The sequence below is a fragment of the Pseudomonas costantinii genome, from assembly GCF_001870435.1.
Classification (GTDB): Bacteria; Pseudomonadota; Gammaproteobacteria; order Pseudomonadales; family Pseudomonadaceae; genus Aquipseudomonas; species Aquipseudomonas costantinii.
Window position 1 is genome coordinate 1 of record NZ_MDDR01000066.1, and the last position, 57376, is coordinate 57376.

Annotated in this window: 48 protein-coding genes, 8 tRNA genes and 2 pseudogenes (1 of these 58 cut by a window edge); 27 read left to right on the forward strand and 31 right to left on the reverse strand. The window is 58.7% G+C overall.

The features are described 5' to 3' along the window. Positions 1-364: 364 nt before the first annotated feature. The 3 genes from BFL40_RS31470 to BFL40_RS31480 all read right to left on the reverse strand — a co-directional run bounded on the left by BFL40_RS31470 (position 365) and on the right by BFL40_RS31480 (position 4177). On the reverse strand, positions 365-1765 hold the full coding sequence (locus tag BFL40_RS31470; protein ID WP_139213534.1) for an LLM class flavin-dependent oxidoreductase: 1401 nt from the start codon (positions 1763-1765) through the stop codon (positions 365-367). A gap of 73 nt (positions 1766-1838) precedes the next feature. Further along, a complete protein-coding gene (locus BFL40_RS31475; protein ID WP_071487609.1) occupies positions 1839-2891 on the reverse strand; it encodes an NADP(H)-dependent aldo-keto reductase in 1053 nt (350 codons plus the stop codon). Between the two features lie 32 nt (positions 2892-2923). Next, positions 2924-4177, reverse strand: a complete 1254-nt coding sequence (locus BFL40_RS31480; RefSeq protein ID WP_071487610.1) for an acyl-CoA dehydrogenase family protein — start codon at positions 4175-4177, stop codon at positions 2924-2926. A gap of 480 nt (positions 4178-4657) precedes the next feature. Between BFL40_RS31480 and BFL40_RS31485 the strand changes: the two genes are divergently transcribed. Beyond that, a complete protein-coding gene (locus BFL40_RS31485) occupies positions 4658-6808 on the forward strand; it encodes a TonB-dependent receptor family protein (protein WP_071487611.1) in 2151 nt (716 codons plus the stop codon). Positions 6809-6928: 120 nt separating this feature from the next. Here BFL40_RS31485 and BFL40_RS31490 read toward each other — a convergent pair. The 4 genes from BFL40_RS31490 to BFL40_RS31505 all read right to left on the reverse strand — a co-directional run bounded on the left by BFL40_RS31490 (position 6929) and on the right by BFL40_RS31505 (position 7448). Then, positions 6929-7005: transfer RNA gene (locus tag BFL40_RS31490), tRNA-Asp, on the reverse strand. Positions 7006-7024: 19 nt separating this feature from the next. Then, positions 7025-7100, reverse strand: a tRNA-Val gene (locus BFL40_RS31495). Positions 7101-7276: 176 nt separating this feature from the next. Continuing rightward, positions 7277-7353: transfer RNA gene (locus BFL40_RS31500), tRNA-Asp, on the reverse strand. 19 nt (positions 7354-7372) lie between these two features. Continuing rightward, positions 7373-7448, reverse strand: a tRNA-Val gene (locus BFL40_RS31505). Positions 7449-7607: 159 nt separating this feature from the next. On the opposite strand from BFL40_RS31505, the gene rdgC reads away from it, so the two are divergent. The 3 genes from rdgC (at position 7608) to sugE (ending at position 10080) form a co-directional block, all read left to right on the forward strand. Beyond that, positions 7608-8528 (forward strand): recombination-associated protein RdgC, encoded by a 921-nt coding sequence (gene rdgC / locus BFL40_RS31510; RefSeq protein WP_071487612.1) that lies wholly within the window; start codon positions 7608-7610, stop codon positions 8526-8528. Between the two features lie 165 nt (positions 8529-8693). Beyond that, on the forward strand, positions 8694-9659 hold the full coding sequence (locus BFL40_RS31515; protein ID WP_071487613.1) for a bile acid:sodium symporter family protein: 966 nt from the start codon (positions 8694-8696) through the stop codon (positions 9657-9659). A gap of 106 nt (positions 9660-9765) precedes the next feature. Beyond that, the gene (gene sugE, locus BFL40_RS31520) at positions 9766-10080 is read left to right on the forward strand and encodes a quaternary ammonium compound efflux SMR transporter SugE (RefSeq protein ID WP_071487614.1); all 315 of its coding nucleotides are present in this window, start codon (positions 9766-9768) and stop codon (positions 10078-10080) included. A gap of 103 nt (positions 10081-10183) precedes the next feature. Here the strand turns inward: sugE and BFL40_RS31525 are convergent, their stop codons facing one another. The 4 genes from BFL40_RS31525 to BFL40_RS31540 all read right to left on the reverse strand — a co-directional run bounded on the left by BFL40_RS31525 (position 10184) and on the right by BFL40_RS31540 (position 14930). Further along, positions 10184-12058 (reverse strand): MFS transporter, encoded by a 1875-nt coding sequence (locus tag BFL40_RS31525; protein WP_071487615.1) that lies wholly within the window; start codon positions 12056-12058, stop codon positions 10184-10186. Between the two features lie 65 nt (positions 12059-12123). Next, the gene (locus BFL40_RS31530; protein ID WP_071487616.1) at positions 12124-13272 is read right to left on the reverse strand and encodes a TDT family transporter; all 1149 of its coding nucleotides are present in this window, start codon (positions 13270-13272) and stop codon (positions 12124-12126) included. Between the two features lie 107 nt (positions 13273-13379). Continuing rightward, positions 13380-13691 (reverse strand): cupin domain-containing protein, encoded by a 312-nt coding sequence (locus BFL40_RS31535; RefSeq protein ID WP_071487617.1) that lies wholly within the window; start codon positions 13689-13691, stop codon positions 13380-13382. A gap of 45 nt (positions 13692-13736) precedes the next feature. Further along, positions 13737-14930, reverse strand: coding sequence for an MFS transporter (locus tag BFL40_RS31540; protein WP_071487618.1), 1194 nt, complete (start codon positions 14928-14930; stop codon positions 13737-13739). 91 nt (positions 14931-15021) lie between these two features. Here BFL40_RS31540 and BFL40_RS31545 point away from each other — a divergent pair, with 91 nt between their 5' ends. Continuing rightward, a complete protein-coding gene (locus tag BFL40_RS31545) occupies positions 15022-15567 on the forward strand; it encodes a TetR/AcrR family transcriptional regulator (protein ID WP_071487619.1) in 546 nt (181 codons plus the stop codon). Positions 15568-15724: 157 nt separating this feature from the next. Here BFL40_RS31545 and BFL40_RS31550 read toward each other — a convergent pair whose 3' ends face one another. The 4 genes from BFL40_RS31550 to BFL40_RS31565 all read right to left on the reverse strand — a co-directional run bounded on the left by BFL40_RS31550 (position 15725) and on the right by BFL40_RS31565 (position 18901). Next, a complete protein-coding gene (locus tag BFL40_RS31550) occupies positions 15725-16504 on the reverse strand; it encodes an ABC transporter permease (protein ID WP_071487620.1) in 780 nt (259 codons plus the stop codon). Further along, positions 16501-17433, reverse strand: a complete 933-nt coding sequence (locus tag BFL40_RS31555; protein ID WP_071487621.1) for an ABC transporter ATP-binding protein — start codon at positions 17431-17433, stop codon at positions 16501-16503. The genes BFL40_RS31550 and BFL40_RS31555 overlap by 4 nt, the downstream gene beginning before the upstream one ends. A gap of 134 nt (positions 17434-17567) precedes the next feature. Beyond that, positions 17568-18185: a glutathione S-transferase family protein gene (locus BFL40_RS31560; RefSeq protein WP_071487622.1), complete on the reverse strand. Its 618-nt coding sequence runs from the start codon at positions 18183-18185 to the stop codon at positions 17568-17570. Between the two features lie 56 nt (positions 18186-18241). Then, positions 18242-18901, reverse strand: coding sequence for a transglutaminase-like domain-containing protein (locus tag BFL40_RS31565; protein WP_071487623.1), 660 nt, complete (start codon positions 18899-18901; stop codon positions 18242-18244). A gap of 191 nt (positions 18902-19092) precedes the next feature. Here BFL40_RS31565 and BFL40_RS31570 point away from each other — a divergent pair, with 191 nt between their 5' ends. Next, on the forward strand, positions 19093-21540 hold the full coding sequence (locus BFL40_RS31570) for an acyl-CoA dehydrogenase (RefSeq protein ID WP_071487624.1): 2448 nt from the start codon (positions 19093-19095) through the stop codon (positions 21538-21540). Positions 21541-21615: 75 nt separating this feature from the next. Further along, positions 21616-22023 carry a PA2817 family protein gene (locus tag BFL40_RS31575; protein ID WP_071487625.1) on the forward strand — a complete coding sequence of 136 codons (408 nt, stop codon included), beginning with the start codon at positions 21616-21618 and terminating at the stop codon, positions 22021-22023. A 127-nt stretch (positions 22024-22150) separates the two neighbouring features. On the opposite strand, the gene BFL40_RS31580 is transcribed toward BFL40_RS31575, so the two are convergent. Beyond that, the gene (locus tag BFL40_RS31580) at positions 22151-23083 is read right to left on the reverse strand and encodes a LysR family transcriptional regulator (protein WP_071487626.1); all 933 of its coding nucleotides are present in this window, start codon (positions 23081-23083) and stop codon (positions 22151-22153) included. A gap of 89 nt (positions 23084-23172) precedes the next feature. Here BFL40_RS31580 and BFL40_RS31585 point away from each other — a divergent pair, with 89 nt between their 5' ends. Next, entirely contained in the window at positions 23173-23799 is a 627-nt protein-coding gene (locus BFL40_RS31585) for an alanyl-tRNA editing protein (protein ID WP_071487627.1), read from the forward strand. Here the strand turns inward: BFL40_RS31585 and BFL40_RS31590 are convergent. Both BFL40_RS31590 and BFL40_RS31595 read right to left on the reverse strand, forming a co-directional pair. Further along, the gene (locus BFL40_RS31590) at positions 23796-25370 is read right to left on the reverse strand and encodes an alkaline phosphatase D family protein (RefSeq protein WP_071487628.1); all 1575 of its coding nucleotides are present in this window, start codon (positions 25368-25370) and stop codon (positions 23796-23798) included. The genes BFL40_RS31585 and BFL40_RS31590 overlap by 4 nt on opposite strands. Next, positions 25367-25921, reverse strand: coding sequence for a GNAT family N-acetyltransferase (locus BFL40_RS31595; protein ID WP_071487629.1), 555 nt, complete (start codon positions 25919-25921; stop codon positions 25367-25369). Before BFL40_RS31595 ends, BFL40_RS31590 begins: the two co-directional genes overlap by 4 nt. A gap of 190 nt (positions 25922-26111) precedes the next feature. Here BFL40_RS31595 and BFL40_RS31600 point away from each other — a divergent pair, with 190 nt between their 5' ends. The 6 genes from BFL40_RS31600 (at position 26112) to BFL40_RS31625 (ending at position 33416) form a co-directional block, all read left to right on the forward strand. Further along, positions 26112-26519 carry an ExbD/TolR family protein gene (locus tag BFL40_RS31600; RefSeq protein WP_005786670.1) on the forward strand — a complete coding sequence of 136 codons (408 nt, stop codon included), beginning with the start codon at positions 26112-26114 and terminating at the stop codon, positions 26517-26519. A 2-nt stretch (positions 26520-26521) separates the two neighbouring features. Further along, positions 26522-27250, forward strand: a complete 729-nt coding sequence (locus BFL40_RS31605) for an energy transducer TonB family protein (protein ID WP_071487630.1) — start codon at positions 26522-26524, stop codon at positions 27248-27250. A gap of 24 nt (positions 27251-27274) precedes the next feature. Then, positions 27275-29557, forward strand: a complete 2283-nt coding sequence (locus BFL40_RS31610; RefSeq protein WP_071487631.1) for a TonB-dependent receptor — start codon at positions 27275-27277, stop codon at positions 29555-29557. Between the two features lie 17 nt (positions 29558-29574). Next, a complete protein-coding gene (locus BFL40_RS31615; protein ID WP_071487632.1) occupies positions 29575-30222 on the forward strand; it encodes a MotA/TolQ/ExbB proton channel family protein in 648 nt (215 codons plus the stop codon). A 55-nt stretch (positions 30223-30277) separates the two neighbouring features. Then, positions 30278-31495, forward strand: coding sequence for a phospholipase D-like domain-containing protein (locus tag BFL40_RS31620; RefSeq protein ID WP_071487806.1), 1218 nt, complete (start codon positions 30278-30280; stop codon positions 31493-31495). A 181-nt stretch (positions 31496-31676) separates the two neighbouring features. Then, entirely contained in the window at positions 31677-33416 is a 1740-nt protein-coding gene (locus BFL40_RS31625) for a dipeptidase (RefSeq protein WP_071487633.1), read from the forward strand. A 29-nt stretch (positions 33417-33445) separates the two neighbouring features. Here BFL40_RS31625 and BFL40_RS31630 read toward each other — a convergent pair whose 3' ends face one another. Next, entirely contained in the window at positions 33446-35101 is a 1656-nt protein-coding gene (locus tag BFL40_RS31630; protein WP_071487634.1) for a M24 family metallopeptidase, read from the reverse strand. 77 nt (positions 35102-35178) lie between these two features. Between BFL40_RS31630 and pdxR the strand changes: the two genes are divergently transcribed. The 4 genes and pseudogenes from pdxR to BFL40_RS33495 all read left to right on the forward strand — a co-directional run bounded on the left by pdxR (position 35179) and on the right by BFL40_RS33495 (position 40262). Beyond that, positions 35179-36660, forward strand: a complete 1482-nt coding sequence (gene pdxR / locus BFL40_RS31635) for a MocR-like pyridoxine biosynthesis transcription factor PdxR (protein WP_071487635.1) — start codon at positions 35179-35181, stop codon at positions 36658-36660. Positions 36661-36777: 117 nt separating this feature from the next. After that, positions 36778-36970: pseudogene (locus tag BFL40_RS33490) on the forward strand (response regulator transcription factor); the annotation flags it as partial. Positions 36971-37090: 120 nt separating this feature from the next. After that, positions 37091-39271, forward strand: coding sequence for a hypothetical protein (locus BFL40_RS31640; RefSeq protein WP_071487636.1), 2181 nt, complete (start codon positions 37091-37093; stop codon positions 39269-39271). Then, positions 39258-40262 (forward strand): NAD(P)/FAD-dependent oxidoreductase, encoded by a 1005-nt coding sequence (locus BFL40_RS33495; RefSeq protein ID WP_074851714.1) that lies wholly within the window; start codon positions 39258-39260, stop codon positions 40260-40262. Before BFL40_RS31640 ends, BFL40_RS33495 begins: the two co-directional genes overlap by 14 nt. Before the next feature lie 5 nt (positions 40263-40267). Here BFL40_RS33495 and gltS read toward each other — a convergent pair whose 3' ends face one another. The 5 genes from gltS to BFL40_RS31670 form a co-directional block, all read right to left on the reverse strand. Then, positions 40268-41479 carry a sodium/glutamate symporter gene (gene gltS, locus BFL40_RS31650; protein WP_071487638.1) on the reverse strand — a complete coding sequence of 404 codons (1212 nt, stop codon included), beginning with the start codon at positions 41477-41479 and terminating at the stop codon, positions 40268-40270. Between the two features lie 200 nt (positions 41480-41679). Next, positions 41680-41755: transfer RNA gene (locus BFL40_RS31655), tRNA-Gly, on the reverse strand. 3 nt (positions 41756-41758) lie between these two features. Beyond that, positions 41759-41834, reverse strand: a tRNA-Glu gene (locus BFL40_RS31660). 104 nt (positions 41835-41938) lie between these two features. Next, positions 41939-42014: transfer RNA gene (locus BFL40_RS31665), tRNA-Gly, on the reverse strand. A gap of 3 nt (positions 42015-42017) precedes the next feature. Further along, a tRNA-Glu gene (locus tag BFL40_RS31670) sits at positions 42018-42093 on the reverse strand. Between the two features lie 370 nt (positions 42094-42463). Between BFL40_RS31670 and BFL40_RS31675 the strand changes: the two genes are divergently transcribed. Together BFL40_RS31675 and BFL40_RS31680 are read left to right on the forward strand one after the other, a co-directional pair. Continuing rightward, complete coding sequence (locus tag BFL40_RS31675) at positions 42464-43222, forward strand: hypothetical protein (RefSeq protein WP_083374597.1); 759 nt, start codon at positions 42464-42466, stop codon at positions 43220-43222. Between the two features lie 118 nt (positions 43223-43340). Next, complete coding sequence (locus BFL40_RS31680) at positions 43341-44153, forward strand: alpha/beta fold hydrolase (protein WP_071487640.1); 813 nt, start codon at positions 43341-43343, stop codon at positions 44151-44153. Between the two features lie 39 nt (positions 44154-44192). Here BFL40_RS31680 and BFL40_RS34690 read toward each other — a convergent pair whose 3' ends face one another. The 4 genes and pseudogenes from BFL40_RS34690 to BFL40_RS31695 form a co-directional block, all read right to left on the reverse strand. After that, the gene (locus BFL40_RS34690) at positions 44193-45074 is read right to left on the reverse strand and encodes a methyl-accepting chemotaxis protein (RefSeq protein ID WP_439896730.1); all 882 of its coding nucleotides are present in this window, start codon (positions 45072-45074) and stop codon (positions 44193-44195) included. Next, a pseudogene (locus BFL40_RS34695) lies at positions 45051-46160 on the reverse strand (HAMP domain-containing protein); the annotation flags it as partial. The gene BFL40_RS34690 and the pseudogene BFL40_RS34695, both read right to left, overlap by 24 nt. A 114-nt stretch (positions 46161-46274) precedes the next feature. Next, on the reverse strand, positions 46275-47687 hold the full coding sequence (locus BFL40_RS31690) for an aminotransferase-like domain-containing protein (RefSeq protein ID WP_071487642.1): 1413 nt from the start codon (positions 47685-47687) through the stop codon (positions 46275-46277). Positions 47688-47890: 203 nt separating this feature from the next. After that, on the reverse strand, positions 47891-48652 hold the full coding sequence (locus tag BFL40_RS31695; protein ID WP_071487643.1) for an SDR family oxidoreductase: 762 nt from the start codon (positions 48650-48652) through the stop codon (positions 47891-47893). 228 nt (positions 48653-48880) lie between these two features. Here BFL40_RS31695 and BFL40_RS31700 point away from each other — a divergent pair, with 228 nt between their 5' ends. Then, positions 48881-49888 (forward strand): NADP-dependent oxidoreductase, encoded by a 1008-nt coding sequence (locus tag BFL40_RS31700; RefSeq protein ID WP_071487644.1) that lies wholly within the window; start codon positions 48881-48883, stop codon positions 49886-49888. 311 nt (positions 49889-50199) lie between these two features. Here the strand turns inward: BFL40_RS31700 and BFL40_RS31705 are convergent, their stop codons facing one another. Continuing rightward, positions 50200-51015 (reverse strand): SDR family oxidoreductase, encoded by an 816-nt coding sequence (locus tag BFL40_RS31705; protein WP_071487645.1) that lies wholly within the window; start codon positions 51013-51015, stop codon positions 50200-50202. 329 nt (positions 51016-51344) lie between these two features. Here BFL40_RS31705 and BFL40_RS31710 point away from each other — a divergent pair, with 329 nt between their 5' ends. After that, on the forward strand, positions 51345-51497 hold the full coding sequence (locus BFL40_RS31710) for a DUF3309 family protein (protein WP_010567450.1): 153 nt from the start codon (positions 51345-51347) through the stop codon (positions 51495-51497). Between the two features lie 53 nt (positions 51498-51550). On the opposite strand, the gene BFL40_RS31715 is transcribed toward BFL40_RS31710, so the two are convergent. Further along, positions 51551-53641 carry an LTA synthase family protein gene (locus tag BFL40_RS31715; protein WP_071487646.1) on the reverse strand — a complete coding sequence of 697 codons (2091 nt, stop codon included), beginning with the start codon at positions 53639-53641 and terminating at the stop codon, positions 51551-51553. Positions 53642-53803: 162 nt separating this feature from the next. Continuing rightward, positions 53804-53995 carry a hypothetical protein gene (locus BFL40_RS31720; RefSeq protein ID WP_071487647.1) on the reverse strand — a complete coding sequence of 64 codons (192 nt, stop codon included), beginning with the start codon at positions 53993-53995 and terminating at the stop codon, positions 53804-53806. 366 nt (positions 53996-54361) lie between these two features. Here BFL40_RS31720 and BFL40_RS34180 point away from each other — a divergent pair, with 366 nt between their 5' ends. From BFL40_RS34180 to BFL40_RS31740, 5 genes are all read left to right on the forward strand, one after another. Continuing rightward, positions 54362-54538 carry a hypothetical protein gene (locus tag BFL40_RS34180; RefSeq protein ID WP_156382953.1) on the forward strand — a complete coding sequence of 59 codons (177 nt, stop codon included), beginning with the start codon at positions 54362-54364 and terminating at the stop codon, positions 54536-54538. 78 nt (positions 54539-54616) lie between these two features. Next, complete coding sequence (locus tag BFL40_RS31725; protein ID WP_071487648.1) at positions 54617-55834, forward strand: YcaO-like family protein; 1218 nt, start codon at positions 54617-54619, stop codon at positions 55832-55834. After that, positions 55815-56516, forward strand: a complete 702-nt coding sequence (locus BFL40_RS31730) for a TfuA-like protein (protein WP_083374596.1) — start codon at positions 55815-55817, stop codon at positions 56514-56516. Before BFL40_RS31725 ends, BFL40_RS31730 begins: the two co-directional genes overlap by 20 nt. 112 nt (positions 56517-56628) lie before the next feature. Next, complete coding sequence (locus BFL40_RS31735) at positions 56629-57261, forward strand: hypothetical protein (protein WP_139213533.1); 633 nt, start codon at positions 56629-56631, stop codon at positions 57259-57261. A 3-nt stretch (positions 57262-57264) separates the two neighbouring features. Further along, on the forward strand, positions 57265-57376 hold the 5' portion of the coding sequence (locus tag BFL40_RS31740; protein WP_071487651.1) for a MoaD/ThiS family protein. It continues 161 nt past the right edge of the window; 112 of the gene's 273 nt are visible here — the first part of the coding sequence; its start codon is at positions 57265-57267; its stop codon lies beyond the right edge, outside the window.

Sequence of the window (57376 nt, forward strand, 5' to 3'; positions counted from 1 at the left end):
TCTGGCTTTTGATCCACACCACTCAGGTCGGCTTTCAGGCCGCCGTGCTCTGCTTTTGATCTGCTTGTGATCTTGATCTCAGGCGCCCCATTAACCACGCTGGCCGCACGCAGGCTGGAATCCGTGGGTAACCCGGCAGGACGCCGGGTTAGCCGCGCTGGGCCAAGGATGGCCCATCGCGGCGGCCCACGGATTCAAGCCGGAGTGCGGGCACACCGAGCCTAGGCGAGGTGCCGAGTGGTGGGGCACAGACCTTTTGGTTACTTTTGGGGCGTTTGCCAAAAGTGACCCGCTGTAAGAGCGGAACCATAAGCGGCCGTTACCGCAGCAACGGATATGTACTCAAGCTTCAGCAACGCACCACTCACAATGAAAACCGCAACGGCGAAGCGGCCTGAAGCAAGGCAGCAGGGTCACGATAACGGGCACCAAAATGATCATTCGGCAAACGCGCCTGCCCAGCGCCAAACAAACGCTCACGCAGAGTTTCACCGTCGTCGTAGCGCTCACGAAAACGCCCACGCCGACGCAATTCCGGTACCACCAGTTCGATGAAATCCCGAGCAGTTTCAAAGGACAGATACTGACGCAGATTGATCCCGTCAATGCCATCTTCATCCAGCCATTTCTCGATGGCGTCCGCCACCACCGTCGGCGTGCCAGCCACAAAAAAGCGCTCACGGTTAAAGCCACCGAGCTGGGCCAATGCTGCCCCCACGGTGGAGTCCGGATTGTGCCGACTCAAACTCTCCCACCCCTTGACCTGCCGGCTGATCAAGTCGCTGATCAAGGTGTCGCGGGGGTACGCCGTCAGGTCGACCGCCGATTGCACATGGGCCAGCGACGCCTCCACGCTGGCAAGCTTGCGGTAGCTGTCGAGTTTGGCGCTGACTTCCTCGTCAGTACGCCCGACCACCACCCCGGCCATGACAATAAACTTCAGGCCCGCCGGGTCACGATCATGCTCTACCACCTTTTGCCGCATGGCCTGGATATTCGCGCGCACCGTCGGCGTATCGTTGCCGCCGGTGAACACCACTTCGGCGTGACGCCCGGCAAACTCAATACCCGCCGGTGAGCCGGTGGCCTGGAACAACACCGGCGTGCGTTGCCGCGAAGGCTGGCACAGGTGCGGGCCGGCGACCTTGAAGTGTTCGCCGACGTGGTTGATATAACGCACCTTGTCCGGATCGGTGTAGATCCGGCGCTCACGGTCGACGATCACTGCGTCGTCGTCCCACGAGCCCTCCCACAGCTTGTAGAGCACGTCGAGGTATTCATCGGCGATCTCGTAGCGATGGTCGTGGACCACCTCGGTGTCGTGGCCGAAGTTGCGCGCAGCGTTCGGCAGGTACGAGGTGACGATGTTCCAGCCCACCCGGCCCTTGGTCAGGTGGTCGAGAGTGCTCATGCGCCGCGCGAAAGCAAACGGCGGTTCGTAGGTGGTGGAAAAGGTCGCGCCGAAGCCGAGGTTTTTGGTCACCCCGGCCATTGCCGGAATCACCAGCAGCGGGTCGTTGCTGGGAATCTGCATGCCTTCACGTAGCGCGGTTTCGGGGCCGTCGCGAAAGCGATCGTAGGTGCCAATCACATCGGCGAGGAACACGCCGTCAAAGGTGCCGTATTCCAACAACTGCGCCAGTTCGGTCCAATAATCCAGGTCGTTGAAGCGGTGCCGGTTGTTGTCCGGATGCACCCACAAGCCATGGACGATATGACTGACGCAGTTCATCTCAAACAAATTCACGTGCAACTGCTTGGGCACCAGGAACACTCCTCTATCAGTACTTTTTCGAAAACCTCAGATTGCTGCGCTCAAGTCGAACGGGGTCCTTGTGCTAAGGCGCAGGGTTGGGAATGCGCTGATGAATAGCCTGGACCTGCGCAAGGATCTCGTCGCTGAGGCGCACGTCCAGCGCGCTGAGGTTGTCGCGCAGCTGCGCCAGGCTGGTTTGCCCGGTGAGCGCGCTGGTCACAAAAGGTTTGTCGATAATGAACGCCAGCGCCAACTGGGCCGGTGTCAGGCCATGTTGCCGGGCAATCTCCACGTAGCCGGTAATCGCTTCCTGTGCCGAAGCGCTGTCATAGCGGTTGAAGGTGCGATACACCGACGAGAGGCGTGAACCCTCTGGACGCGCGCCACCGAGGTACTTGCCGGTGAGCGCACCGAACGCCAACGGCGAGTACGCCAGCAGGCCGACGCCTTCGCGATGAGTGAACTCCGAGAGGCCGCCTTCGTACAGGCGATTAAGCAGGCTGTAGGGGTTTTGTACGCTGGCGATACGCGGCAGGCCGAGGCGCTCGCTCTGTTTGAGAAACTCGGCCACGCCCCACGGAGTTTCGTTGGACACGCCGATATGGCGCACCTTGCCGGCCTTGACCTGATCGGCCAGTACCGCCAGGGTTTCTTCGATGGACACACTTTGCGCGTCGTCCTGATACGGGTATTCACGTTGACCGAAGATGTTGGTTGTTCGGTCAGGCCAGTGCAGTTGATAGAGGTCGAGATAGTCGGTATTCAGACGCTTCAGGCTGCCATCCAATGCCTCGACGATGTTGCGCCGATCATGACGACTGAGGCCGTCGCGGATGTGCTGCTGGCCTGCGGGGTCACGGGAGGGACCGGCGATTTTGCTCGCCAGGATCACCTCGTCACGTCGCCCATTGGCCGCCAGCCAACTGCCGATATAGCGTTCGGTGGTGCGCCAGGTTTCGGCCTTGGTCGGCGTCGGGTACATCTCGGCGGTGTCGATGAAGTTGATGCCTTCGGCCAGGGCCAGGTCGATCTGCTGATGGGCATCGTTCTCAGTATTTTGATGACCCCAGGTCATGGTGCCCAGACCCAGGACGCTGACCTCGATGTCGCTGTTGCCCAGTTGGCGATAACGCATGGGTGATCCTTTTTGATTCACAGGTTGAAGACTCATACCGCGCTCGCTTCGTCGCGGGCGGCCTGCTGCTCGGTATCGGCGGCTTGCAGGCTGCGCCACGCAGCATTCGGGGTGACGTCGTTGAGGTAGTAATTGCCCAGGGCCCGCTCGCGATAAATCGCCGGGTTGTGGGAGGCCAGGGTGCGGGCGTTGCGCCAATGGCGGTCAAAACGACGCGACTCGCTGGTGGCGGACGCGCCGCCGACTTCGAACAACAGCGTGGTGGCTTCGAGCACTTGCTCCAGCACAATCTGTTGGGCCTGATAGGCACGAATCTCGGCCTCGGTGTAATGCGCCTCCTTGACCTCGCCGCCCTGCTCCGCCTCATGCACCTCCTGCAACACCTGGGCGACAGCCAGCACTTGGGTGCGGGCGGCATAGGCCAGGCTCGACAGGCGACCGATCACCCGCTGCACCAAAGGATCATCCTTGGGACTCGATTGCCCCGGCACACCAAACGCGCGGGTGCGACCTTTTACGAACACGGTAGCGTCGCGCAGCACCGCATTGGCAATGCCGGCCAGGGTCGCCAAGTGGAACAGCTGGTAGAACGCGCTCAGGTAGGACTCGGTGCGCGGTTCGTCTTTCTTGAAGCGCCGCACAATATGCTGCGCCGGCACGTCCACCGCGTTGAAACGCGTGGTGCCGCTGCCGGTGAGGCGCTGACCGAAGCCGTCCCAGTCGTCCTCAACGGTCACACCCGGCGCATCGGTACGCACCGAGACGCTGACAAAGTCCTCGCCATCCAGCGCGACTGCCGCGATCCAGTTGGCGTACAGCGTGCCGGTGCAATAGTACTTCTCACCATCCAACTGCCAACCGGACTCAACCGTGCTGAGGGTCACCGAGTTGCGCGTGGTGTCAGTGCGCTCGGCCATCGCTGCGCCCCACAGCTCACCGTCGACGACTTTGGCAAACCAGTAATCCTGAGAATTGCTGTCGCGGCTGGAAAGCCGGCCTTCGACGAAACCGAAATGCGCGCGAACAATCTGCGGCAAGTTCGAATCGGCCTCGCCCAGTTCAATCAACAGGCGGAACAACTGCGGCAGGCTCGCACCCAGGCCACCCTGGACGCGTGGCACGCGCAACGCACCAAAGCCAGCCTCGCGTAGCCATCGAACCGCGTCATGCGCCAACTCGCGTTGCTGTTCGCGAGCGACAGCGGTGTCGGCTATCCGTACAAATACGTCGGCAAAACGCTGGTGCAAGTCTGCATCACTCACATCAACGGGAATCGAAGCACTCATGGTTTTTCCTTATTCAAAGGCACTCACGCCCAATACCCTAGTGTGCAAGCAGCCACTGGATGGGCACTGAAAACTTGCAACTATTGGGAGTAATGCAGTGAGCATGCCAGTCTTTTAGAAACGCCCCACTGTCGAGAAAACAGGCGGAAAAACCCATATAGAATGGGCATTACAGCGCCACCACCCCTCCAAATACTTATAAGGTTATAGCCGTTATAACGCGTTGAATTGTGGATAGCCCTGCACACTGTTCATTCACTGTTGCATTCGCAACAGCGGCAGTAAATACGACCACAAAGTTGACTGTCGATAATTAAACACCGGCGCAAAACAAAGTATCACGCAGAACACTTGTGCCCCTCTAATGAGCCGTATTTCTGGATAAAAAGCATTGGCATAGAAACTGCTGAATACGAAACAGGCATGACTATTCGAATAGAAAGCTGGGGCTATTTTATCTATTCACAAGGAACACACTTAATGGATCAAGTCTTTCGGGGAGCACTACAAAAGTTGACACTTGCCGTGCGGCAAGCAACGTGGCTGGCACTGTTAGGACTGGGCTCAGTCCTGGTATTTTCCGCCGGCGCACAAGCAGATGACGAAGCAACACCGTCGACCGCCCCACGGCTCAAGACGGTTACGGTCGAAGCACAAAAAATCACGCCCGTTGAGGCGGCGAAGAGCCAACTTTCCGAGGTGCCAGGTGGTACCAGCGTGGTCGACAGCGAACAGGTGGCCAAGGGGCGAACGGCCACCTTGCAGGACACACTCGCCTATCAGCCGGGCGTTTTTGTGCAATCCACCGGCGGCAATGACGCGGCCAAGATCTCGATCCGCGGATCGGGCGCCAACACCTCGCCGGGGTACTTTCGCGAAGGTATCAAGTTCCTGTTCGACGGCCTGCCGATCACCGGCCCAGGCGGAACGCCCTATGAATTCCTGAATGGTTCCGGGGTGAACTACACCGAGATCCTGCGCGGCGCGAACGCCTTCCAGTACGGCGCGTTGAGCCTTGGCGGCGCCATCAACTTCGTTAACCAGACCGGCTACAGCGCACCGGGCCTGCGAGTGCGGGCGGAAACCGGCAGCTACGGCTACAACAAGCAGAGCCTGAGTGTCGGTGGCGTGGAGGGTAATTTCGATTACTACCTCAATGCCGACAACTACCGCAGTGATGGTTACCGCGACTACAGCCTGTCAAAAAGCCAGGGGGTGGTAGCCAACTTCGGCTACCGCTTCAGCCCGCAACTCGAAACCCGGGTGATGCTGCGTTACCGCGACGAGTTCCACAACGATCCAAGCCCTACCACCCTGGATGCGGTCAAGCGCCATTCCGACCGTGCCAGTGCGACCGCCGAAAGCAGTGGCGCAGGCAGCCGGCGCCCCGGCAGTATTTGGGCCGGTAGCAAGACCACCTATACCTTCGACGACGACGCCACCCTCTCGGTGGGTTTCGTCTACTACCAGTACGCCCACAACAACAATCCGAACAGCCCCAGCAACCCGAGCTATTGGGACTGGCATGACCTGAGCGCGGTGATCAACTACGACCGCCGCGATACCTTGTTCGGTCACGAAAGCCGTTCCAGCGTGGCCTTCACTTCGACCGAACACCTCAAGGGCCAGGTCGACTCCACGTTCGCCAACAAGCAGACCCGCAAGTTCGTCGACTACAGCTCATCGTTCGATCACGTGTTCTCTGTGGGCAATGACCTGGAACTGGTCGACGGCCTGTGGCTGACCAGTGGCGTTTCAGCAATCAATGTGCGCCGTCGCGCCGACGTCAAAGACACCTTGGTCGCCAACACTACCAACTACCCAAGTGACGTGACCTACAACAACTGGAGCCTTTCACCCCGAGTTGGCGTGCGCTACGAGTTCACCCCGCAGTTGCAGGTGTTCGCCAACTTCAGCCGCTCCATCGACCCGCCAGCGTCCTGGGAATATTCCGGCTCCGGCCCCACCACACCCTACGTAAGGCCACTGGTGGAGCAGAAAGCCAACACCCTGGAAGTCGGAATCAAGGGTTCATCGGGCATCTTCGATGGCAACCTGGCGATCTACCGTTCGTGGGTACGCGATGAGTTGCTCAACGTGCAGATCATTGCGCCGACGTCCACCGCCGCTGCGGTGACCGGCGCGTTCAACGCGACGCCGACCATTCACCAGGGCATCGAGGTTGGCTTGAATACCCGCCTGTGGGAAAACACGTCCGGCGAGAAGATCACCTGGCGTCAGGTCTACACCTACAACGACTTTTACTACCGTCACGACCCGACCTTCGGCAACAACCAACTGCCGGGCATCCCGAAGCACATTTACCAAGGCGAGGTTCAGTACCAGCACCCGCAGGGCTTCTATACAGGCGTGAACGTGCAATCCGCATCGCGCACCGCTGTCGACTACGCCAACACCTTCTATGCGCCCTCCTACACTCTCTTCGGTGCCAACGTAGGCTACGAAACACCCAAGAAAGACTGGAAGGTTTCGCTGGATCTGAAAAACCTGACGAACAAGAAGTACGTGACCGCCGTCCAACCGATTTACAACGCGGCAGGCCAGGACACCGCCTCGCTGTATCCGGGTGACGGCATCGGCGCCTATGTGGGTGTGGAATACCGTTACTAGGGATCGACATCATGGCGAAAGGCCCGGATGCCTTTCGCCATATCCCAGACAGCAAAAAGCCCGCTCAATGAGCGGGCTTCTTGTGGTGACCTGGCGTTCAGTGTTCCAGGTTGCCGAATATGGCGCAGCGGACGGGACTCGAACCCGCGACCCCCGGCGTGACAGGCCGGTATTCTAACCGACTGAACTACCGCTGCGCGTAACACTTAAAACGAATGGTGGGTGATGACGGGATCGAACCGCCGACATTCTGCTTGTAAGGCAGACGCTCTCCCAGCTGAGCTAATCACCCTTCGTTTCGGTGTGGGCGCATCATACACCAAAAAATCGTAATGTCTTGATTTAAATGCACTTTATTTAAAAAAAGTTTATCGCACGATTTTTTGCCATATTCCGGACAGAAAAAAGCCCGCGATTAAGCGGGCTTTCTGTGGTGACCTGGCGTTCAGTGTTCCAGGTTACCGAATATGGCGCAGCGGACGGGACTCGAACCCGCGACCCCCGGCGTGACAGGCCGGTATTCTAACCGACTGAACTACCGCTGCGCGTAACACTTAAAACGAATGGTGGGTGATGACGGGATCGAACCGCCGACATTCTGCTTGTAAGGCAGACGCTCTCCCAGCTGAGCTAATCACCCTTCGTTTCGGTGTGGCGCGCATTCTACGGAGCGACCTTGGGTCTGGCAAGCACTTTCTTAAATCTTTTTTTTGAGGCCTTCCAATGGCTTAGGCAGGGTTGGCCTGAGGCGATATCAAGAGAATAATGCCCCCCTTTGTATAAAGGAGAGACTCGCCCCATGTGGTTCAAGAACCTGCTTATCTATCGCCTGACCCAAGATCTGCCTGTTGATGCCGAGGCGTTGGAAACTGCAATGGCCACCAAACTGGCGCGCCCTTGTGCAAGCCAGGAGTTGACCACTTACGGTTTCGTCGCGCCTTTCGGTAAAGGTGAAGACGCTCCCCTGGTTCACGTCAGCGGTGACTTCCTGCTGATCGCCGCCCGCAAGGAAGAACGCATCCTGCCGGGTAGCGTGGTACGTGACGCACTCAAAGAGAAAGTCGAAGAGATCGAGGCCGAGCAAATGCGCAAGGTCTATAAAAAGGAACGCGACCAGATCAAGGATGAAATCATCCAGGCCTTCCTGCCGCGCGCGTTTATTCGTCGCTCGTCGACCTTCGCCGCCATCGCGCCGAAACAGGGTCTGATCCTGGTCAACTCGGCAAGCCCGAAACGCGCCGAAGACCTGCTGTCCACGCTGCGTGAAGTGATCGGCACTCTGCCGGTTCGCCCACTCACCGTCAAAACCGCGCCTACCGCAATCATGACCGACTGGGTCACCACCCAGAAACCGGCCGATGACTTCTTCGTCCTCGACGAATGCGAGCTGCGCGACACCCACGAAGACGGCGGCATCGTGCGCTGCAAGCGTCAGGACCTGACCAGCGAAGAAATCCAACTGCACCTGACCACCGGCAAAGTCGTGACCCAACTGTCCCTGGCCTGGCAGGACAAACTGTCCTTCATGCTCGACGACAAGATGACCGTCAAACGCCTGAAGTTCGAAGACCTGCTGCAAGACCAGGCGGAACAGGACGGTGGTGATGAGGCCCTGGGCCAATTGGACGCCAGCTTTACCCTGATGATGCTGACCTTCGGTGAGTTCCTGCCGGCGTTGGTTGAGGCACTGGGCGGCGAAGAGACCCCACAAGGTATCTAACACCACCGCTCCCATGTGGACACGGTCAATGTAGGAGCTGGCTTACCTGCGATAGCATCACCCGGGTGTCACTGATACACCAAGGTGTCTGCATCGCCGGCAAGCCAGCTCCTACAGATTTGATCGGGTTGCCACTTCCCGCACTCTAATAACAAGGACGCCCCCATGCGCGCACTCGCCGCCTTGAGCCGCTTCGTCGGCAATACCTTCGCCTATTGGGTGTTGATTTTTGCCGTACTCGCCTTCCTTGAGCCCGGCTGGTTCATCGGCCTCAAAGGTGCCATCGTCCCTCTGCTGGGCTTGGTGATGTTCGGCATGGGGCTGACCCTCAAACTTGAAGACTTCGCCGAGGTCGCCCGTCATCCATGGCGCGTGGCGCTGGGCGTGGTCGCGCACTTTGTAATCATGCCGGGCGTTGCCTGGTTGTTGTGCCGAGTTTTCAACCTGCCGCCGGAGATCGCCGTCGGCGTGATCCTGGTCGGTTGCTGCCCAAGCGGCACTTCGTCCAACGTGATGACTTGGCTCGCGCGGGGCGACCTGGCGCTATCGGTGGCCATTGCGGCCGTCACCACCCTCCTCGCCCCGCTGCTTACGCCAGCGCTGATCTGGCTGCTGGCGTCGGCTTGGCTGCCCGTTTCGTTCATGGAGTTGTTCTGGTCGATCCTGCAGGTGGTGTTGCTGCCGATCGTGCTCGGCGTGGTAGCGCAACGCGTACTCGGCGAGCGGGTCCGACATGCGGTGGACGTACTGCCGCTGGTGTCGGTGGTGAGCATCGTGATCATCGTCGCGGCCGTGGTTGCCGCAAGCCAGGCGAAGATTGCCGAGTCAGGCTTGCTGATCATGGCGGTGGTGATGTTGCATAACAGCTTCGGCTACCTGCTGGGCTACTTCACCGGTCGGCTGTTCAAGCTGCCATTGGCGCAACGCAAATCGCTGGCCCTGGAAGTGGGCATGCAGAACTCAGGGCTGGGCGCCGCGCTGGCCAGTGCGCACTTTTCGCCATTGGCAGCGGTGCCGAGCGCGCTGTTCAGCGTCTGGCACAATATTTCCGGGGCGTTGCTCTCGACTTACTTCCGCCGGATGAGCGAGAAGGAAGATCGCCGCGCGTTGGAGAGCACGCCAGAAACTTGATCGCCCGATCAATGTTCGGCACTCTACCGAGCTTCGCGGGGACGACCTCGCGACGCTATCGAGCGTTTATCCAGGGGACGACCCCACTTCTAGAAGGAAGGTCATCATGTCCTGGATCATTCTGTTTTTTGCCGGTTTGTTTGAAGTTGGCTGGGCCGTTGGCCTGAAATACACCGACGGCTTCAGCAAGCCGCTACCCACTGCCCTGACGATTGCCGCCATGGCCGTCAGCCTCGGCCTGCTGGGGCTGGCCATGAAGGAGTTGCCGCTGGGCACCGCCTATGCCATTTGGACGGGTGTGGGTGCCGTGGGCACGGTGATTGCCGGGATTATCCTGTTTGGGGAGTCCATGGCGCTGTTTCGGTTGGCGAGTGTGGCGTTGATTATTTGCGGGCTCATCGGGCTTAAGGTCAGCGCTTAGGCCACTACCGCTATCGCAGGCAAGCCAGCTCCCACACTTGGAATGCATTCCAACCTGTGGGAGCTGGCTTGCCTGCGATGAGGCCCTCAAAGCCTGTAAAAAACTACCTGACACTCCCGCGCAACACACCCACCGCTTCCTGCAACTGCCCAGGCGTCGCCGCCTCTAGCCCAACAGGCTCACCCGCCACCAACACCACCCGCGACCAGATCCGATGGAAGATCCCCTTGTTCGGATCGCGGCTGAAGAAACTCCCCCACAACCCCTGCAACGCCAACGGAATCACCGGCACCGGCGTCTCCTCCAAAATGCGCGTCAGCCCGCCACGAAACTCATTCATCTCGCCGTCGGCGGTTAGCTTGCCTTCCGGAAAGATGCACACCAACTCCCCTTCCTTCAGGTAATGCGCAATCCGCGTGAAGGCCTTTTCGTAGATCTGGATATCTTCGTTACGCCCGGCAATCGGAATCGCCCCGGCAGTGCGGAAGATAAAGTTGAGTACCGGCAAGCGGTAGATTTTGTAGTACATGACAAAGCGAATTGGCCGACGCACCGCGCCGCCGATCAGCAGCGCATCGACAAACGACACGTGGTTACACACCAGCAACGCCGCGCCTTCATCCGGGATGGCTTCCAGGTTGCGATGCTCCACGCGGTACATGGAATGGCTAAGCAGCCAAATCATGAAACGCATGGTGAACTCGGGGACGATTTTGAAGATATAAGTGTTGACCGCGATGTTGAGCAGCGACACCACCAGGAACAACTCGGGGATCGACAGCTTGGCCACGCTCAACAGCAGGATCGACACAATCGCCGACACCACCATGAACAGCGCGTTGAGGATGTTGTTGGCGGCGATCACCCGCGCGCGCTCGTTCTCGGCGGTGCGCGACTGGATCAGCGCGTACAGCGGCACGATATAGAAGCCGCCGAACACGCCCAAACCGAGGATGTCGAACAACACCCACCACGCCTGGCCGTAGCTGAGCACCGCGAGCCAGTCGTTGGCCTGCACGTTCTGCGGGAAGCCGCCTGAGTGCCACCACAGCAACAGGCCAAACACCGTCAGCCCGAATGAGCCGAACGGCACCAGACCGATTTCCACCTTACGCCCGGAGAGTTTTTCGCAGAGCATCGACCCCAGGGCGATACCCACCGAGAACACCGTGAGGATCAGCGTCACCACGGTTTCATCGCCGTACAACCATTCCTTGGCGTAGGCCGGGATCTGCGTCAGGTAGATCGCGCCGACAAACCAGAACCACGAGTTGCCCACGATCGAGCGCGAAACGGCCGGCGTCTGCCCCAGGCCCAGGCGCAACGTGGCCCAGGACTCGCTGAAGATATTCCAATTCAGGCGCAACCCTGGGGTGGAAGCCGCCGCCCGTGGAATGCTGCGGCTGGCCAGGTAACCCAACACCGCCACCCCGACAATCGCTACCGACACCAGCGGTGCGTAATGGGTGGACGACATGATGATCCCGGCGCCAATGGTACCGGCCAATATCGCCAGGAACGTGCCCATTTCCACCAGGCCGTTACCGCCCACCAGCTCATCTTCATGCAGGGCCTGGGGCATGATCGAGTACTTCACCGGCCCGAACAGCGCCGAGTGCGTGCCCATGGCAAACAGCGCCAGCAGCATCAGTTCCAGATGATTGAACAGGAAGCCCGTGGCACCCACGGTCATGATCACGATCTCACCGATCTTGATCGCGCGGATCAACGCGTCCTTGTTGAATTTCTCGCCAAACTGCCCGGCCAGCGCCGAGAACAGGAAGAACGGCAGGATAAACAGCAGCGCACACAGGTTGACCCAGATTGAGCGGTCACCGTCGATGGTGAGTTTGTAGAGAATCGCCAGGATCAACGACTGCTTGAAGATGTTGTCGTTGAAGGCGCCCAGCAACTGGGTGACGAAAAACGGCAGGAAACGCCGTGTGCGCAGCAAAGTGAATTGCGAGGGGTGGCTCATCGTCCGTGTTCCTGCGTGGCCTGAAGGCTTATAAATTGTCAGGCCACGACTTTACCTAATCCCGCTTACTTATTCGCTAACCCCGCAATGCAAGGTGAAACAAAAAGCTCACCTTTATAGGCACCCTGCACGGTGCGCTTGGCGACGATCAACCACATTAGCGCCAACGCCAACACCAGCACACTGCCAAATACACTGAAGAAACCCAGGTGCAACAGGCTCGCCAGCTTCAGCGTGGCCAATGCGTACACACCCAATGGGAAAGTAAAGCCCCACCAGCCGAGGTTGAACGGGATGCCGGCGCGCAGGTAACGCAGGGTGATCAGCACGGCGATCAGCATCCACCACAAGCCGAAGCCCCACAGGGTGATGCCCGCCACCAGGCCAAGACCGTTGGCCATTTCACCCACGCCAGGCAGGCCGTTAGCGGCGAAGATGGCGGGCGCATCGCCCCCCAGCAGCAACATGCCGAGGGCACCGGTGCCGATCGGGCCAAGCGCCAGCCAGCTCGACGCGGCCATATTGGCGTGGGGCAGTTTATGCAGGGCCATGCGCAGCATCAGGATGGTCAGGATGCTGAACGCCACCGGTAGGGAAAACGCCCACAACACGTAGCTGGTCACCAGCATCACCAGTTGCGAATGGGCATCTGCCAAGTGTGGCGCCAACAGGCCACCGCTGGCGGCGGCGACTTCGGCCGCGACCACCGGCAACAGCCACACGGCGGTCATCTGGTCGATGCTGTGTTCTTGCCGAGTGAACATCATGAACGGGATCAGCACGCCGCAGGCCAGGGCCATCGCCACGTCCAGCCACCAGAGCGCTTCGGCCAGCGGCACCACATCGCTGCCCCAACGCGGCAGGCCGAACAGCAGCAAGCCATTGAGAATGGTCGCCAAGCCCATGGGGATGGTGCCGAAAAACATCGAAACCGTGGAGTGCCCGAAGATCCGCCGTGCCTCGTGGAAAAACATCACCCAGCGAGCCGCGTACAACACGCTGAACAGCACAAACAGGCCGATGGTGAACATCCACAGCCCTTCGGCAATGGCGTACAAGCCTGGCAGAGTGACCGGCAGTTGCGCCAAGGCCAGCGCCAGGACGCCGGTGCCCATGGTCGCAGCAAACCAGTTCGGGGTGAACTGGCGAATCACTTCCCGGGGACGGGTCAGGTGACTGAAGGGTTTGTAACGGGTGGTATTCGAGCAGGTCATGATGGCAATCCTCTTCCTCGCATGAGGTTGAGACCATGGTAGAACCTGATCGAATATCTATATAACGGGTAATATCTCTATCTGTTATCTACTTTGCCAATATAGCGTCAAACGCTACCTTCGCTTTCGATCACCAGAATGCGCGCCGGCCCTTGTGGATGGGCCACATGCTCGGTGCCGACGCTGGCGTAGAAGATATCCCCCACCTCCATTTCCGCCACCTGTTCGATGCCGTTATCGCGATAGTGCATCTGCACCTGGCCATCCAGCACCACGAACACTTCTTCGCCGTCGTTGATGTGCCAGCGATACGGCTGATCAGTCCAATGCAAACGGGTGGTGATGCCGTTCATATTGGCAATATCCAGCGCCTCCCAGGCACGGCTGCCGGTGAAGTCCTTGCTGCGAATGATCTTCATGCTTGAATCTCGATCAGGCGAATTCGGGGCTCCGAGTATTACTCATCAGCCGCCCGTCGTCGCCCTGGCCCGGGCCGAGTCCTGCAACAGCAAACCAACCAGAGCACTGAGGGCCAGCACGATCAGCACCGCCCCGTAACCATCGGTGGTAACGATCAGGCCGAACACGCGGCTCAGGTTACCCGCCAGCAGCGCCGGTAGACAGAATGCCAAGTAGCTCAACGCATAGAACGCAGACATCAACCCGGCTCGCTCATGGGGTAACGCCAACCCGACGATACTGCGGACACTGCCCATGAACCCGCCCCCGAACCCCAAGCCTGCTATCACGCTGGCAACAAAAAACAGCCACAGGCTGGCACTCTGCACGGCGACCAATAGCAATGCCACACCCGCGGCCAACAACGCAGCCGACAGGCGCATGACCTTGTCTGCCGCACGCTCCCGAAAGCTGTAGATCATCACCGCGCCACTCAAGGTCACCACCGCGACAAGGCCGCCGCCGATCAGATGGGATGTCGAGCCGGTCGCAGCCCGCACCAGCGAGGGTGCCAGGGATGAAAAAAATCCGCCCAATGCCCACACCGCCACATTCAACGGCATGGCCAACCACAAAGCGCGACGCGCTTGTTCGGGCACATGCAGGGTCGGCGCCAGCGATTTCAAGGCACCCGGTATGCGGCTGACGGTTTCAGGCAGGCGCCAGACATACGCAGCCTGCAACACCATCAACCCCAGCAGCGTGAAGTAGATCAATTGGGTGGGCCGTGGTGCGAACTCCACCAACAAGCCGCTGCCCAGGCCGCCACTGGCCATACCCAACAGCGGCGCCAGGCTATTGAGCATCGGACCACGCAAGCGGTCGGTATCGAGCAGCGTCGCACTCAGCACCGCCGTTGCCATGCCTGTCGCGAAGCCTTGCAGCGCACGGGCGGCAATCAGGTGGGCGGTACTGTCAGCGCGGATAAATAGCAGCATCGCCACAATGTTCAGGAGCAACGCGACGAAAATGACCGGCTTGCGCCCCAGGTAATCTGACAGCGAACCCACAGTCAGCAGCGCCGCCAGCAGGCTCACGGCATAAACGCCGAAGATCACCGTCAGAATCGCCGCGGAAAAATGCAGATTGTCCTGATACACCTGATACAGCGGCGTCGGTGCACTGGAGGCTGCGAGGAAGGTCAGCAGCGTGATCACCAGGAACGTCAGGCTGGACCGTTGAGAAATGACGCGAGACATGGGCATACTCCGCTAAAGCTAATATTTTGCTTTTGCGGAGTGTGCTACTGACGAGCGCTTAAAGCAAATTCTTTGTGTTAAGGTCGCAAACATGGCGATAAAAGAAGGCCTCCGCCCGGGGGGCCGTAGTGCCCGGGTACAAGAATCCGTCCATGGCGCGGTGCGCGAACTGCTGGAAACCCATGAGCGGTCCAGCGTCACCGTGCCGATGATTGCTGCGCGCGCGGGTGTCACGCCCTCGACGATTTACCGCCGTTGGGGTGACCTCTCGGTGCTGCTCGCGGACGTGGCCCTGGCCCGCATGCGCCCGGACAGCGAGCCGGCCAACACCGGCAGCCTGCGTGGCGACCTGCAAGCCTGGGCCGAGCAATACCTGGATGAAATGAGCTCAGAGCCTGGCCGCAATATGATGCGTGACGTGCAATTTCGGGTAACCCCAGGCTATTGCGTGAGCATCTTGAGCGGGCAGTTGCAGACCATTGTCGACCGCTACCCGAATAACACGCCGCCACCGCCCAGCGTCGACCGCCTGATCAACCTGCTGGCTGCGCCGACGGTGTTTCGGATTCTGTTTTCAAGCGCGCCGCTGACAGTTGAAGAGCTCCACGCTTTGATCAAACTGGCACTCCAACCGTAGCCGCTGTCGAGCCCCGGCGAGGCTGCGTAGGACGCACCGCCGATACCGCGCCAGACACTAGATCGCGTCGCGACTAACGCAGCCTCGCTTAAGTTCAACAGCTGCTACGCACAAAAACGGCCTCATCAAGAGGCCGTTTTTTATCGCATCTAACAGATCACGTCCGCATCCCGCGCCCGCTCACAAGCAATCGCGCGCAACCGATATACAGCACCACGGTGGCCACCAGCATGAAGGTAATCGCCACGCTGATCTTGATATCCGACACCCCCAGGATGCCGTAGCGGAAGGCGTTAACCATGTGCAGCACCGGATTGGCCAGCGACACGGTCTGCCAGAACGGCGGCAGCAAGGTGATGGAGTAGAACACCCCGCCCAGGTAGGTCAACGGCGTCAGCACGAATGTCGGGATAATCGAAATATCATCGAAGTTGCGTGCAAATACGGCGTTGATAAACCCCAGCAGCGAGAAGATCGTCGCCGTCAGTACCACCACCAGCAAGGTGACCCCGAGGTGATGCACTTGCAGATGAGTGAAGAACAGTGACAACAAGGTCACGATCACGCCGACCATCAAGCCACGCAACACGCCACCCAAGGTGTAGCCGATCAAGATGGTGTGGGGTGACACCGGCGACACCATCAGTTCTTCGATGGAGCGCTGGAACTTGCTGCCGAAGAAACTGGAGACCACGTTGCCATAGGAGTTGGTGATCACCGACATCATGATCAGGCCCGGCACGATGTACTCCATGTAGGTGAAGCCACCCATGTCGCCGATCTGGCGGCCGATCAAATTACCGAAGATCACAAAGTACAAAACCATGGTGATCGCCGGCGGCAGCAGGGTTTGCGGCCAGATTCGGGTAAAACGCTTCACTTCGCGGTAAACGATGGTCTGCAGTGCGACGAGATTGGGTTGCAGTTCGGAACTCATACCGCCACCTTCGCCAGATTTTTCTCCACCAGGGACACGAACAACTCCTCAAGGCGATTGGTTTTGTTACGCAGGCTCAACACTTCGATGTTCTGGGTCGCCAACTGAGTGAACAGCGCGGTGATGCCCATGGCTTTGTCCACCTGGACTTCCAGGGTGTGGCTGTCCACCAGGCGGCTTGGGTAGCCGAGCAGTTGCGGTGGCAGCGACAGGTTGTTTTTCAGGTCCAGCACGAAGGTTTCCACATGCAACTGGCCCAGCAGGTTACGCATGCTGGTGTTCTCGACGATGGTGCCGTGGTCGATGATGCCGATGTTACGGCACAACTGCTCAGCCTCTTCCAGGTAGTGCGTGGTGAGGATGATGGTGATGCCCTTCTCGTTCAGCTCGGTGAGGAAGGCCCACATCGAGCGACGCAGTTCAATGTCCACACCTGCGGTGGGCTCATCGAGGATCAGCAGGCGCGGTTCATGCACCAGTGCGCGGGCGATCATCAGGCGGCGCTTCATGCCGCCGGACAGCGAGCGCGAAGGCACGTCACGCTTGTCCCACAGGCCCAACTGGGTGAGGTATTGCTCGGCACGTTCCTTGGCGATTTTCGCCGGAATGCCGTAGTAGCCCGCCTGGGTCACGACGATGTCGAAGGTCTTTTCAAACTGGTTGAAGTTGAATTCCTGGGGCACCACGCCGATGGAGCGCTTGAGCGCCGCCGGGGATTTGTCCAGGTCATGACCAAAGATATTCACTGTGCCGCTGGTCTTGTTGACCAGGGTGGAGAGGATACCGATGGTGGTGGATTTGCCGGCGCCGTTGGGGCCGAGCAAGGCGAAGAAATCACCTTCGGCGACGTCCAGATCGATACCACTCAAGGCCTGGAAACCGTTGCCGTAGGTTTTGGTTAGCTGCCGGATGGACAGAGCGGAACTCATATCGGATTACGCACCAAAGAAGGGAATAGGAAGAATAGATGAGGGCGCACCGCACGTCGTTCAAGGTCGGCGCATGACAGCCATGTTGGCTGCCCGCACCGCACAAGTACAGTCACCTGTATTAATAGTCAGTATTAAGTCAACGCGGTCATGACCGCTTTGCGGTAGGCCGGACGTTGTTTCAGGCGCTGGTACCAGGCCTCTAGATTAGGCATCGAGGGGCGCTCGATAGGCATTTCAAACCAGGCGTAGATAAAGCTGCCCAACGGGATATCGCCAATACCGATCTCGTTGCCCGACAGGTAAGGTTGTGTGGCGAGGGCCTGGTCGACCGTTTTGAGCACATTGATACAGGCCTGGCGCCCGGCATGGATGGTGTCCCAGTTCTGTTTCTCCGCCGGGGTACGCAGCACGCCCCAGAACACGATCCTGAACGGGTCCGCGAAAGTCGACGTGGTCCAGTCCATCCACTTTTCCGCGCCGGCCCGCGCTTTCAGATCGCTCGGGTACCAGCTCGAAGCCTGCTTGGCGCAGAGGTAGCGCACGATCGTGTTGGATTCCCAAAGCACAAAATCGCCATCTTCAATCATCGGCACCCGGCCATTGGGGTTCAACGCTCGGTATTGCGGCGTGTCGACCACACCAAAAGCCCCGCCCGCATCAATCGCTTCATAGTCCAGGCCGAGTTCCTCGGCGCACCACAGTGCTTTCCTGACGTTTGATGAATTTTTACGACCCCAGATTTTCAGCATGACCGCGCCTTATCGTTGATGAACATGGCTTGATGAACGCAGCAGCATACGCCGGTTCACCCGCGGCTTAAATCGGTCTGCATATCCCCCAGCAGCGTCGGCATATCCTCGGCAAACAGGTGCGGGTAACACTGCTGAATATGGGCGAAGAAAAACGCCTCGGGCACGTCAGGAAACTGCCCGTGGTCCACCACATATTCCATCGAACGCTGGCCTTGGCGGTTAAACGCGTGGAACACGCTGTCGTTGATACCATCGAACGCCAGCGGCGGTACATCAAACACGTCACACAGTTGCTGATTGAACGCCGGCGTGGCTTTGACCCAACGGCCTTGCAGATACAGCTCGGTGTAACCGTGCATGGCGAACACATCGCTTTTGAGCAACGCGATCAGGCGCGGCGTCGACAAATGGTTGCGCACATCCGCCAGGCCAATGCGCGCCGGTATGCCGCAGTGACGGGCACAAGCCGCGAGCAAGGTGGCCTTGGGCACGCAGTAACTTTCACCGGTGGCGAGAGCAAAGCTGGCGTTGAGGGTGTTTGGATCACGGCTGAAGGTGTACGGGTTGTAGCGAACCGCCTCACGCACGGCGTAATAAAGACTGACTGCCTGGTCACGCAAATTCGCACTGGAACCACGATGTTTTTCGGCGAACTCCACCACCGCAGGGTGGTCACTATCGATGAAGCGGCTGGGATTCAGGTACGTATCCATGAGCGTTATCTCCGAAGGAAGTCTGGAGTTTAACGACAGGTCGGCCATAGAGATAACGACGATTCGGCCAAATGTCGGCGCCTGCTGATCGGTGCTTCCAGCACAACTCGTTACACCCTGATCACCGCGCTTTTTCGGATGCCGACTAAGCTCCATGGTGGTTTCACCCCTGATTTCACGGAGGATTGAATATGCTGTTGTTGTGGATACTGGTTCTGGTGCTCGGCATCGCCTACCTGGCACACCGCCGCACTGCCCCCCTGCCCGCCCTGGGCGTGGTCGCCGTTTACCTGTTGGCGATGGGCGTCTGGAGCCACGCACCGGGATGGCTGCTGTTGATCTTCTGGGTGTTGCTGGCTGCCGTCGCGGCGCCGTTGCTGCTGCCGGACCTGCGTCGCCAGTACTTCACCAAGCCGCTGTTCAGCTGGTTTCAGAAAGTCCTGCCGCCGATGTCCGAGACTGAGCGTGACGCGATTGATGCCGGCACCGTGTGGTGGGACGGCGAACTGTTCAGCGGTCGCCCTGACTGGGACACGTTGCTGGCCTACCCCAAGGCGCAACTGACCGAAGAAGAACAGGCATTTATCGACGGCCCTACCGAAGAACTCTGCGCCATGGTCAGCGACTGGGAAATCGGCCAGGTCATGGACTTGCCGCCTGCAGCCTGGGAACACATCAAGACCCACGGTTTCTTCGCCCTGATCATTCCCAAGGAGTACGGCGGCAAGGGCTTCTCCGCGTATGCCCACTCCCAGGTCGCGATGAAACTCGCTACCCGCAGCGGCGACCTGGCCTCCACCGTGATGGTCCCCAACTCTCTGGGCCCAGCCGAGTTGCTGCTGCATTACGGCACCGACGAACAACGCAGCCACTACCTGCCGCGCCTGGCGCGTGGCGACGACATTCCATGCTTCGCCCTGACCGGCCCGCTGGCCGGTTCCGATGCAGGCTCCATGCCCGACACCGGGGTGATCTGCAAAGGCGAATGGGAAGGCAAGGAAACCCTGGGCCTGCGCCTGAACTGGGAAAAACGCTACATCACCCTGGGCCCGGTCGCGACCTTGCTGGGTCTTGCGTTCAAGGCCCATGACCCGGACCATCTGCTGGGCGAGGAAGAAGACCTGGGCATCAGCCTGGCGCTGATTCCTACCGACACCCCCGGCGTGGAGATCGGCCGTCGTCACCTGCCACTGGGCGCCGCATTCATGAATGGCCCCAACTCCGGCAAAGACGTGTTCATCCCGCTGGAATTCCTGATCGGTGGCCAGGAAATGCTCGGCAAGGGCTGGATGATGCTGATGAACTGCTTGTCGGTGGGCCGTTCGATTTCCCTGCCCGCCGTCGGCACCGGCGCTGCCAAGTTCACCAGCCTGGTGACCGGCCAGTACGCTCAAGTCCGAGAGCAGTTCAACGTACCACTGTCGGCCTTCGAAGGTATCCAGGAAGCCCTGGCGCGCATCGGCGGCAACGCCTGGCTGATGGACAGCGCGCGCATGCTCACCGCCAATGCCGTGGACCTGGGGGAAAAACCCTCGGTGCTGTCGGCGATCCTCAAGTACCACCTCACCGAGCGCGGTCGCGAGTGCATCAGCCACGCCATGGACGTGCACGGCGGCAAGGGCATCATCATGGGCCCGAACAACTACCTGGGCCGCAACTGGCAGGGCGCACCGATCTTCATCACCGTGGAAGGCGCGAATATCCTCTCGCGCAACCTGATGATCTTTGGCCAAGGCGCGATACGCTGCCATCCATTCGTGCTCAAGGAAATGGCACTGGCCGGTCGTGAAGACCATGACCAGGCGCTGAAGGAATTCGACGGCCTGCTGCTGCAACATATCGGCTTCGCCGTGAGCAACGCCGCCAGCACCCTGGTACTGAACCTGGGCATTGGGCACTTCGAGAAGGCACCGGGCAATCGCCTGAGCCAGGGCTATTTCCGAGCATTGAACCGTCAGGCTGCTGCGTTCGCGCTCCTGGCAGACTTGAGCATGATGCTGCTGGGTGGCGAGCTGAAACGTCGCGAACGCCTGTCGGCGCGACTGGGTGATGTACTGAGCCATATGTACCTGGCGTCGGCGGCGCTGAAGCGTTATCACGACCTGGACTCGCCGGACCACCTGGAACCGCTGTTCACCTGGGCCATGGAAGAAAGCCTTGGCGAGTCGGAACGGGCGCTGGATGAACTGCTGAGCAATTTCCCCAACAAGGTGCTGGGCAGCTTGTTGCGCGTGATCGTGTTCCCGTTCGGCCGTCGCCATACCGGACCGTCCGATGCGCTGGATGCCGAGGTGGCCGCAGTGATTGGCCGCGCCAAAGGCGACCCGACCCTCGAGGAGTTGCTGGCCGGCTGCTACCGTCCGCAATCGGCGGACGATCCAGTGGGCGCCCTGCAACATGCCTACGACCTGCTCGACGCCAGCCAACCCTTGCAGAAAAAACTCCATCAAGGCCTCAAGAGTGGTCAGGTCAAGCCTGCCGCCGGGGAGCATGCTATCGATGCCGCCCTGCACGCCGGCGTGCTGCAACCGGCCGAAGCGCAAACCCTGCGCGACGCCGAAGCGGCACGGCGCAAGGTGATCGACGTGGATGATTTCAGCAAGGAAGAGCTGACCCAGGCTGAGGGCAAAGTCCGCTGATCCCGGCGGTCATATAAAAACGGGCGCGAGAGGCATATACTCTCGCGCCCGTTTTTGCTTTAGAGGACTTATCTCGTGTCCAACGTCGTTGCCGATCATCTCGTCTTGCTCGACCACCTGCGCAGCATCCTGGTTGCCGTCGGCGAAGCCGAACAGGTTCCCGAGGAAAGCCATTCGCTGTTCCTGGAGCGTTTCGACGAATTGCGCGCCCTGCTGCCGATCGACCCGATCGAAAGCCAATACCTGGGCCAGGACCTGATGAGTCAGGTCATTCTGCGCTACCCGCAAATCGCCCACCTGGTACCGCGCGACCTGCTGTGGTTCTTTGGCGGCGACTGCCTGCACTTCATGCCCGACGAAGAACTGGACCTGTACCAGGCCCTGGAAGAGCGTCGCTTTGAAGCTGAGCAGAACGACGAGCCGTTCGACTGGAACCAGGAAAAGCAGCTGTTGGCCATGCCGATTGACCAGAGTAAGCACTGATCGCGGCTGACAACCTGTTTTCCTGTGGGAGCTGGCTTGCCTGCGATGCCGGCGACTCGGTCTGTAAGTCAAACCGAGGCGATGCCATCGCAGGCAAGCCAGCTCCCACACAAACGAGTTCCCACGCCTACCTTCGACGCAGTGTTGGTTCGCGTGCCATGCACGCCACCAGATAATCAATAAACACCCGCAACTTCGGCGGCAAATACCGCGTAGGCGAATGCAGCAACCACGCCTCGCCGTGGTAAGACGCAATAAAATCCCACTCCGGTAACACCTGCACCAGCCGCCCTTCTTCCAAAGCATGGCGCGCGGTGAAATACGGCAAGCTGCCAATCCCCACATGCTGCAATACCGCATCCAACCGCACGCCCGTGTGGTTCGCCGCATACCGCCCACGCACCCCGACCGTCACCGCCTTGCCACCCTGACGGAATTTCCAGCGGGAGTCCCCCGGGGTCTCGCCAAGGTAGATGCAACTGTGCTCCAGCAAATCATGAGGATGTCCCGGTGCGCCATGCTCAGCCAGGTACTGCGGCGTGGCGCACAGCAAGTGTTCGATCGGCAGCAACTGGCGGCCGACCAACCCCGGCGGTGGGCTGTCGGTGATGCGGATACTCAAATCGACGTTATCGTCGATCAGGTCCACATGCCGATCCTCAAGGATCAGTTGCACATCCACCTTGGGATAGCGCCGCAAGAACTCCGGCATATGCGGGTGCACCACAAACCGCCCCACCGCCTTGGGTACGCTGACCCGCACCAGGCCTTCGGCTTCGTGGGTGAACTGACCGCTGATCTCCATCACCGAACGCGCCGCGTTGACCATCTCCTGGCAACGCTTGAACACCTCTTCACCGCCTTCACTCAGGCGCAACTTGCGCGTGGTGCGTTGCAGCAAACGCGTGGCCAGCGCCTGCTCCAGGCGCGAGATACTGCGGCTCACCGCCGAGGGTGAGACGCTCAGTTGTCGCGCGGCTTCGGAGAAACTGCCGGTTTCGACCACTTTGACGAAAATCGCCATTTCACCCAGCAGCGGCAAAGGAAGATTGATGCTCATGACGCACAGGTCCATTGATAATTGAACGGATTATCACCCATCTGCGCACTATTTATACTGCCCGCAGAACCCTGATGCGGATGTAGATGATGACCGAGCGCCTGTTTTTTACCCACGACCACCTGACCGCCGAACTTGAAGTGCTGAGCTGCACAGCGCATGAGGACCAATTTGCGGTCACCTTGCAATCGACGATCTTCCATCCCCAGGGCGGCGGGCAACCGTTCGACACCGGCTGGCTCGGCGACAGTCAGGTCGTGCGCGTCATTCAGGAAGCCGATCATGTTGTGCACTATGTGGATCAACCCGTGGAGCCTGGCCCGATCACCGCGCGGGTCGATGAACAGCGTCGCACCCTGCATACACGCCTGCATTCCGCAGGGCATTTGATTGGTAACGCCGGCGAAAACCTCGGCTGGATGCCGATCAAGGCCCATCACTGGCCGGGCGAAGGCAAGATCACGTTTATCCGTGGCGAAGCCGCACAAGCCATGGACGCCGAGGCGATTCAACAGCAGATCAACCAATGGATCGCCGCTGACTACCCGCGTCATATGGCTTTGGAGGACGGCACCCGCGAAGTAGGGTTCGGCGAACTGCCTGCCTACGCGTGTGGTGGGACACATGTGCAAGCGTTAAGCGAATTGGGCCAGGTGACGATTCTGGCCCTGTCGGAAAAAAAGGGCGCGCTGTCGGTGCGCTACAGCCTGGATTAAACCGCTATCGCCCCCGCTCGCCCGGGCTCCACCACAAATGACTTGAGGGTGGAAACCGTGGCCAGCGGATCACATGGATCAGTAATCACACGAAAGTTCGTCAGCATCTTCTGTGCCTCCAATTCCACCGACACATAGCCGCGCTGACGACTGTCAAAAAACTTCACATGGGGGTTAAGCGGCAAAATCTGAGTGAACGCGTCAAAGGGCGGGCCATCGGACGTCACCGAACTGCCTACGAATTCGGTGGCGACAACCGGCGAATTCAGGTCATTGGCGTCAGCGTGCAAATCCGTGGTCCAGAACGAGTGGATATCGCCACCCCAGAACACCGGATTTTTCAGCTGTCGACGCTGGATGGAAGCCAGCATCCGCTCACGGTTTGCCATGTAGCCATCCCACCCATCCGTCCAGCGCCCAAGCTTGTGATCTGTCAGGTCACGGTGGGTCAGCGGCGCCACTAACAAGTCCTGGGCGATCACATTCCACTGCGCCTGCGACTCGGCAAACCCTCGGTCCAACCAGGCTTCCTGTTCCCAGCCAAGCATAGTGCGGCCGGGGTCGCGCAAGTCGGTACATGTGTTGTCTGCGATATGTCCCTGGTGACTGCCATTGGCCAAAATACACGGTTGCTCGGAACGGTACTGTCGGCCGTCCAGCACATGAAAGCGCGCCAGTCGACCGTAGTCCAGGCGCCGGTAAATGCGCATGTCCGGCCCCTTCGGCAGGCTGCTGGCGCGCAGCGGCATATGTTCATAAAACGCTTGGTACGCCGCTGCCCGTTGCTTGAGAAATTGCGCCACCGGAATCTTCGGGTCCTGGGACCAGCGGTTGGCGTAGTCGTTTTGCACTTCGTGATCATCCCAGGTCGCTACGCTAGGTGCCGCCGCATGCAAGGCCTGTAGATCCGGATCGGTTTTGTACAGGGCATAGCGGTTGCGGTAGTCACTCAAGCTCACCGCATAGCCACTGCCATGGGGGCGAATAATTTTGCCCGAGTCCGCCGCATAGGAACTGTCGTAGATATAGTCACCGAGGAAAAACACCAAATCGGGTTGCTCCGCCGCAAGGTGTCGATACGCACTGAAATAACCTCGTTCCCAGTGCGAGCAGGACACAAACCCCAGCCGTGCCGACGCCATGGCCTGCACCGGTGGTGCCGTACGTGCCTGACCTACCGGGCTCTGTGCGCCGAGGCCTTCGAATTGGTACCAATACGGCCTGCCCGCTTCCAGCCCTGCCACCTCGACGTGTACCGAATGGGCGAAACGTTCCGTCGCCGTGACCTCACCCTGCCTCACGATTCGCGTCATCGCCGCATCGCTGGCCACCCGCCAACGCACCGGCACTGCACGGCTCAAACCACCGCGCCCATCCGCCGCGTTGAACAACGGTGCCAGACGCGTCCAGATCACAAAACCATCCGGCAACGGATCACCGGAGGCCACGCCGAGGGTGAACGGGTAATCAACCCCGGCACTGCGCGCAAACGGGCTGAGGATTGAAAACGCGGTGGCCACGGCAAGCCCGGCGAGTACCCTGCGACGGTCATGGTCCACTGTGTTGCTCACAACCGGCGCTCCCAGTCATCACGTACGGTGGCGAAGCCGAGCAAGTCCTCATATACGCCATTTTTGAGAAACGCCTCGCGCATACATCCCTCATAGCGCAGGCCGATTTTCTCCATGACCCGAGCCGACTCCTTGTTGCGACCGAAGCATTGGCTGCCCACCCGCTGTAACCCCAGTTCGATGAACCCAAAGTCCATCACCGCACTCGCCGCTTCTGCCGCATAGCCTCTGTTACGACAGTGCGCCGCCACCCAGCCGCCAAGATGACCATAGAGATGGCGAGTGGTGATGCGTAGGCTGACCATGCCGACCAACTCACCGGTTTCACGCACGTGCATCCCCAGGCCCAACAAACCACCCACACGGTATTTTTCTTCCATCTCGCCAATAAAAGCCTGCGCCACTTCCAGGGTGTAGGGCGACGGAATGTTCGCCGTGTTGTCAGCAATTTTCGGCCCATTGGCGAGGCTGAAAAGCACCTCGGCCTGGTCCATTTCCAGTGCCCGCAATAGTAGACGCGGCGTGGACAATTGAGGCAGTGCAGTCGGCATGCGGGGCGGCTCTCGAGATAAATTGCTCAAGCATGTACGCCCTTTGTGTCAATTTCGCTACGTCACAAAAATTAACAATGAACTACCTGTAAGACGCGTCCTAGAGCCTTCAAAACGTAAATTAAAGTTAACCATTTGGTCATTTTTGGTTGTTAGCGTGTCGCCCCTAATTCAATGACGGGGTAACGGAATGAGAACCTGGGACGAACCCAAAAAACGCAAGGCGCACATCGAGTTGATCCCGATGATCGACGTGATGATGTTCCTCCTGGTGTTTTTCGTACTGGTGAGCTTGAACGTGATTCCTGCGCTCGGCATGAAGACTCAATTACCTAGCGCCAGCAGTTCGCAGCAGCTCAAACCGCAGAACAAATTCATCCTGACCCTGGGCCTGGAAGGCCAGTTGCAACTCGATGGCAAGGACCTCACGGTTGATGCTTTGGTACCGGCGCTGAAGGCCGCTGAAAAGCCTGATACCAAGTCGACGATCATCGTCAACAGCGACAAGGGCGTGGAGGTTTCACGCCTGGTGGAAGTGATGGACACCCTGCGTCTGGGTGGCTTTACCTCCGTGTCCATCGCCACGCGTAAGTCCTGATCATGTACGTCTTGTTTCGTGCGCGTCAGCTGCTGGGCAGTGTCCCGGCCGTGATCGCCCTGGTGCTGATTGCAATGGGTATCCAGTCACAGACCTTGAAGGTCACGCCGGTGTACGACGAGTCGGCGGTCGAGTTGGCATTGGTCGAACCTGAGCCTGAAGTCGTTCCGGAACCGGTGGTTGAGCAAGAGCCGCCACCGCCGGTCATCGAGGATGAAGAGGCCGAACCAGCCCCGCCGCCACCGCCGCCAAAACCACTGCCAAAACCTGAACCCAAGCCCAAGCCGGTGCCCAAGCCCGTGGTGGCCGCCAAGCCGACACCGACGCCAACCCCGGCACCTGCGGTCGCGGCCAAGCCGGTGCAGGCAGCCGTCGCCCCGACGCCGGCACCGCCTGCTCCTCCGGCACCGCCCAAAGTCGATGGCCAGGCCCTCGAAGGCGGCTACCTCAAGGGTTTGCGCAACGAGCTGGACACCTACAAGCAATACCCCACCGGGCGCCAAGCGTCCCTCGAGCGTCCCAGTGGCGAGGTGGTGGTGTGGTTGTTGGTAGACCGCCAGGGTCGCGTTCTGGACTCCGGCTTGCAAACCCAGGCCCCGAGCATGTTGCTCAATCGGGCCGCCACCAACAGCTTACGTCGCATCAAGCAAGTCAAGCCGTTCCCTGAGCAAGCCTTCGGTGGACGTAACGAGCAACGCTTCACCGCCACCTTCAACTACAGCGTGCAATAAGCACCCGACACCAGGACGACAGTGATGAGGTTCACACGTATTCATCTGGCACTTGTTGCCGCTACGAGCATGACCCACGGAGTGGTCATGGCAGATACCAGCGACAGTGACGTCGGCACTATTGGGGTTCAGGGCAAGGCCACAGCGGGTGGCGGCTACATGGTGCAAGAAGAAAGCATCAAGGGCCGCTCCACGGTGACCAAGGAAGCGCTGGATAAACAGACGGCTACCGGTAACGCAATCGACAAGCTCAAGTACACCCCGGGCCTGAACATCTCCAGCGAAGACAACACCGGTCTGTCGGGCTTTCGTTTCACCATGCGCGGGCTCAACTCCGACCAGGTGGGGATGTCAGTGGACGGTATGCCGATCAACGACTCCGGCAACTACGCGCTGTACTCCAACCTGCTGGGTGATCCGGAAAACATCGACCAGATCTTCGTCACCCAGGGCTCGTCCGAAGCCGACGGGCCGCACATTGGTTCCAGCGGTGGCAACATCGGTATCGTGACCATTCGCCCGACCAAGGAAACCGGTGCGTTCGTCAAACAGATCGTCGGCAGCAATGCCACCCGCAAGACCTTCGCACGGCTCAACACCGGTGAGGTCAACGGCCTGAGCAACTGGCTGTCGGTGTCCCATACCGAAGGCGACATGTGGCGCGGTTCGGGTGCCGTGCGTGCAGACAAGGTGGAGTGGAACAGCTTCTTCGACGCCGGCAACGGCAACACCGCCAACCTGATCCTCAAGTACCACGAGCAGGACAACAACAGTTACAGCCAGTTGACCAAGGGCCAGTTCCAGCAGTACGGCCGCAAGTACGACCCCTACCCCGCTACCCCGACCGTGGGCAGCAACGGCAAGGTCAACAGCTACTACGCCCTGGCGCAGAACCCGTTCCAGACCTTCACCGGCGTGCTCAACACCCAATTCAAACTGGCCGACAACCTGGCCCTCTCGGTCATCCCGTATTACTACTGGGGTAACGGCAGCGGCGTAGGTTCTTCCAGCTACGCACTGAATCGTGGCTCGAACCAAGGCGGTATTTTCGACCTGGGCAACCTGCCCACCGCAGCCCAGTACAACGCAGACGGTTCCTCCACCACCGGCGTCTACTACCGCCCTTCCCGCACCCAGACCTGGCGCCCGGGTATCACCACCAAACTGAACTGGGACCTGGGTGATCACAGCCTGCAATTCGGCTACTGGTACGAGCGTGCGCGCCAAAGCCAGACCCAACCGTTCATTGCCCTCAAGAACAGCGGCAAACCGAGCGACACCTGGCCGGACGGCAGCGCCGTGGTCGATGCCAACGGCAACACGGTGCAGGGACGCGACCGTTTCACCATCACCCCGGCGCAAAAAGTCTGGGCCCAGGACACCTGGTACATCAACCCGGATTGGACCCTGGTGACGGGCCTGGCCTACATGAACGTCAAGCGCGACGGTACCAACAACGGCAGCCTCACCGAGCAGCCGGAAAAACGTAACCAGTCCTACAACAAGCTGCTGCCAAACGTCGGCCTCAAGTACCAACTCGACGAGCGTGACCAGTTGTTCTACAGCCTGTCGCGCAACATGCGCATCCCACAGAACTATGTGCTGTATGACAAAGGCGCCGGCTCCATCGACTCCAAACCGGAAACCAGCTGGAACCACGAGTTGGGCTGGCGCTTCACCGATGAAGACATGACCGTGGCAGCCACCTTGTTCTACATGCAGTTCAAGAACCGCCAGGTCTCGTCCAAGGACATCAACGGCGACTTCGCGGACATCAACGCCGGCGACGTTAATAACAGCGGTCTGGAGTTGGAATGGAGCGGCCTGCTGCCCAACCACTTCAACTACTACACCTCCTACACCTATACCAAAGCCGAGCAGCAGGACGACTTGACCGTCTACAACGCCGGCAAGGCCATCGTGTTGCCCACCAGCGGCAAACAGTTCGCCAACGTGCCGAAGAACATGCTGGCCGCCAATATCGGCTATGACGACGGCCGCTTCTACGGCACTTTCGGCGGCAAATACACCAGCAAGCTCTTTGGCGACCTGACCAACGACGAGGCCATCTCCGGCCGCACCATTTTCAACCTCGGCGCCGGTATCTACCTGCCGGTGGACAAGAAAGTGGTCAAGGACGCAACCCTGCGCCTGAACGTCGACAACCTGTTCGACAAGAAGTATCTGGACGGCGTGTACACCACCAAGACCAACGCGGCGAGCTACAGCGGTTTCCGCGATGGCGACCCGGCTTACATCGTCGGCCTGGACCGTACCGTCACGGTTTCCCTGGAAGCGAATTTCTAACTGCGAGGCTATAGATCATGGACATGAACCTGCTTCACGACGTCACCTTCTATGTGATGTACGCCGCCATGGCGATTGCGATTTTTATCACCATTGAACGTGGCATCTACTTCGCCTACGTGCGCCGCCAGGCCCGTGCCTTGACCGAGGTGCTGGGCGCCAACGTGCACAGCGAGCGTGACTTGCCTGAAAGCCTGACCCGTCGCGACAGCCTGCCACTGAACATGGTGCTGCCGATCCTGGCGCAGAAGTCTTCCCATGGTTCGCGCAAGGACCTGGATGACGAGATCGAAACCCAATACCTGAAGACCCGCGCGCCGCTGTCCCGCAGCCTGTGGATCATCGAGACCATCACCACCGCCGCGCCGCTGCTGGGTTTGTTGGGCACCATCCTGGGCATTATCGACACCTTCAAGGCGTTGGCTTCGGCTGGCGTGTCGGACCCAGGCCAGATTTCCGGTGGCATCGGGACGGCCTTGTTCGCGACCGGCTTGGGTATCGCCATCGCGCTGTTCTGCGTGGTGTTCCACAACTTCTTCCAGGACAGCCTTGAGCGCATCAACGATCAGCTGAAAATCCTGCTGATCCGCGCCGCCACCGGTGCCCGCGTACAGGGTGAAGTACCGCACCTGGTGCCGACTCCACTGCACAGCCGTACTGCATGACCCTCAGGGCGGGCGCGTGATGCGCCCGCCCTTCTTTTTGCCCGCCGAGACACCTATGTCCCTATCGATGAAGTTGCGTATCGCAGGCCTCGCCGGCCTACTCCTCAGTCCGCTTGCCCAGGCGGACTTTTCAATTCCAGGGTTTGAACTGGTGCACACCGTGCCGGTAGACACCGCGCTGGGCACCGCCGATTTACGTCAACCGGGGCCGGTATGGATCGAGTTGTTTGATGGGGCGAAAAGCAGCATTGATATTGGCCAGTTCTACGCCGCCGACCATCCCGGCTCGGTGATGGACAAGGTGATTGAACACCTGGAAGCCGCCGGCAAACGCGGCGTGAAGATTCGCTTTCTGCTGGAAGAAAAAGGCATCCGGTTGTCAGAGGCGTCCACCCTGGAACGCTTGCGCGCCATTCCCAACCTGACCTTCCGCGTTCTGGCGTATGGGCAACTGAGTGGCGGGATCATCCATGCCAAATACATGGTGGTGGATGGCAAGCAAGCCTTTGTTGGCAGCCAGAATTTCGATTGGCGTTCGCTGGAACACATCCACGAAACCGGCCTGCGCATCAGTGATGCAACCGTGGTCAGCCAGGTCCAATCGATCTTCGATCAGGACTGGCAAGCCCAGGCAGCGCTTACGGAAAACAAACCCGTGCCACTGCCCGCCGCCGGCCAAGAACCTGCACGCACCGGCAACTACCTGGTGGCCAGCCCACAGCGCTACAACCCACCAGGCGTGGGCGATTCCCAACTGGAACTGCCGCGCCTGCTCGGCGAAGCGAAAAAGGAAGTGCGCGTGCAACTGTTGGACTATGCACCGCTGTCTTACGGCCCGGACAGAACCCGCCCGTACTACGCAGTGATCGATAACGCCGTGCGCGCAGCCGCAGCGCGTGGGGTATCGGTCAAACTGATGGTGTCCAACTGGAACACCGACAAGCTGGAACTGCCCTACCTCAAAAGCCTGGCCGTGCTGCCGAACGTGCAGGTCAAAATCGTCACCCTGCCCGAAGCCAAGCAAGGGTTTATTCCTTACGCACGGGTGATCCACAGCAAGACCATGGAGATCGACGGGCAAGTGGCCTGGATCGGCACCAGCAACTGGCTGGGCGGGTACCTGGATAACTCGCGCAACCTGGAGGTGGTGATGCGCAATGAGGCGATGGCCAAGCGTGTAGGGGAACTGCATGAGCAGTTGTGGGATGGGCCGTATGCCAAAGCACTGGACGTGGCAGCGCAGTACCCGGACCCTCACCCCGGCAAACCTTGAAAACCGGCTTTGCGAAATAAATACGCCGCACCGTGTGATGCGGCGTTTTCGTATTTGAGTAGGACATTTCCCTCATCCGGGTCTCCCCTACTGCTCCTTCGCGGTGTTAGTGTGTGAAATTGTTTCTGACATTTCGATCAGAAATTGCCCACTCTCACTTTGCAAAGGAATGCCTCTAACAATGCACTTTCCACTGAAAAAACTGGTGGCTGCCACCCTGTTCGCCGCCAGCTTGTCGGCCGTCACCACACCCGTTTTCGCCAACATCACCGAGCAACAAAGTGCGGCGATTCTGAAGAGTTTCAGCGAAACGTCGGTCACCGATTTCCGCGGTTTCCTCGGCACCCTGGCCAAGGGCGATTTGGGAAAAACCAACGACGTCGGCCCGGCCATCAGCGCCTTTCTCGATAACAAAACCCTGAGCGCCGATCAGCAGAACGAAATCAATCGCCTGCTCGGTATCTATACGCGAGTGAAATACGGCAAGGCCGCCCTCGAAACCCTGCGCGAGCTGGTCGAAATCCCGACGTTTAACGTGGACGGCCTGCCACAGTACAAAAACCCGGAGTTCCTCAAGATCGCCGGCAAGATCCAGGAACTGGCCAAGGCCTTCAACCTGAACTTCCGTAACGTCGACAACCGTGTTTACGAAATCACCCTGGAAGGCAGCAGCGACGAAGTCGTCGGCATCCACGCCCACGCCGACGTGGTACCGGTGACGCCGGAGAACTGGGTGCTGAAAGACGGCACCAAGCTTGACCCGTTCAAGGTCACACTGATCGGTGATCGCATGTATGGCCGTGGCACCGAGGATGACAAGAACGGCATCGTGGTGGCCCTGTACGCCATGAAGGTGATCAAGGAAGAAAAGCTGCCGCTGGCGCGCACGTTCAAGCTGCTGGTGGACACCACCGAGGAAACCTCCGGCGACGCGATCCCCTACTACTTCGAACACAACCCGACGCCGCAATACAACCTGGCGCTGGATGGCGGCTACCCGGTGGTGATTGCCGAGAAAGGCTATGGCACCGTCATGGCCACCTTCCCGGTGCGCAAGGGTGAGGGCAAAGGCGCGGAAATCATCTCGATGACCGGCGGCATGGCCACCAATCAGATTCCTTCGGTTTCGGTGGCCACCCTGGTCAGCGACAAACCGGCTGAACTGGCCGCCAGCCTGCAGAAAGCCGGCGCAGACTATGCCAAGGCCAATGGTGGCGACTTCCAAGTCGACGCCAAAGTGGTCGGTAAAGACGTCAAGTTGACGGTCACCGGCGTGTCCGCGCATTCGTCCGAGCCGCAATCGGGCATCAACCCGGTCGCGCGCATGCTGGAGCTGATCCACAGCGTCGACGGCAATATCGCCCTCAAGCACAACCACATCACCGACGCCGCGCGTTATGCGTCCGATAACTGGGGCCTGGATTACCTGGGCGGCAAATTGGGCGTGGGCTTCTCCGATGACTTCATGGGGCCATTGACTACCTCGCTGACCTTTGTCGGGCTGGATGACAAAGCCTTCAAGCTGGCGGTGAACCTGCGCGTGCCGAAGGGCAAATCCCCGGAAAAATTGAAAGCGGAAATCGCCGACAAACTGAGCGCGTGGGACAAGAAATCCAAGGTCGACGTGAGCTTCAAGTACTCGGTGGCCGAGCCGATGTACCGCAACCCGGAAGGCGAATGGGTGAAGGCTTTGTTGGCCGTGGCCAGTGAAAACCTGGGCATGGAGCACAAGTTCGGCACCTCCGCCGGTGCGACCTCTGTGCATGAACTGCCCAATGGCGTGCAATTCGGCCTGGCGCGCCCGGAAGTGAAATACACCGGGCATACCGACGGTGAGTTCAAGACCGTCGACCAGTTCCTGCTGGACTTGCAGATCGTCACTGAAATGATGGGGCGTGTCGGCCAGTTGCCGAAGCTCTAAGGCCGTTTGAGCCCGCCGCAACGGCGGGCTCATCGCATCAGGATATCTTCGAAAAACCCACCGATGGCCAGGGTGGGATGACAGAGCTGGATCTCCAGCACCCACACCATTTCGCTGGGTGTGATTTCCAGCTCAGCCAGCTCCTTGTCCCCGAACAACGCATGGGGGAAATCCGCAATGCGGTGGCCTGCCAGATTGCGTGACAGCCGCCAGCCTTTGGACACGGCACGCTCCTCGGCAAAGTCATACAGCTCACAGCCGGTCATGCCGCGTAGCCAGGCTTCGCGCGTCTCATCGAAGACTTCATGCAACGCCTTCCTGCAGTCCAGATGCAGTGGCGATTCGCCAAAGACGAAAGTATCACCGTAGTCGCCCTCGTAGCCGTCCCACACCGGACCAAGGTCCACGACCACGATATCGCTTGCGCGCAGTTGGCGTAGCGGATCAATGCCTTCTCGTGACGGACGCACCGTGTCGTCGCCAAAGCGGATGTAGGTCGGGTGCCAGGTATGCGAAGCGCCCATGGCTTGCAACTGTTGGCTCGCCATATCCAGGGCCGCGCCAGTGGTCATGCCGACCTTCAGTTGGCTGGCGATCGCCGCCAGCGCACGCACGGTTTTCTCACGTGCGGCGAGCATGCCGTCCAGAGAATAGCGGGGGCCGACTTTCTCCCAGGTTTCATCCAATGAACTGAGGAGCGTGTCTACACCCGACTGGCCGCTGGGTACAAAGGCTTCGGCGACAAAACGATGGCTCGGCAAGCCCGCTTCCAGGCAATCTGCACGTGTCTGGCTGATCATGAGGCCGTTACCGCAGGCATACACCTGGGCCGCTTCCCAATGGTGCCCATGACTCAGCGCAACTTCTTGCACTCTGCCCTCTGATGCCAGTACCGGGTGCCAGTGAAAACGCGGGTGGTCGGTGACCGATTTGTCCAGGAATACGCGGTCGTAAAAATCTGCCGCCTGCGCGCCACCCCAATAAAACGTCACCTCGACATCACGTTTCAAGGCGGTCAGCAGGATCGGCTTGATACCCGCGTAGCCAGTGCCTGTGGCGAACAGGACGACAGGCGCATCGTCATCGTCCTGCCAGGTGCAGGCACCAAAAGGCCCTTCCAATTGCAGTAGATCGCCAGCCTCAAGGTCGCCCAGGATAGTCTCGGAAAAAAGCCCTCCGCTCACCCGGCGAATCTGAAACACCAGGCGCCCATCGCCTTCGGCCGGCAGGTTGGCGATCGAGAAGCAACGCGAGTCGCCATCGTCCAGACGAAACTTGAGGTACTGGCCCGCCCGCGCGGCCAACGGCATATCCGGCATCACCACCAACTCAATGATGCCTGGGCTGAGTACGCACTTGCTCAGCACCGTCGCCTCGACGACCAGCGCGGGTGTGTCCAGGGACCAACCGGGAATTTCCAGGCGCATATCGGCGCAGGCATGGCTCTGGCACAACAGCATTTCATTGGCCGCCAGGGGATAACATGGCGCCGGTGCGCCCGGCACCAGGTGCTTGGGCCGGTATTCCCCCTGCGTGACCACGACCTTGCAGGAGCCACACGCACCGCGCCGACAGGAAAACGGCACGGGCAAGCCGCTGGCGAGCATTGCATCCAGCAACAGTTCGTCACCGGCCTCAAAGGTGGTGCCCGAGGGAGAGAGTTCGATTACATGGCGTGGGTTCATAAAGACCTCGGGGTGAGTGAGGCCTGATTGTTGCGCTAGACTAGGCCCATTAGAACCTCCAGTTTTGGATACTTTAGATGGTCCAGATGCGTAAATGGCGCCCCTTGCTCAAGCTGGATGCAGACGCCAGCCAGGCGTCCTATCGCAAGATTACCGAAGGCCTCGTGGCCGCGATCCTCGAGGGCCGACTGCCTCCCGGCACCCTGCTGCCGGGCACGCGGGAAATGGCGCGGTTGCTCGACGTCAACCGTAAGACGGTGATCCTGGCCTACGAAGAAGCCTTGACCAAAGGCTGGCTGATCAGCGAGCCGCGACGCGGGACGTTCGTCAACACGCAACTGGCCACCCAGCCTGCGCCCAATCCCGAGCAGCAATCCTTCGCACCACAAATCCTGGACCAGGCAGTCGTCCCGTATTTCACCCAGAACGCCCAGGTGATCGCCCTTCAGCATCGACATGACGCGCTGTTTTTCGACAACGGTGCCAGCGACCATCGTTTGCTGCCGCAAGCCGTTTTGCATCGCTACTACCGCAATGCCCTGCGCAACAGTTTTGCCTCTAACACCGTGCGCTACGGCAGCGAGGGCACCGGCTATTACTTGCGCTGTGCGTTGGCGCAGATGCTGCGCAACAATCGCGGGCTGATGATCAGCGCCGAAAATATCTGCCTGACCCCAGGTACCCAGGTGTCGCTGTTCCTGACGGCCAGCCTGCTGATCCAACCGGGTGACGTCGTCCTGGTGGAGCGCCTGAGTTATCCGCCGGCGTGGGAGATTTTTCGTCATCTCGGTGCGCGAGTGATCACAGTCGACATGGACGATGAAGGTTGCCGTACAGACCACATTGAACAGCTATGCCGTGAGCATAAAGTCAGGCTGATTTACCTCACGCCGCACCACCAATTCCCCACCACCGTGAGCCTGCATGCGGCACGCCGACAACAGTTGCTGGCGTTGGCGGCGCTGCACGACTTTTGCGTGATCGAAGAAGACTACGACCACGAGTATCACTTCAACGGACGACCGTACCTGCCATTGGCCAGTGACCGTGCACAACGTCATGTGATCTATATCGGTTCGTTATCCAAGGCACTGGGGTCCACATTTCGCTGCAGCTATGTGGTTGCCCCCACACCCGTGATTGAAGCGCTGCAAGGCAGCGCCGCACTGGTCGTAGGAGACAGCGATGCCGTCGCACAGAAAATGCTGGCAGACCTGATCAATGACGGTGAATTGAAGAAACACCTGCGCCGTGTGTCGAAAGAATACGCGGCACGTCGAGAAGTGCTGCAGAGCTGCCTACACGAGGCATTCGGCGATCGTATCCAAGTACGAGAGCCTGAGGGTGGCTTGGCGCTCTGGGTACGTTTGCAGGATGACACCGACGTTGATCAGTGGGTAACAAGAGCCCTGGACCAGGGGGTGGTAGTGCGTAGCGCGCGTCAGTTTTCGCCCATGAACCTGCCGGAAAATGCACTACGCCTGGGTTTTGCCTCGCTGGATCGCGATGAAATCCGTCAAGCCACCCTACGCCTGGCGCGGGCGCTGAACCCGCGCTGAAGGCACAGGAGAGCAAAAACACCGATCACGTACCGCTCTTCACCTTGGTCCAGACACATGTACGGATTCGCCCCAACTTCAAGAGCAATAGCTCAAGGGGAACCAGTGCGGTAATGAACAACGCGCGAAAAGGACGTACTCAAATTGCTGCTGAGTGGTTTTCTAACAAAGATAGCCCGCAAACTTTCCCTGTCGACAGAAACGATAAAGGTGCATCGGCATAACATTTACAGCGAATTGAACATCAAGACGCGTTCCGAACTGTTTGCTCGTTTTTATGCCAAAACAGGATGTTCACGCAGTGAATTAAATTCGACGGCCCAGGCTATCGTCCTGACGACTCCTTTAACGGCTACCTAGCCGTTCGGTCAGTTACCGCGCTGGAAACCTTTGCGTACCCTGCCCTCTGATTTCTGTCGGAGGAATTGGAGTGTCTTTGATCAGCGATGTCGAACGCGCCTGCACACGCCTGGCCCCCGCCGGATGGCGTGCCCTGCTGCTGCACCATGGTTTGGACATAACCTCGGCCACGCTACATGAGGAACTCGCCAAACCGCTGCAAATTAATCGTACGCATCCCGGCTTTGAGGATTTCTCGTCCGATGGAAATCGTGGTATCGAAGCTGGGCGTCCGGCTGACAGTCTGCTGTTTCATGCATTCGCCTCCCCCAATGTGACCACCGGGGTTAAAGGTGAAGTGCTATCAGCCTTCCCCACCGCTGCCGAAATTGAACATATCCTAAATTATGTTTACGGCGTCGATCCCCCCAACCTGGAGACTTTAAGGCAGCTAGCGGGTGATGCAGAGCTGGCGATTGCGGTATTTGCCTATGAGTATCGACCGAAACCTGAAACCGTGCATGGATGTCGGGCGGACTTGTGTTTTTCCCGCGCGGGGGTAGCCAGGGTCGGCACGGCGGACGCGCTGTATGATCCCCAACAGAGAGGTTTCTTACCCTTTGTCGAGGGCCATCCCAGTCAGATGCGGGTTATCCCGGCGCGCTACGGTGCCTTCATCGCAGCCAAGCAAACCGGCCAGTCGCAACAATTTGGCCCGATGAACGCTCAACCCATCGACCACGACCTTGAGTTTTGGGTGCCACTGCACAAAGTGTTTGATGGCAACGAGTGTCTGGCCGGGATGAGCCTGAGAGTGCAGCTGGAAAATCACCAGATCAATGAAAAGATCGGACAGATCCACAGGCGCTTTCGTGATACGGGCTGGCAGGAGCCTGACATTCTCAACGCGCCTTTCGTCATTACCGAGGGATTATGCCATTGGGCGGATGTCGGTAAGTTCGCGCCTGGCTTGCTGGTGCCCGACGTCAAGGAAACACTGGTCGAACTGGCCTATTATCAAGGGCAGCCACTATCTTTCATGATGCCTTCGGGCACCGGTGGCTTGGTGCATGGACGCCATCATGTGCGCGACGACGGTTCGATTGAAGACCTCAACGAACGGGAAGATGTCGAGGCCATCGTCAGGGCGGGTGGTTATCGAGCCCTGCACTACCAGGACGCAATGGCCGACGGTTGGGTACGCGCGCATTGCCCCGCGCTGGAACTTACGAGTATCGCCGCTTATTCCATCATCGGCGCGCCAGATTTTTTCCCACTGTGTGGGCAACGGGAGCTAAAACAATGGTCCAGTAACCCCGACATTTTCCCTTGCCCAGCGCTACCTTGCCCAGAGGTGTGGCATACGCGGGTCAACCCACTGTCCGATGTGCGTTTTTTCATCAATCAATCCCTTACAGGTGGTTATTTCTCCCCTGAAGACCGCAGCGTCACCGCGATCGTCTCCCACCCCCAGCCCTTCACAACACCACGCGCGACCCTGCCTGTGCAACGCGCACAACGGCAGTCCTGGCTACCGGACTTCGCCAGCGGCGTCTTTGGCCCAGGCTGGGAAATCGGTCGAGGCCTGGTCGATGCGCCCTTTGCCAATGTGCTGTGCGGCTATCAGCTAGCCAGCCCATTTACCGAGGATGCGCGAATTTGTGCAGCGCTGGGTTCGTACTGGCCCGGGGTGGCACCTGACTCCACCCGCACTTTTGAGCCCCGTAGTGTTTCAGCCACGGTAATCCCTCTGACTGACTATGAAATCGGCCTACACGATAACCCAGCCTGGGATGGTCGCAGCGGCCCCACAGTGATTGAAGTGCAAGGCCACATGCGAGTGCAGTACCACGCCTACGAGTACAGCGATTACACACAGGCCGCGCTGACTGGTCGATTGTCCTTGGCCGTCACAGGGCAGACCAGCACCGAGCAATACCATCAGCGTGTGCTGGGGATGCGCCGCGCGTATCAGGTAGTCGGTGCTGGTTCGGACAATGAACAGCGAAAACGCTGGCCTCTGCTGTCGTTTTCCCTGGTGCAATTACCGGACGACACCTTCGAGGCCGCTCAGCAAGAAGCCGGCTTTCGACTGGAGGGCGAGGTGTATTACTACAGGCTGTACAAGCATGGCGCGATCACTACACCCGCGCACAACTTCAAGCTTCGCCAAGTGGAGATAGAGCAAGAGGTCGAACTGTATATGAGCCAAGATGCACTGCTTATCCGCCAGAACGGAACAGCTTGGCGACAATACGATGAGTCACTTTGACGTTGTTGTCGTAGGCGCAGGCCCAGCGGGGTGTGCGACGGCTATTTACTGTGCACAAAAAGGTCTGCGTGTAGCCCTGCTTGAGAAAAACCTACTCCCCAGACATAAGCCGGGGGAAACGTTGCATCCTGGGGTTGAGCCACTGCTGCATCAACTAGAGGTCACCAGCCTGGATTACCCACGCCACCCAGGCCATTGGGTGCACTGGGACGGCCTGCCGCGTTTCAATTCGTACAACGAGGGTCGCGATGTTGCCTGGCAGGGCTTCCAAATTCCACGCGCGTTGCTCGACCAACAACTGCTTGAACGGGCACGCGCTCTGAACGTACAGGTCGTACATATCAAGACTGCCGGCCAGATAGTGCAACAACGAGGCCGCGTTCAGGGCGTCCAAGCGGGCGAGACGCAATGGACCGCGCACTTCTTAGTAGACGCCACAGGGCATCACGGCTGGCTACAACGCCAACTACAAATACCTTGGCGCCGTTTTTCACCGCGCTTGATCGCACGGTATGGCTACTGCGAAAACAGTAGCCTGCCGGATAACAAACTAGGGCTTTTTGCCAGCCCATACGGTTGGCACTGGATAACCCGCATCAGCCGCAACTGCCTTCATTGGACCCAACTGGCGTTTACCGAAGACACTAAGCACCGCTCAACACCAAGGCTATTGGAGCCATTTACAGCCGTCGGCCGGATTCGCGGTGCAGATGTTTCGTGGCGATTGAGTCGCACAACGGCCGGACCTGGTTACTTTTTAGTCGGTGACGCAGCTGCGACGCTCGAACCCTGCGCCTCCCACGGTGTGATCAAGGCACTGATGTCCGGCATGCAGGCAGCCTCGGCGATTATCGACTGTCTGTCGTGGCCAGTTGGCGAGGCGACCGTACAAACGGCTTATCAGGCTTGGATACAAAAAGGCGTGGAACGCGATGTGCTCGCCCTACGCAGCTTTTATCACACTCACCCCTATCCACCAGACTGGCTTTAGCCCCCTCAGCCCGCCGCCCCCAGAAACGGCAGCGCCAAGTACAACTTGATCACCACCGCGTTGGTGATATCGATGAAAAACGCCCCCACCATCGGCACCACCAGAAATGCAATCTGCGAAGGGCCGAAGCGTTGAGTCACCGCCTGCATATTGGCAATGGCAGTCGGCGTGGCACCCAACCCGAAACCACAGTGCCCCGCCGCCAACACCGCCGCATCATAGTTACTGCCCATGACGCGGAACGTCACGAAAATCGCGAACAGAGCCATCAATAGCGCCTGTGCGGCCAACAGGATGACAATCGGCAAGGCCAGCGCCGCCAGGTCCCAGAGCTTGAGCGACATCAGGGCTATCGCCAGAAACAACGACAAGCTGACGTTGCCCAGCAACGACACTTCGCGCTCAAACACTTGGTGCCAGCCCAGTGCCGATAAGCCATTGCGCAACACCACACCGACGAATAGCACACACACGAAGGTTGGCAGTTCAAATGCCGTACCTTGAATAAAACCACTGAGGAACGTGCCGATCTGCAGGCTGATCGCCAGGAGTGCCAACGTCTCAATGAACGAAAACGAGGTGATCATGCGTTCCTGATTGGGCTGCTCGAACCCTTTCGGCAGGCGCGGTTGCGCTTGCTCAACACCAGGCACCTGGACACGCTTGATGAGCAAGCGCGCGACCGGCCCACCAATCAAACCACCCAGTACCAAGCCAAAGGTCGCCGAGGCAATCGCCAGTTCAGACGCGGAGGCCACGCCATACTTCTCACTGAACACCGCGCCCCATGCGGCACCGGTGCCGTGCCCGCCCGACAGCGTGACAGAGCCGGCCAGCAAGCCCATCAACGGATCAAGCCCCAACGCCTTGGCCAAGGCGATGCCCATGGCGTTTTGCACCACCAGCAGGGCCGTCACGACCAACAGGAAGAGACCCAACACACGCCCGCCTTTTTTCAGGCTGGCAAAGTCCGCATTCAAGCCAATGGTGGCGAAAAACGCCAACATCAATGGGGCTTGCAATGAAGCGTCGAAACGAACCTCGACATCGGCCAGTACGCGCAACGCCAGAAGCAAGGCGGCAACCAATAAACCACCGGCGACCGGTTCCGGAATACTGTAGGCCCTTAAAAAGCCGATCCGAGAGACCAACCAACGTCCCAGCAGCAACACCAGGGAGGCGGCGACCAGCGTTGAGTAGAAATCAAGTTGAAGCATCTGGGCAGTTCTCTGAAGTGAACAGGGAGAATGGGCTGACCAGAGTAGAGATCGCGGAACGAGTGCACACCCACACAGCAAGAAGTACAGACCATTCCTACAGGCTTCACAACAAGACCTGTACACCTCGTGTATCGCGCAGGAGAAAAAAAGCACAAACAAAAACGCCGATCATCACTGATCGGCGTTTTCGTTAAATATGGAGCGGGAAACGAGACTCGAACTCGCGACCCCGACCTTGGCAAGGTCGTGCTCTACCAACTGAGCTATTCCCGCAAATGGCGTCCCCTAGGGGACTCGAACCCCTGTTACCGCCGTGAAAGGGCGGTGTCCTAGGCCACTAGACGAAGGGGACACGCTACTGAAACACATGGTGTGTGTTTCAGTGCCCAGAGGTTAAATCCGAAGATTATGCCCTGGTTTCACTCAGTGCCACCCGAGGGCAACACTGCTTAAATTTGGAGCGGGAAACGAGACTCGAACTCGCGACCCCGACCTTGGCAAGGTCGTGCTCTACCAACTGAGCTATTCCCGCATATGGCGTCCCCTAGGGGACTCGAACCCCTGTTACCGCCGTGAAAGGGCGGTGTCCTAGGCCACTAGACGAAGGGGACACACGTACAACATTCACTCCCTACCGCGTTTCGCTGTGTGCTTTACGCTGTAAGTGGCGCGCATTCTATGGATGGATTGAAAGGTCGTCAACCCCCAAGGATAAATTTATTTAAATCAATGACTTCGCCCTGCTTTCCAGGCCTTTGCGGGCATTCTGACCGTCCGGGCTTTGACGCCTATATTCTGGCACCCGACAAGGCGCTATAGTTCGCCCAAGCAAATGATGGCAATGTGCATCTACGCAGGGAACTCTTTCCTATATAGAAGAAATGACCCGGGCAACTGGTCGAACAGTCCTATCCGCCGGATGGCCCAGTCACTACACTCCACAGCAAACCCTATAAAGAGGTCGCACCGGTGACACCACTCATGATCACCCTGCTGGTAATTGCCGGGATCGTAATACTGATCGCCATTGGCTACATGAACCACGTGGTGGAAAACAACAAGCTGGAAAAGAAACGCACCGAGATCGAGCTTAATGATCGGCTGCGTCGTTGCGGTGAAATCACCGAGACGTTCCCTGGCCAGTTGATGACCCCGACGCTCAAACTGTTACTGACCCGCCTGGAGCTCAACGTCAACCAGCGTCTGTTGAACCTCAACAAGTCCAGTGCACCGATCAAGGCGCGCATCACTGAGTTGAATACGTTGATTGCCCAGGGCGAATCAATTCCTGTGACCAACCCTCCTGCGCCGATCCAGACCGAAGCCAAGGCCAAGGATGTGCGTTTCCTGCTGGAAGCCCTGCACGGCCAAGTCACCCGCGCCGCCCAGGATGGTTTCCTGCCGACCAACGAGGCCAAGCACTGGATCAAGGAAATTCGCCATATCCTGGTGCTGCTGCATATCGAGTTTTTCAACAATCTCGGCCAGCACGCCCTGCAACAAGGCCAACCCGGCCAGGCACGCCTGGCTTTCGAGCGCGGCGTACAGTATTTGCGCAAGCAGCCGGAGCCGGTGATCTACAGCGCGCAGTTGCAGTTACTGGAGAAACAACTGGCCCGCGCCAACTCTACGGTACTGACCAACAGCAAGCCGGCTGAGGACGAGGTCAACGAACTGACCGAAGGCCTGAAAGTGGTGGACACCGACGCAGATTGGAAAAAGAAAGCCATCTACGACTGATCAGCTCTTTCCCCCCATGTGGCGAGCGACTCGCCACATGCCATCAATTTGCACCTATCCCCCCGCCCCCGACTAGCGTAAAAAAGTGCCCCTCACTCCGTGAAGTTAGAGGCCTGCTATGCCTGTTGCCGTGATTGATGGACAACCGCTGCACTACGTCGACCAGGGCAACGGCCCGGTCGTCCTGCTGGGTTCAAGTTACCTGTGGGACCGCGACATGTGGGCCCCACAAATTGAAGCCCTGTCGCAACAGTACCGCGTGATCGTCCCCGAGCTGTGGGGCCATGGCGAGTCGGGCCCGCTGCCGGTACACACCCAATCCCTGGACGATATGGCACGCCAAACCCTGGCCCTGCTGGATCAGTTGGACATTGCCCAAATCAACTTGGTAGGCCTGTCGGTCGGCGGCATGTGGGGGGCACGCCTGGCGTTATTGGCACCTGGACGCATCAACAGCCTGGTGCTGATGGACACTTACCTCGGCGCCGAGCCCGAGGCTACGCGACAGTACTACTTCTCGCTGTTCAAGATGATCGAAGACGCCGGCGCTATTCCTGAGCAACTGCTGGATGTGATCGCACCGATCTTCTTCCGCCCGGAAATCGATCGCGAATCGGCGCTGTATCAGGATTTCCGCAAGGCACTGCTGGGCTTTTCCAAGGAACGCCTGCTGCACAGCATCGTGCCCCTGGGCAGGTTGATCTTCAGTCGCGCTGACATACTGGATCAACTGCCACGCCTGGACGCTGACACCACCCTGGTGCTGTGCGGCGAGCAGGACAAACCTCGGCCGCCCGCTGAGTCCCGGGAAATGGCCGAACTGATCGGCTGCAGCCTGATCCTGATTCCGGACGCGGGGCACATCTCCAGCCGGGAAAACCCGGACTTCGTCAATGAAGCGCTGCTGACCTTCCTCGCCAACAACGCCTGATCGCTCCCCCGCCCTTTGATCGCTGCCTGCACGCTGCGATCAAAGGCGAAAGTGCCCCACCATGCCCTTGAGCTCCGCCCCCAACTGCGCCAACTGGATGCTCGACGCCGCGTTGCCCTGCATGCTCAACGCCGACTGATCGGCGCTCGCACGAATGCTGGTGACGCTGCGGTTGATCTCTTCAGCCACCGAACTTTGCTCCTCGGCCGCCGCGGCAATCTGCTGGTTCATCTGCTGGATCAATGACACGGCGGCCGCGATGCTACCCAAGGCACTTTCGGTTTCCAGGGCATCGCTGACCGCCAATTTCACCAACTCGCCGCTCTGCTGAATCTGCTGCACCGACGACTGCGCCGCGTTGCGCAAGGTACTGACCAGGCGTTCGATTTCCTCGGTCGATTGCTGGGTGCGCTTGGCCAACGCACGCACTTCATCAGCCACCACCGCAAAGCCACGGCCTTGCTCGCCTGCGCGGGCCGCTTCGATGGCAGCGTTGAGCGCAAGCAAGTTGGTTTGTTCCGCCACGCTTTTGATCACGCTCAACACGGTGCCAATGTTCTGGATTTCCGCACTCAGGCTTTCGATGCTGGCGCTGGCATTAGTGCTGGAAGTCGCGAGCAATTCAATGCGTTGCAGGCTCTGGCGCACCACCTGCTGGCCGCTGTCGACCTTGTCATCAGCGGTTTGCGCGGCTTGCGCGGCTTCTTCGGCGTTGCGCGCCACGTCATGCACCGTGGCAGTCATTTGGTTCATCGCCGTAGCGACTTGCTCGGTCTCTTCCTTCTGGCTGCTGACTTCAACGTTGGTCTGTTCAGTGACACTGGACAGTGAGTGCGCCGAACTGGCCAATTGCTCGATTCCCGCCTGCAGCCCGCTGACCATCTGGCTCAAGCCGTTGCCCATCTGCTGCATCGCCTGCATCAACTGGCCGATCTCATCCCGACGGCTGATCTCCATCCGCCCGCTCAAATCACCGGAGGCAATTTGCTGAGCCACTGCGATCACGCTGCGCAGTGGTGCAACGATCAGGCGGGTAATCACCCACGCTGCGATCAACCCCACCAACAGGGCCAAGGCTGACGAGCCCATTATCAGCACCGCGTTTTTCTTCAATTGCGCCTGCATCGACTGGTCTTCGGCGTCATAGGCCTGATTGACCCGGCTGACGACCTGATCGGCCCGATCATGCAGTTGCTTGTAGACGACTTTTTCCTGGGCCAGCAGCCCGGTGTATTCGCCGAGTTTTTCGCTGAATGCAGCGATATGACCGGACACTTCGTTGAGTACCGTTTGATAACCCGCATCCTTGACCGACGTTTTCAATTGCTCGACTTGAGCCAGCGCCTGGTCTGCCTGCTCGATTTTGCCCTGCTCGGCGTTGTCTGCATCGGCCTTACGGCTCTGATCCAGACGCACCCGTGCTTCGTTCATGGCTTGCAACATCAACCGTGAAACCTGACTGACCTGCCCCGCCTGCTCGATAAACTCCGCGCCGTCCTTGCCCTGGCTTTCCTTGAGGCCATAGGCGCCATCGTCAGCCAGACCGGCTTGTAACACGTCGAGATTATTCGCCACGCTGGACACCGACCAACTGGCCATTTCCAGGGCCAGGTCCTTGGTTTGGGTCAACTCGACAAACTCGTCGAACGCCTTGCGATAAGCGGCCAACGCCTGTTCGACATCGGCCATCACCGGCACATTGACGGCGGATTGGGCTTTGAGGCTGGCTGCCAGGGCCGCCAAGGCATCAACACTCTCATGCAGGGCATCGACAGATTTGGGGTCGGCGTGCAACGCGTAGTCCTGCTCGATCAAGCGCACCTTGAGCAAGCCGCTGTTAAGCGAAGACATCAACTTGAGGCCTTCGAAACGCTGGCCAACGGTTTGCAGGGACCACACGCCAATGGCCGCCACCAAGGCAGTCAGCAGCAGTACCAGAGTGAAGCCCAAGCCCAGTTTTTTCGCCATACCGAGGTTGGCGAAACGTCGTTGCACGGCCGAAATCATTGCACTTGAATCCTCTTGCAATGGCAGATGCCATCAAGCCTGGTTTCCATACAACGAGATTCGCAACGACGAGCGACTGACACAAGACGTTGACGCCACAATAATGGCAAAAAGCTACATGTTCGTCGTTTTCAGAATGGTTGAGGTCGATCTGGCTGGCCCCATGGCGTGGAACAGCGCCAGTGCTCGCTGATCAGCAGCATAGGCCACATTGATGCGCTGCCAATCACTGTGTTCACCCTTTGGGTTGAACAGCGCGCCCGGCGACAACAACACGCAGAGTCGTCGAGCACATGCCTGCAACTGTGAACGGTCGCCCACACCAGGCCGCGCCCATACAAACATGCCCCCGGCAGGCACGGCAAACACCTCCCACTCCTCATCTTCCAGCACTTGCAGAGTAGAGGCCATTTGCGCGTTCAATCGCTTGCGAAGGCGCTGCACCCACTTACGGTAGGTGCCATTAGCCAGCAACATAGCGACCACCGCCTCAGCAAACCGCGAAGTACCGATGCCCGTCAGCGTCTTGAGACTGGCCATTTGCGCGATGATGGCTACGCTGGCGCTGAGATAGCCCACCCGCAAGGCACTGCTGAGGGTCTTGGAAAAACTCGAGACGTAGATCACCCGATCATCATGGGGCAGCGCCGACAGTCGCGTGCAACTGACGTGTTGCAAGTCACCGTAGACGTCCTCTTCAACGATCAGGAAGTCTTCGCTGCGCGCCAGTTGCAGCAGACGCTCGGCCACCGCGCGGCACAGGCTGGTGCCGGTGGGGTTGTGGTACAGGCTGTTGATGAACAGGCACTTGGGCCGATGGCTTTGCAGCAGCGCCTCCAGCACCGGAATATCCGGGCCACCCAACGTGCGCGGCACCTCCAGCAGCTTGACGCCGTGGCACTCCAACTGACGGTAGAGGTTGGCATACCCTGGAGTCTCGACCACCACTGTATCGCCGGCCTTGAGCAGCGTGCGTATCAACAGGTCCTGTGCGTGGCTGGCGCCATGGGTGGTGAGGATACGATCGAGGCTGGTGACCACCTTCATCTGGGTCAGCCGCTTGAGCAGTTGCTCACGCAACGCCGGTAACCCTAACGGCGTGCTGTAGTTGAATAGACCGGCGGTGTCGGTACGGCTGACTTCGCGTATCGCGTAACAGATGTCATCACTTTCGCGCCAAGCGTCCGGCAACCAGCCGCAACCCAGCTTCAACTCGCCCAATGGGCTATCGATATAGACGCCCCAGCCCTGCTCCGCACCTTCATACCAGTGACTTTCATGGGAGACCGGTGGCTGAGCCACCACAAATCCCGAGCCTTGTTTTGACGCCAACAAGCCCTGGGCCACCATTCGCTCAAATGCCTCGATCACGCTGGACTGACTGAGCAGGTTGTCGAGGGCCAATTGACGGATGGATGGCAAGCGCGTGCCTGGGCTCGCCCCGCTCTTGCGAATCCATTGCGCCACCGCGCTGACGATTTGCTGCACCACCGGTACAAGGGCCTGTCGATCGATCCCTAAATCCATGAGCCACTCACTTCAACTGTCTGTTATTCAACCCGAAACAGTTAAGCACAGAAGCCCTGCACAGCCAGCCATCAACATTTATTAAAGTATTGATTTTATTGACTTATTTACCTGTTGATACACATTCAAACGAGGCCTTGTGCCAGCCATGGAAACGCCCCACAGTCTCCCTAACCTTTTCGAATAGAGAGCGGCGTGGAGTCCTAGATAGCCGTTGCGCCACCGTCCACCGCCAGCGCCTGGCCCGTGGTGAAAGCTGCTCCGTCGCTGCACAGGTACAACACCGCACTGGCGATTTCCTCGACTTTGCCAATACGCCCGACCGGGTGCATGGCGGCGGCGAACTCAGCTTTGCGCGGGTCGGCCTCGTAAGCACGACGGAACATATCGGTGTCGATCACCGCTGGACACACCGCGTTGACACGGATTTTCTTCTTCGCGTACTCAATGGCTGCCGACTTGGTCAGGCCGATCACGGCGTGCTTGGATGCAGCATAGATACTCATCTTGGGCGCCGCCCCCAACCCCGCTACCGACGCGGTGTTGACGATCGCCCCGCCACCCTGGGCCAGCAGCAGCGGTAGTTGGTGCTTCATGCACAGCCACACACCCTTAACGTTAACGCCCATGATGGCGTCGAACTCATCCAGGTTACCGTCGGCCAGCTTACCCTTCTCGATCTCAATCCCGGCGTTGTTGAAGGCATAGTCCAGGCGACCATAGGCGGCAACGGTCTGTGCCATCAATTGCTGCACATCGGCTTCCAGCGTAACGTTGCAACGCACAAACAGCGCCTCACCACCGGCTTGCTGGATCAGTGCAACGGTGCCCTCACCGCCTGCCACGTCCAGGTCGGCGACCACGACTTTCAAGCCTTCTGCGGCGAACGCCAGCGCGGTGGCGCGGCCAATACCAGCAGCGGCGCCGGTCACCAGGGCGACCTTGCCGGAAAACGTCATGCTCATAGGGATGTCCTTTGGGAGAAATAGCCGTGGGTCGAGTCTAGCCAACGCGGCGACGGGGACGTCAGCACTATCAGAAGGCCGGTTGGCGCTGCATGGATCACAGTGATAAGGCCACCAACCTGACTATCAGTGAAGCCTATCGGTGGGCATTCGCACCTCTCGGTGAACCTTGCTCCCGAGCCGTTCTGGGTCTATCAATCAAGGTTCATTTCTAAAAGAGTCCCTACCATGACCGCCCAGACCAACCGCCAATTCCTGCTCGCCAAACGCCCGGTCGGCGCTGCCACGCGGGAAACCTTCACCTATCAAGAAGTCCCGGTGGGCACCCCTCAGGACGGGCAAGTGCTGGTGCACAACGAATACCTGTCCCTCGACCCGGCGATGCGTGGCTGGATGAACGAGGGCAAGTCCTACATTCCGCCCGTCGGCATCGGTGAAGTGATGCGGGCGCTGGGCGTGGGTAAGGTGATCGCGTCGAACACGCCTAAATTTGCTGTCGGGGACTACGTGAATGGCGCCTTGGGCGTGCAGGATTACTTTCTCGGCGAGCCGCGCGGTTTCTACAAAGTCGATCCGAAACTCGCACCACTGCCCCGCTACCTGTCAGCTCTAGGCATGACCGGCATGACCGCCTACTTCGCCCTGCTGGACACCGGCGCCCCCAAAGCCGGCGAAACCGTGGTGATTTCAGGCGCCGCCGGTGCGGTGGGCAGCATTGCCGGACAAATTGCCAAGCTCAAAGGCTGCCGTGTGGTGGGCATTGCCGGTGGAGCCGACAAATGCAAATTCCTGGTGGAGGAACTGGGCTTTGACGCAGCCATCGACTACAAAAACGAAGATGTACCCGCTGCGCTCAAGCGCGAGTGTCCCAAAGGCGTGGATGTGTATTTCGATAACGTCGGCGGTGACATCCTCGACGCAGTGCTAACCCGCCTGGCGTTGAAGGCGCGAGTGGTGATCTGCGGCGCTATCAGCCAATACAACAACAAGGAAGCGGTGAAAGGCCCGGCCAACTATTTATCGTTGCTGGTCAATCGCGCGCGTATGGAAGGGTTTGTGGTGATGGACCATGCGGCGAACTTTGCCGCCGCCGGGCAGGAGATGGCTGGCTGGATGGCACAGGGTAAGCTCAAGAGCAAGGAAGATATTGTGGAGGGGCTGGAGACGTTCCCGGAGACGCTGATGAAGCTGTTCAATGGTGAGAACTTTGGGAAATTGGTGTTGAAGGTCGACTGATACACCATAAAAATCACTGTGGCTGCGATCAATGTGCGTATGTGGCTTGCCGGCGATAGCCATAGTGAGTGCATATCCGTTGCTGCGGTCACGGCCGCGTATGGTTCCGCCCTTTCAAGGTCTTTGAAAAACTGGCCATATCTGGCTGATACCAACCAGTTAAGGGCGAGCACTGTCCCTGTAGCGAGCGGGCTTGTCGGGTCGCCACAGGTTACTTATTGCCTGTTCTATCTAAAGACCTTGAAAGGGCTGGCCGTAAGAGCGGAACCAGTAGAGGCCGTTACCCAAACAACGGATACACACACACCCACTCAACCCTTAACAGCCTGCGCCTTAGCCCGCATCTTATCCGCCATAGAAGCCATCTCGTCATACAACAACTGCGGATTTTTCTGTTTCAACGCCCACGCCATCCGCCCCTGCTCATGGGGCAAAATCATGAATTCCCCTTCAGCCACCCGCTGATAAATATAGTCGGCAATATCAGCCGCCGAAATCGGCGAGCTCTCAAGCAACTTACCCACCTGCGCCTTCATCGCCGGCGTCGGACCACGAAACGAATCCAACAAGTTGGTCTGGAAAAACGACGGGCACACTACATGTACACCCACTTCCTGCTGCTTAAGCTCCACCAGCAAACTTTCCGACAGCGCCACCACCCCCGCCTTGGCCACGTTGTAATTACTCATGGCTGGCCCCTGCATCAGCGCCGCCATCGAAGCGATGTTGATGATCCGACCCTTGCTCTTCTCCAGCAGCGGCAGGAAAGCCTTGCAGCCCTTGACCACGCCCATCAAGTTAATCGCGATCTGCCAATCCCAGTCTTCCAGGGACAACTCGGCGAAGAAACCACCCGAGGCCACGCCGGCGTTGTTGACGATCACATCAATACCGCCAAGCTTCACTTCACACGCCTGGGCAAAGGCGGTGAGCTGGCTGTAGTCGCGCACGTCACAGCGCTGGATAAACCCATCGCCACCAACCTCGCGCACCAGCTTGAGAGTTTCCTGCAAGCCCGGCTCGCTCACGTCCGACAAGGCCAACTGCCAACCCTCACGGGCCCAGCGCAGAGCGATTTCACGACCCAGGCCGGACCCGGCGCCAGTGATCATCATGCGATTTTGCATAGGAAAGCTGCCTTGTGGTTCTCAGAAGAAGTGATCGGCAGTGTAGCGAAGGTTTTTCCGGCACCCACGCACCATCCAGTTGATGAATGCCTCGGGCAAACCTGCGGCCGGGTACGAGGGCAACGAATAGCGTAAGTTCAATCTTTTTCAACTAAAGCGTTAGAGACGCGAGCACACCAAAAGAAATAAGCATGTTTGCGAAACGCTTTAAAAAAACAGGGAATTATCGACTTGTCACCGCAGTCGGATTTATTAAGGCGTCGGTATTTAACTCATCGGGCCTATCGTTAAATAACCGGTCTTTGTAGAAGGCCTATAAGGAAAAAACCATGAGCCTCATTCTGATCATTATCTTGATCCTCCTGCTGGTTGGCGGCCTGCCAGTGTTCCCGCACTCACGTAGCTGGGGTTATGGCCCGTCGGGTATTCTGGGAGTTGTACTGGTCGTCCTGCTGGTGCTGTTGTTGCTTGGCCGAATATAAAATCCAGACAAAAAAAGAGGCCTCTCAGAGGCCTCTTTTTTATTGCCGGTTAATTAGTCCGGCTTACCGTCAACCACACCCGCGGTGTTATCCAGCAGGCTCTTGGTCGCCGTCTGCAGGAACGACTCGAGCTTCTGCTTCAGCGCAGCTTCGTCAGATGACTCAGGAATCACTTTACCGGTCGGCTCGGCACCCAGCTCGTAATCCCACAGCTTCGGTGGCATGTCCTTCGGCAGTACCAGAATGCGGTCTGCGGTGACCAAGGCTACAGTCTGGTCGCTGCCCGACGGCTTGATCACACCAAAACCCTTGTCGCCTTCAGGCAGGTTCAGCAGGTCGCGGCCCCAGCACTGGTGCAAGGTGTCGCCACCCAGGCGGCCCATGATGGTCGGCACGATGTCGATCTGGGTGCCCACGGTGTGGTCACGTTCGCCGAACTTCTCCTGCATGCCCGGTGCAATCATCAGCATCGGCACGTTGAAGCGGCCCAAATCCATCTCGGTGATCTGCTGTTCGTTACCAAAACCATGGTCGCCCACGATCACAAACAGGGTTTCCTTGAAGTACGGCTCCTTGCGGGCCTTTTCAAAGAACTGGCCCAAGGCCCAGTCGGAGTAGCGCATGGCCGTCAAATGCTCGTTGAGACTGCCACGGTCGGTGACTTGCTCAACCGGCAATGGCGTCGGCAACGCGTACGGCGTGTGGTTGGACAGGGTTTGCAGCAGTGCGTAGAACGGCTTGCCGCCTTCGCGAGCCTTCAACTCTTCCAGGCCACGGTTGAACATGTCCTGGTCGGACACGCCCCACGTCGGGTCGGAGAACACCGGGTTGACGAAGTCATTACGCCCGATGAAATTGGTCATGCCCTGGTTGCTGAAGAAGCCCGACTGGTTGTCCCAGGCGAAGTCGCCGTTGTAGACGTACACGTCGTCAAACTTACGCGCGCTGAGCAACTGCGGCAGGCCCGACAGCTTGTGGCTGCCTTCCGGGGTCTGCATCAGGTATTCAAAGCCCGGCAGGTTCGGGAAGCACGCCATGGTGGCGAACATACCCTGGTGGGTATGGGTGCCATTGGAGAAGAAGCGATCGAACAGCAGGCCTTCCTTGGACAATTTGTCGAAGTACGGCGTGATGTTGCCCGGGCGGCCCAATGCGCCCACCGAGTGACCGGCGAAGCTCTCCATCAGGATCACCACGACGTTCTTGATCGGTAGCGTCTTCTCGGCCGGTGGCGTGTAGTCACGGCGCACGGCGGCGGTGTCGGTATCCACCAGCTTCTCGGAGGAAGGCAATACCAACATGTCACGCACGGTCTGGGTGGCCAGCTTTTGGTCCAGGGTGGCTTTCCAGATGTTGGAACGCTCTTCGGAGAAGCGTGATTTGGCCGCCGCGATCAGCGACAAGGTGCCATTGAGGCCCAACTGGTTGGCGAAGTTCGATTCGGTCGTGTAGACATCACCCCAACGCAGCGGCGGCCCCTGGCGCAGGGTGCCACGGATGGCGACCACGGCGATCAACAGGCAGACTACAAACACCGCAATGCGCGTGTACCACGGCGCTACCTGGCGCGTACCAATGCTGCCGCCGCTGAACGGGCCGCGTGGGCGCGTTGCGCGGTCGGCGCCCTTGAAAGCGATGCTCAGAATCAACGTACCCACGGCCCAGGCCAGCAGGTAGCGCACCACCGGGAAACCGTACCAGAGCATGCTCATAACGGTTTTCGGGTCTTCCTTCACATACTGGAAAACCAGGCCATTAAGGCGCTGGTGGAATTCGCGGTAGAAGTCCATCTCCATCAGGCCCAGGAACAGGGCAATGCTGGACGCGACGGTCAGCCACAAACGGAAGAACCCACGTGCCGCCATGGCCCGAACGCTGAACAATGCCAGCAGCAGCGGGATCAGCACGTACATCACCAGACGGATGTCCAGGCGCAGGCCGTTGGCGAACGCTTCCAGGAAGGTCGAAGCCGGCGTGTCGAGGATCATCTCGCGGTTGTAGACCAGCAGCGCCAGGCGCAGCAGGGAGAACATCACCATCATGACCAGTGCGCAGAGCAGCGTGTACGCCAGATGGGATTTGACGGTCGGTTGCAGCAGGCGATTAGAAGCTCGCTGCTGACTCAGGGCGTCCGGGTTTGCCATGTCGTTTCAGGACCCATTGGAAGTTTAAGTTGCGAAATAATGCAGTGGCGTCCGTCCCTCGCCCAGGCTGGCTGGGGTAGGCGGTTAACGCGGTGGCGCAAATGGTGCCCGATCAAGGCCGGCAAGGCTATAAATTACTGAATATACAACGTTGCCAAGCCTTTAATGGCCCAGAGATAGAGCCTTGGCAGGCGTATAAAGCCCGCGAATTGTCTTGGTTGGAATGTGAAAATTCTGTGCAGCGAATATTTCGATACACAAAATACAAATGGCCTGGCCATTCTGTGGCAACGCAGTTGCAAACATTTTACCGGCACGAATGGCGCGCTGTAGCCGCCACTGTTTTGCCATCATCTTTGCAGTTCTTTCCCGTGAATGGTACCAGCAGCCCTGCCCAAAGAAGCCGTCCCCGTTATGGGGGTCATGGAACCGGCTGAGCCTTGAGCAAACAACCAAGTTCGAACCCCACTCAAGACAACGCCTCCTTGTTCAGAACGACGGAGCAAACCTGCTACTGCATTAGACTTCGGCTACTTTTCGCATGGAATGCAGATGCAGTTACCAGCCAATATTCCAAGTAATTTCCCAGCCTATCCACCCAACTAAAGGCCGAGTTAAAACTCAGCATATTGCCTTGACATGCACTTCCTCAGCTGCAAGTTTGATAGCCGTTGCGCAACACACACCCTCAAACGCAATGCTATGGATAGGAAAAACAAAATGGACGCTCTCGTTAACAATGCAACCTTCGAGCTGGAACTGGATTCGGAAACAGCGGAGAAGTTCTCCGTTATTCTGAACGATGAAAGTCTGATGCACGCCGGTTTTGTGGCGCATCAGTCGAACAACAACGTGTTGACGTTGGCCTTGGCTGAAGAAGTAAAAATCGCAGCCTGAAAAAACGGGAGGGAAGTGATTCCCTCCCGTTTTTTAGTGTGTGCTTGTTTACCTTTCATCACGCCAAGGTGCCAACTTATGCAAAGGCTTAGTTCGAGCCTTCGTCGTCGCAGTGCCGAAGAAACATTAAAAATTATCGTCAATGATATCGCCCCACGCTTGGGCATTACCCGAGTAACAGACACTACCTGGCTGGACCGGATCGGTATTCCCGTATTTGCCAGTATTCGACCCGCGGCACTCAAAGGCTCGCTGTGCGTCAATGCAGGTAAGGGCCTGCGGCCGGCAGAAGCCAAGATAGGCGCGTACATGGAGGCTATCGAATTCAGCCTTGCGCAATACAATACCGCCCAACTGAAGCTGTTAGAGACCACGCCAAGGCAACTGATCGAAAGCCATGAGGGCCGAATAGCGTTCAATCAGTTCTGCATGCTGTATGGCTTCTCTGCCAATGCCGACTCGCTCATCATGGCCATCGAAGTCGAAGATGTATTGCGCCAGCAAAATGTCCTTGCCCCCGCCGAACTGGTGTTCATTCCCTACCCCGAGAACCCCGGACAACAACTCTTCGGCGAAAGCTCCAGTGGCCTGGCCTCAGGCAATGACTTGGTGGAAGCCTCGGTGCACGCGGTGTGCGAACTGATGGAGCGCGATGTTCAAGCCTTCAATCACCTGCATGACCGTTCCTGCCTGGTCAATCTGGACCACTACAGCGCAGAGACCGACGCGCTGATCAGCAAAATCAATGACGCGGGCTTAAGCCTGTCGGTTCGCTACACCGAGAACTGTTTTGGCCTGGCCTACTTCCAGGCTTTCATCATGGAGGAGTCCCCCCAGGCCCCCATCTCTGTCGCTACTGGCTCAGGGCTGCATCCCATCAAGGAAATTGCCTTGATTCGTGCGATCTGCGAAGCGGCCCAAAGCCGTCTGAGTCACATCCACGGAGGCCGGGACGACATCATTGAGCGGGTCAAATACTTCGAGAAGAAGGGCCGTGCGGTCGAGCTCGAAGCCATCTCACGCCTGCGTACCGTGGCCACCGCCCGTGACCAGATGATCGATTACTCCGCCATCGACTGCCAGGAGGCCGCGATCCCCACCATCGAATCGGCCTGGGAGTTGCTCATCGGGCGGCTGCAGGGTATCGGGCTCAGTACCGTGCTGAGGGTTGTGCTCAGCAAGACCACAGACGACATCACGGTGGTCAGAATCATGATTCCGGGGCTTGAAGCCTTTGAACCCGGGTTGAAAAGGGTCGGTCCGAGGTTACTTACGTATGTCAAACAAAGCGCTTGAGCCATGCATGCTATTTGCAGGCCCTTCCCTGCAAGGCATCGACAGCCAATTACTGTGCAGTGACGACCTGGTGCTATGCCCGCCCGTCAAACGCGGCGATATCGAACGCCTGGTGGCGCAATCACCGCCTTCGAACCTCGCCATTGTCGATGGTGTGTTCCATGCACACCCTGCAGTCGGCCATGCCGAGATACTGGGGGCATTGGACGCGGGCTGGCGTATTTGGGGCTTGTCCTCCATGGGGGCCATTCGCGCGTGTGAAATGGATACGCTGGGAATGACTGGCTTTGGTGAGGTCTATCGACAATTCGCCAGCGACCCGGATATGTCCGATGACGAAGTGACCTTGGTGCATCAAGCACAGGAGCCTTATCTTTCGCTCAGTGAGCCTCTGATACATATCAGGCAGTTTTTAAGGCACTGGACGGCGGAACGAATCATCACGCCAGCACACGAACAACATACCCTGCACTACCTGAAAAACATGTGGTACGGACATCGCACACTCAGTTGTTTGAAAGAAGTCTTGATGACACTGCCTGTCGCGGAAAAAACCATAGACAGCACCCTGGCCAATTTTTCTGCCTATCGAATAAAAAGCCTGGACTTGATCGATTTTCTCAAACTGAAACCATGGACGAAGACGGTAAATCAGAATGTCGCCATCAGAGATACTGAGTGAAATAAATGGCTTGCCATTTGTAAACTCACACTTCAACAGCACGAAACTGTTAACCCTCGTCGCCGTCGTACGCAGAAATATCGCGGGCAGCGAGTTACCTTTAGCCACTTATTTGCAACCCGACTTTGCCACCGCCCTGTATCACCAGCACGTCGAAGGCGCACCTGAGTTTCCGCCCCATCAAGCGCTGAATAACGCCGAGCAGTTCATGTTGGCCGAAGCGAAGAGCAACCTTAAAGCCTTGCTCCCGCAATGGAGCAAACTATTCGACCTGCCGGTTAATATATATAAGTTGCTGACGCAACAAGTCAGCCTGACCAATCCCGTACTGCCACAACAAATGTTCCTGGGCGAAGCCGCGTTCACCAGCATGACGGACCTTGAAGAACTGCTCGTGCATGAGCTGTCGCATATCTGGTGCAGCATGATCGCCGAGATTTACGACTTTCAGCTCAAGGACAGCGCGAATAACTATGTCCTGCCATCGGGCACCGGCGGCAAGAACCCTCGGGGTGTCTTGCTGGCCTGCCTGTTCGCGGTCAGCGCCGTGAACTACCACAAGCGCCTGGTGGCCAGCGGCTCCGTGCGCGCACGCCCCGAGCGGCTGGATTTTCTGCACCAGTATTTCCTCCAGAGCCTGGCCACGCTCCAGGCATCAGCCGAGCTGTCAGAAATCGGCAAGCTGATCACCTCCAGGCTGGATACGTTCTCCAGTGAACTGACCACTGATACCGTTCAAGGATGACCCATGGCAGTCGTACACTTTCCCCGGCAATTCATGCCCTACACCGACCAGCATAAAACCCATGTCACTGAGGGTTTGTGTGTCAACGAGGTGCTGGGCAATCTGACCACGCGGT

What these genes read in the sequence shown, in the direction of transcription:
- BFL40_RS31515 (WP_071487613.1), top strand. Translation starts at nt 8,694, where the DNA reads ATGCGCGCACTCGCCGCCTTGAGCCGCTTCGTCGGCAATACCTTCGCC.
- gltS (WP_071487638.1), bottom strand. Translation starts at nt 41,479, where the DNA reads ATGCTTCAACTTGATTTCTACTCAACGCTGGTCGCCGCCTCCCTGGTG.
- BFL40_RS31700 (WP_071487644.1), top strand. Translation starts at nt 48,881, where the DNA reads ATGACCGCCCAGACCAACCGCCAATTCCTGCTCGCCAAACGCCCGGTC.
- BFL40_RS31570 (WP_071487624.1), top strand. Translation starts at nt 19,093, where the DNA reads ATGCTGTTGTTGTGGATACTGGTTCTGGTGCTCGGCATCGCCTACCTG.
- BFL40_RS31690 (WP_071487642.1), bottom strand. Translation starts at nt 47,687, where the DNA reads ATGGATTTAGGGATCGATCGACAGGCCCTTGTACCGGTGGTGCAGCAA.
- BFL40_RS31605 (WP_071487630.1), top strand. Translation starts at nt 26,522, where the DNA reads ATGTACGTCTTGTTTCGTGCGCGTCAGCTGCTGGGCAGTGTCCCGGCC.
- sugE (WP_071487614.1), top strand. Translation starts at nt 9,766, where the DNA reads ATGTCCTGGATCATTCTGTTTTTTGCCGGTTTGTTTGAAGTTGGCTGG.
- BFL40_RS31475 (WP_071487609.1), bottom strand. Translation starts at nt 2,891, where the DNA reads ATGCGTTATCGCCAACTGGGCAACAGCGACATCGAGGTCAGCGTCCTG.
- BFL40_RS31595 (WP_071487629.1), bottom strand. Translation starts at nt 25,921, where the DNA reads ATGCCGACTGCACTGCCTCAATTGTCCACGCCGCGTCTACTATTGCGG.
- BFL40_RS31705 (WP_071487645.1), bottom strand. Translation starts at nt 51,015, where the DNA reads ATGCAAAATCGCATGATGATCACTGGCGCCGGGTCCGGCCTGGGTCGT.
- BFL40_RS31695 (WP_071487643.1), bottom strand. Translation starts at nt 48,652, where the DNA reads ATGAGCATGACGTTTTCCGGCAAGGTCGCCCTGGTGACCGGCGCCGCT.
- BFL40_RS31580 (WP_071487626.1), bottom strand. Translation starts at nt 23,083, where the DNA reads ATGAGCATCAATCTTCCTTTGCCGCTGCTGGGTGAAATGGCGATTTTC.
- BFL40_RS31560 (WP_071487622.1), bottom strand. Translation starts at nt 18,185, where the DNA reads ATGCTGAAAATCTGGGGTCGTAAAAATTCATCAAACGTCAGGAAAGCA.
- BFL40_RS31680 (WP_071487640.1), top strand. Translation starts at nt 43,341, where the DNA reads ATGCCTGTTGCCGTGATTGATGGACAACCGCTGCACTACGTCGACCAG.
- rdgC (WP_071487612.1), top strand. Translation starts at nt 7,608, where the DNA reads ATGTGGTTCAAGAACCTGCTTATCTATCGCCTGACCCAAGATCTGCCT.
- BFL40_RS31610 (WP_071487631.1), top strand. Translation starts at nt 27,275, where the DNA reads ATGAGGTTCACACGTATTCATCTGGCACTTGTTGCCGCTACGAGCATG.
- BFL40_RS34180 (WP_156382953.1), top strand. Translation starts at nt 54,362, where the DNA reads ATGGACGCTCTCGTTAACAATGCAACCTTCGAGCTGGAACTGGATTCG.
- BFL40_RS31540 (WP_071487618.1), bottom strand. Translation starts at nt 14,930, where the DNA reads ATGTCTCGCGTCATTTCTCAACGGTCCAGCCTGACGTTCCTGGTGATC.
- BFL40_RS31480 (WP_071487610.1), bottom strand. Translation starts at nt 4,177, where the DNA reads ATGAGTGCTTCGATTCCCGTTGATGTGAGTGATGCAGACTTGCACCAG.
- BFL40_RS31615 (WP_071487632.1), top strand. Translation starts at nt 29,575, where the DNA reads ATGGACATGAACCTGCTTCACGACGTCACCTTCTATGTGATGTACGCC.
- BFL40_RS31620 (WP_071487806.1), top strand. Translation starts at nt 30,278, where the DNA reads ATGTCCCTATCGATGAAGTTGCGTATCGCAGGCCTCGCCGGCCTACTC.
- BFL40_RS31675 (WP_083374597.1), top strand. Translation starts at nt 42,464, where the DNA reads ATGATCACCCTGCTGGTAATTGCCGGGATCGTAATACTGATCGCCATT.
- BFL40_RS31525 (WP_071487615.1), bottom strand. Translation starts at nt 12,058, where the DNA reads ATGAGCCACCCCTCGCAATTCACTTTGCTGCGCACACGGCGTTTCCTG.
- BFL40_RS31555 (WP_071487621.1), bottom strand. Translation starts at nt 17,433, where the DNA reads ATGAGTTCCGCTCTGTCCATCCGGCAGCTAACCAAAACCTACGGCAAC.
- BFL40_RS31585 (WP_071487627.1), top strand. Translation starts at nt 23,173, where the DNA reads ATGACCGAGCGCCTGTTTTTTACCCACGACCACCTGACCGCCGAACTT.
- BFL40_RS31630 (WP_071487634.1), bottom strand. Translation starts at nt 35,101, where the DNA reads ATGAACCCACGCCATGTAATCGAACTCTCTCCCTCGGGCACCACCTTT.
- BFL40_RS31730 (WP_083374596.1), top strand. Translation starts at nt 55,815, where the DNA reads ATGTCAAACAAAGCGCTTGAGCCATGCATGCTATTTGCAGGCCCTTCC.
- BFL40_RS31545 (WP_071487619.1), top strand. Translation starts at nt 15,022, where the DNA reads ATGGCGATAAAAGAAGGCCTCCGCCCGGGGGGCCGTAGTGCCCGGGTA.
- BFL40_RS31535 (WP_071487617.1), bottom strand. Translation starts at nt 13,691, where the DNA reads ATGAAGATCATTCGCAGCAAGGACTTCACCGGCAGCCGTGCCTGGGAG.
- BFL40_RS31565 (WP_071487623.1), bottom strand. Translation starts at nt 18,901, where the DNA reads ATGGATACGTACCTGAATCCCAGCCGCTTCATCGATAGTGACCACCCT.
- BFL40_RS31715 (WP_071487646.1), bottom strand. Translation starts at nt 53,641, where the DNA reads ATGGCAAACCCGGACGCCCTGAGTCAGCAGCGAGCTTCTAATCGCCTG.
- BFL40_RS31550 (WP_071487620.1), bottom strand. Translation starts at nt 16,504, where the DNA reads ATGAGTTCCGAACTGCAACCCAATCTCGTCGCACTGCAGACCATCGTT.
- BFL40_RS31600 (WP_005786670.1), top strand. Translation starts at nt 26,112, where the DNA reads ATGAGAACCTGGGACGAACCCAAAAAACGCAAGGCGCACATCGAGTTG.
- pdxR (WP_071487635.1), top strand. Translation starts at nt 35,179, where the DNA reads ATGGTCCAGATGCGTAAATGGCGCCCCTTGCTCAAGCTGGATGCAGAC.
- BFL40_RS34690 (WP_439896730.1), bottom strand. Translation starts at nt 45,074, where the DNA reads ATGCAGGCGATGCAGCAGATGGGCAACGGCTTGAGCCAGATGGTCAGC.
- BFL40_RS31720 (WP_071487647.1), bottom strand. Translation starts at nt 53,995, where the DNA reads ATGATGGCAAAACAGTGGCGGCTACAGCGCGCCATTCGTGCCGGTAAA.
- BFL40_RS31485 (WP_071487611.1), top strand. Translation starts at nt 4,658, where the DNA reads ATGGATCAAGTCTTTCGGGGAGCACTACAAAAGTTGACACTTGCCGTG.
- BFL40_RS31530 (WP_071487616.1), bottom strand. Translation starts at nt 13,272, where the DNA reads ATGACCTGCTCGAATACCACCCGTTACAAACCCTTCAGTCACCTGACC.
- BFL40_RS33495 (WP_074851714.1), top strand. Translation starts at nt 39,258, where the DNA reads ATGAGTCACTTTGACGTTGTTGTCGTAGGCGCAGGCCCAGCGGGGTGT.
- BFL40_RS31725 (WP_071487648.1), top strand. Translation starts at nt 54,617, where the DNA reads ATGCAAAGGCTTAGTTCGAGCCTTCGTCGTCGCAGTGCCGAAGAAACA.
- BFL40_RS31625 (WP_071487633.1), top strand. Translation starts at nt 31,677, where the DNA reads ATGCACTTTCCACTGAAAAAACTGGTGGCTGCCACCCTGTTCGCCGCC.
- BFL40_RS31710 (WP_010567450.1), top strand. Translation starts at nt 51,345, where the DNA reads ATGAGCCTCATTCTGATCATTATCTTGATCCTCCTGCTGGTTGGCGGC.